At 49.9% G+C, this 57,671-nt stretch carries 45 protein-coding genes (1 of these 45 running past the window's edge); 12 read left to right on the top strand and 33 right to left on the bottom strand.

Annotated features, from left to right (window positions below; genetic code table 11):
* The 12 genes from L6H65_RS26700 to L6H65_RS12830 all read right to left on the bottom strand — a co-directional run.
* On the bottom strand, nucleotides 1–1,125 hold the 5' portion of the coding sequence (locus L6H65_RS26700) for a sugar transferase (RefSeq protein WP_307728340.1). It extends 831 nt beyond the left edge of the window; the window shows 1,125 of its 1,956 coding nt (coding positions 1–1,125); it begins with the start codon at nucleotides 1,123–1,125; its stop codon lies off the left edge, out of view.
* Between the two features lie 54 nt (nucleotides 1,126–1,179).
* Nucleotides 1,180–2,226 (bottom strand): NAD-dependent epimerase, encoded by a 1,047-nt coding sequence (locus L6H65_RS12880; protein WP_236342947.1) that lies wholly within the window; start codon nucleotides 2,224–2,226, stop codon nucleotides 1,180–1,182.
* Nucleotides 2,223–3,506: a glycosyltransferase family 4 protein gene (locus L6H65_RS12875; protein ID WP_236342946.1), complete on the bottom strand. Its 1,284-nt coding sequence runs from the start codon at nucleotides 3,504–3,506 to the stop codon at nucleotides 2,223–2,225. The genes L6H65_RS12880 and L6H65_RS12875 overlap by 4 nt, the downstream gene beginning before the upstream one ends.
* A gap of 15 nt (nucleotides 3,507–3,521) precedes the next feature.
* Complete coding sequence (locus L6H65_RS12870; protein ID WP_236342945.1) at nucleotides 3,522–4,133, bottom strand: acyltransferase; 612 nt, start codon at nucleotides 4,131–4,133, stop codon at nucleotides 3,522–3,524.
* On the bottom strand, nucleotides 4,120–5,367 hold the full coding sequence (locus L6H65_RS12865) for a hypothetical protein (protein WP_236342944.1): 1,248 nt from the start codon (nucleotides 5,365–5,367) through the stop codon (nucleotides 4,120–4,122). Before L6H65_RS12865 ends, L6H65_RS12870 begins: the two co-directional genes overlap by 14 nt.
* The gene (locus tag L6H65_RS12860) at nucleotides 5,357–6,484 is read right to left on the bottom strand and encodes a glycosyltransferase (RefSeq protein WP_236342943.1); all 1,128 of its coding nucleotides are present in this window, start codon (nucleotides 6,482–6,484) and stop codon (nucleotides 5,357–5,359) included. The genes L6H65_RS12865 and L6H65_RS12860 overlap by 11 nt, the downstream gene beginning before the upstream one ends.
* Nucleotides 6,481–7,956, bottom strand: coding sequence for a polysaccharide pyruvyl transferase family protein (locus L6H65_RS12855; RefSeq protein ID WP_236342942.1), 1,476 nt, complete (start codon nucleotides 7,954–7,956; stop codon nucleotides 6,481–6,483). Before L6H65_RS12855 ends, L6H65_RS12860 begins: the two co-directional genes overlap by 4 nt.
* 38 nt (nucleotides 7,957–7,994) lie before the next feature.
* Nucleotides 7,995–9,377 carry an oligosaccharide flippase family protein gene (locus L6H65_RS12850; RefSeq protein ID WP_236342941.1) on the bottom strand — a complete coding sequence of 461 codons (1,383 nt, stop codon included), beginning with the start codon at nucleotides 9,375–9,377 and terminating at the stop codon, nucleotides 7,995–7,997.
* A 199-nt stretch (nucleotides 9,378–9,576) separates the two neighbouring features.
* A complete protein-coding gene (locus L6H65_RS12845) occupies nucleotides 9,577–11,400 on the bottom strand; it encodes a polysaccharide biosynthesis protein (protein ID WP_236342940.1) in 1,824 nt (607 codons plus the stop codon).
* A 58-nt stretch (nucleotides 11,401–11,458) separates the two neighbouring features.
* Nucleotides 11,459–12,139, bottom strand: coding sequence for a CpsD/CapB family tyrosine-protein kinase (locus L6H65_RS12840; protein WP_236342939.1), 681 nt, complete (start codon nucleotides 12,137–12,139; stop codon nucleotides 11,459–11,461).
* On the bottom strand, nucleotides 12,126–12,884 hold the full coding sequence (locus tag L6H65_RS12835) for a YveK family protein (protein ID WP_236342938.1): 759 nt from the start codon (nucleotides 12,882–12,884) through the stop codon (nucleotides 12,126–12,128). Before L6H65_RS12835 ends, L6H65_RS12840 begins: the two co-directional genes overlap by 14 nt.
* Before the next feature lie 20 nt (nucleotides 12,885–12,904).
* Nucleotides 12,905–13,687 (bottom strand): tyrosine-protein phosphatase, encoded by a 783-nt coding sequence (locus tag L6H65_RS12830; protein WP_236342937.1) that lies wholly within the window; start codon nucleotides 13,685–13,687, stop codon nucleotides 12,905–12,907.
* A 638-nt stretch (nucleotides 13,688–14,325) separates the two neighbouring features.
* On the opposite strand from L6H65_RS12830, the gene L6H65_RS12825 reads away from it, so the two are divergent.
* Nucleotides 14,326–15,249, top strand: coding sequence for an AEC family transporter (locus L6H65_RS12825; protein WP_236342936.1), 924 nt, complete (start codon nucleotides 14,326–14,328; stop codon nucleotides 15,247–15,249).
* Nucleotides 15,250–15,253: 4 nt separating this feature from the next.
* On the opposite strand, the gene L6H65_RS12820 is transcribed toward L6H65_RS12825, so the two are convergent.
* The 3 genes from L6H65_RS12820 to lplT form a co-directional block, all read right to left on the bottom strand.
* The gene (locus L6H65_RS12820; RefSeq protein WP_236342935.1) at nucleotides 15,254–16,114 is read right to left on the bottom strand and encodes a metallophosphoesterase; all 861 of its coding nucleotides are present in this window, start codon (nucleotides 16,112–16,114) and stop codon (nucleotides 15,254–15,256) included.
* Between the two features lie 99 nt (nucleotides 16,115–16,213).
* Nucleotides 16,214–16,783 (bottom strand): DUF2569 family protein, encoded by a 570-nt coding sequence (locus tag L6H65_RS12815; protein WP_236342934.1) that lies wholly within the window; start codon nucleotides 16,781–16,783, stop codon nucleotides 16,214–16,216.
* Between the two features lie 37 nt (nucleotides 16,784–16,820).
* Nucleotides 16,821–18,032, bottom strand: coding sequence for a lysophospholipid transporter LplT (gene lplT, locus L6H65_RS12810; RefSeq protein WP_236342933.1), 1,212 nt, complete (start codon nucleotides 18,030–18,032; stop codon nucleotides 16,821–16,823).
* 357 nt (nucleotides 18,033–18,389) lie between these two features.
* Between lplT and brfA the strand changes: the two genes are divergently transcribed.
* Nucleotides 18,390–18,620 (top strand): ribosome rescue factor BrfA, encoded by a 231-nt coding sequence (gene brfA, locus L6H65_RS12805; RefSeq protein WP_236342932.1) that lies wholly within the window; start codon nucleotides 18,390–18,392, stop codon nucleotides 18,618–18,620.
* Here the strand turns inward: brfA and L6H65_RS12800 are convergent.
* Nucleotides 18,595–19,959: an outer membrane protein assembly factor BamB family protein gene (locus L6H65_RS12800; RefSeq protein WP_236342931.1), complete on the bottom strand. Its 1,365-nt coding sequence runs from the start codon at nucleotides 19,957–19,959 to the stop codon at nucleotides 18,595–18,597. The two genes, brfA and L6H65_RS12800, sit on opposite strands and share 26 nt — an antisense overlap.
* A 299-nt stretch (nucleotides 19,960–20,258) precedes the next feature.
* Between L6H65_RS12800 and L6H65_RS12795 the strand changes: the two genes are divergently transcribed.
* Genes L6H65_RS12795 through L6H65_RS12785 form a run of 3 tightly spaced genes read left to right on the top strand, consistent with a single transcriptional unit; the run spans nucleotide 20,259 to nucleotide 23,985 of the window.
* Nucleotides 20,259–21,764, top strand: coding sequence for a spore germination protein (locus L6H65_RS12795; protein ID WP_236342930.1), 1,506 nt, complete (start codon nucleotides 20,259–20,261; stop codon nucleotides 21,762–21,764).
* A complete protein-coding gene (locus L6H65_RS12790; RefSeq protein WP_236342929.1) occupies nucleotides 21,761–22,858 on the top strand; it encodes a GerAB/ArcD/ProY family transporter in 1,098 nt (365 codons plus the stop codon). Before L6H65_RS12795 ends, L6H65_RS12790 begins: the two co-directional genes overlap by 4 nt.
* Nucleotides 22,858–23,985: a Ger(x)C family spore germination protein gene (locus tag L6H65_RS12785; RefSeq protein WP_236342928.1), complete on the top strand. Its 1,128-nt coding sequence runs from the start codon at nucleotides 22,858–22,860 to the stop codon at nucleotides 23,983–23,985. The genes L6H65_RS12790 and L6H65_RS12785 overlap by 1 nt, the downstream gene beginning before the upstream one ends.
* Nucleotides 23,986–25,058: 1,073 nt before the next feature.
* Here L6H65_RS12785 and L6H65_RS12780 read toward each other — a convergent pair.
* The 8 genes from L6H65_RS12780 to L6H65_RS12745 all read right to left on the bottom strand — a co-directional run bounded on the left by L6H65_RS12780 (nucleotide 25,059) and on the right by L6H65_RS12745 (nucleotide 35,993).
* Complete coding sequence (locus L6H65_RS12780) at nucleotides 25,059–25,211, bottom strand: hypothetical protein (RefSeq protein WP_236342927.1); 153 nt, start codon at nucleotides 25,209–25,211, stop codon at nucleotides 25,059–25,061.
* 153 nt (nucleotides 25,212–25,364) lie between these two features.
* Entirely contained in the window at nucleotides 25,365–26,105 is a 741-nt protein-coding gene (locus L6H65_RS12775) for a Bax inhibitor-1/YccA family protein (protein WP_236342926.1), read from the bottom strand.
* A gap of 262 nt (nucleotides 26,106–26,367) precedes the next feature.
* A complete protein-coding gene (locus L6H65_RS12770; RefSeq protein WP_307728342.1) occupies nucleotides 26,368–27,441 on the bottom strand; it encodes a protein-glutamate methylesterase/protein-glutamine glutaminase in 1,074 nt (357 codons plus the stop codon).
* Nucleotides 27,442–27,457: 16 nt separating this feature from the next.
* Nucleotides 27,458–30,274, bottom strand: coding sequence for a CheR family methyltransferase (locus tag L6H65_RS12765; RefSeq protein ID WP_236342924.1), 2,817 nt, complete (start codon nucleotides 30,272–30,274; stop codon nucleotides 27,458–27,460).
* 8 nt (nucleotides 30,275–30,282) lie between these two features.
* Complete coding sequence (locus L6H65_RS12760) at nucleotides 30,283–30,717, bottom strand: chemotaxis protein CheW (RefSeq protein ID WP_236342923.1); 435 nt, start codon at nucleotides 30,715–30,717, stop codon at nucleotides 30,283–30,285.
* 92 nt (nucleotides 30,718–30,809) lie between these two features.
* A complete protein-coding gene (locus L6H65_RS12755) occupies nucleotides 30,810–32,408 on the bottom strand; it encodes a methyl-accepting chemotaxis protein (protein ID WP_236342922.1) in 1,599 nt (532 codons plus the stop codon).
* A gap of 295 nt (nucleotides 32,409–32,703) precedes the next feature.
* Complete coding sequence (locus L6H65_RS12750; RefSeq protein WP_236342921.1) at nucleotides 32,704–33,345, bottom strand: response regulator transcription factor; 642 nt, start codon at nucleotides 33,343–33,345, stop codon at nucleotides 32,704–32,706.
* 20 nt (nucleotides 33,346–33,365) lie between these two features.
* The gene (locus tag L6H65_RS12745) at nucleotides 33,366–35,993 is read right to left on the bottom strand and encodes a PAS domain-containing sensor histidine kinase (protein ID WP_236342920.1); all 2,628 of its coding nucleotides are present in this window, start codon (nucleotides 35,991–35,993) and stop codon (nucleotides 33,366–33,368) included.
* 269 nt (nucleotides 35,994–36,262) lie between these two features.
* Between L6H65_RS12745 and L6H65_RS12740 the strand changes: the two genes are divergently transcribed.
* A complete protein-coding gene (locus tag L6H65_RS12740; protein ID WP_236342919.1) occupies nucleotides 36,263–37,138 on the top strand; it encodes an SDR family oxidoreductase in 876 nt (291 codons plus the stop codon).
* Between the two features lie 232 nt (nucleotides 37,139–37,370).
* On the opposite strand, the gene L6H65_RS12735 is transcribed toward L6H65_RS12740, so the two are convergent.
* The gene (locus tag L6H65_RS12735; protein ID WP_236342918.1) at nucleotides 37,371–37,874 is read right to left on the bottom strand and encodes a DinB family protein; all 504 of its coding nucleotides are present in this window, start codon (nucleotides 37,872–37,874) and stop codon (nucleotides 37,371–37,373) included.
* A gap of 107 nt (nucleotides 37,875–37,981) precedes the next feature.
* Nucleotides 37,982–38,521: a DinB family protein gene (locus tag L6H65_RS12730; RefSeq protein WP_236342917.1), complete on the bottom strand. Its 540-nt coding sequence runs from the start codon at nucleotides 38,519–38,521 to the stop codon at nucleotides 37,982–37,984.
* A gap of 390 nt (nucleotides 38,522–38,911) precedes the next feature.
* Between L6H65_RS12730 and L6H65_RS12725 the strand changes: the two genes are divergently transcribed.
* Nucleotides 38,912–39,412, top strand: a complete 501-nt coding sequence (locus L6H65_RS12725) for a C40 family peptidase (protein ID WP_236342916.1) — start codon at nucleotides 38,912–38,914, stop codon at nucleotides 39,410–39,412.
* A 144-nt stretch (nucleotides 39,413–39,556) separates the two neighbouring features.
* Here the strand turns inward: L6H65_RS12725 and L6H65_RS12720 are convergent, their stop codons facing one another.
* The 3 genes from L6H65_RS12720 to L6H65_RS12710 form a co-directional block, all read right to left on the bottom strand.
* Nucleotides 39,557–40,249, bottom strand: coding sequence for a metal-dependent hydrolase (locus L6H65_RS12720; protein ID WP_236342915.1), 693 nt, complete (start codon nucleotides 40,247–40,249; stop codon nucleotides 39,557–39,559).
* A gap of 64 nt (nucleotides 40,250–40,313) precedes the next feature.
* Entirely contained in the window at nucleotides 40,314–41,162 is an 849-nt protein-coding gene (locus tag L6H65_RS12715; protein WP_236342914.1) for a DMT family transporter, read from the bottom strand.
* A gap of 220 nt (nucleotides 41,163–41,382) precedes the next feature.
* Entirely contained in the window at nucleotides 41,383–44,037 is a 2,655-nt protein-coding gene (locus L6H65_RS12710; protein ID WP_236342913.1) for an adenosylcobalamin-dependent ribonucleoside-diphosphate reductase, read from the bottom strand.
* Nucleotides 44,038–44,386: 349 nt separating this feature from the next.
* Here L6H65_RS12710 and L6H65_RS12705 point away from each other — a divergent pair, with 349 nt between their 5' ends.
* The 3 genes from L6H65_RS12705 to L6H65_RS12695 all read left to right on the top strand — a co-directional run bounded on the left by L6H65_RS12705 (nucleotide 44,387) and on the right by L6H65_RS12695 (nucleotide 48,179).
* Nucleotides 44,387–46,168, top strand: coding sequence for a DEAD/DEAH box helicase (locus L6H65_RS12705; RefSeq protein ID WP_236343046.1), 1,782 nt, complete (start codon nucleotides 44,387–44,389; stop codon nucleotides 46,166–46,168).
* Nucleotides 46,165–47,115 (top strand): YqhG family protein, encoded by a 951-nt coding sequence (locus L6H65_RS12700; protein ID WP_236342912.1) that lies wholly within the window; start codon nucleotides 46,165–46,167, stop codon nucleotides 47,113–47,115. Before L6H65_RS12705 ends, L6H65_RS12700 begins: the two co-directional genes overlap by 4 nt.
* A gap of 167 nt (nucleotides 47,116–47,282) precedes the next feature.
* Nucleotides 47,283–48,179, top strand: coding sequence for a hypothetical protein (locus L6H65_RS12695; RefSeq protein ID WP_236342911.1), 897 nt, complete (start codon nucleotides 47,283–47,285; stop codon nucleotides 48,177–48,179).
* On the opposite strand, the gene L6H65_RS12690 is transcribed toward L6H65_RS12695, so the two are convergent.
* Nucleotides 48,176–48,433, bottom strand: a complete 258-nt coding sequence (locus L6H65_RS12690) for a YqzE family protein (protein ID WP_236342910.1) — start codon at nucleotides 48,431–48,433, stop codon at nucleotides 48,176–48,178. The two genes, L6H65_RS12695 and L6H65_RS12690, sit on opposite strands and share 4 nt — an antisense overlap.
* Nucleotides 48,434–48,576: 143 nt before the next feature.
* Here L6H65_RS12690 and L6H65_RS12685 point away from each other — a divergent pair, with 143 nt between their 5' ends.
* A complete protein-coding gene (locus L6H65_RS12685; protein WP_236342909.1) occupies nucleotides 48,577–49,356 on the top strand; it encodes an N-acetylmuramoyl-L-alanine amidase family protein in 780 nt (259 codons plus the stop codon).
* On the opposite strand, the gene L6H65_RS12680 is transcribed toward L6H65_RS12685, so the two are convergent.
* Together L6H65_RS12680 and L6H65_RS12675 are read right to left on the bottom strand one after the other, a co-directional pair.
* Nucleotides 49,324–50,169 carry a divergent polysaccharide deacetylase family protein gene (locus L6H65_RS12680; RefSeq protein WP_236342908.1) on the bottom strand — a complete coding sequence of 282 codons (846 nt, stop codon included), beginning with the start codon at nucleotides 50,167–50,169 and terminating at the stop codon, nucleotides 49,324–49,326. The two genes, L6H65_RS12685 and L6H65_RS12680, sit on opposite strands and share 33 nt — an antisense overlap.
* Nucleotides 50,170–50,363: 194 nt before the next feature.
* Nucleotides 50,364–50,549, bottom strand: coding sequence for a hypothetical protein (locus tag L6H65_RS12675; protein WP_236342907.1), 186 nt, complete (start codon nucleotides 50,547–50,549; stop codon nucleotides 50,364–50,366).
* A gap of 152 nt (nucleotides 50,550–50,701) precedes the next feature.
* Here L6H65_RS12675 and L6H65_RS12670 point away from each other — a divergent pair, with 152 nt between their 5' ends.
* A complete protein-coding gene (locus L6H65_RS12670; protein ID WP_236342906.1) occupies nucleotides 50,702–53,785 on the top strand; it encodes an ATP-binding protein in 3,084 nt (1,027 codons plus the stop codon).
* A 191-nt stretch (nucleotides 53,786–53,976) separates the two neighbouring features.
* Here L6H65_RS12670 and L6H65_RS12665 read toward each other — a convergent pair.
* On the bottom strand, nucleotides 53,977–57,671 hold a 3,695-nt coding region (locus L6H65_RS12665; protein ID WP_236342905.1), incomplete at its 5' end, for an S-layer homology domain-containing protein.

The following is a 57,671-nucleotide window of genomic DNA, read 5'->3' as shown; positions in this document are numbered from 1 at the left end:
TGTAGCTTCCGCTTCCAGCTCTTGCTTGCTGCCTCCAGCAGCAGTATTTATAGCACTTGCTGCACTTGCTGCACTTGCTGCACTTGCTACACTTGCTGCTGTTGCTACACTTGCTGCACTTGCTGCTGTTGCTGCACTTGCTGCATTATCAGCCTTGCCAGCATCCTCTCTAACACTCACCACCAGCTCTCTTGTGCCGAGAACATCGGTTGCGACAACTGGCTTGCCGTAGGCCATCGCTTCCATGAGCGACCTTGGTATGCCTTCCTTCTCGCTGCTCAGCGTCACTGCGTCTGCAATAAGCAGCCATGGGACAAGCGGCGATTGCTGACCGATCAAAACAATATCGCCCTCCAGCCCCTCATCCGCGATCCGCTTACGCACCGCTTGCTCCAGCGGCCCTTGTCCCGCCAATGCGGTTACCCAGCAGAGCTTATCCGCCTTCTTGGCTTGAACAAGCGCATCGATCAGCAGGTCATGATCCTTGACCGGCTCGAACCGTGCAGCCATGAGCAGCAACGGCCTGTCCTCCCGGATGCCGTAGGCTTGCTTCAGGTCACTTTCGTTCAGCCGAGCCAGCGCTTGAGACGCCGCCTCATCCAGCTTGGCCACATCAACGCCATTGCCTTCAAAATAAACCTTGCGCCACGGCGCCAGCCGCTGCATCACAGCAATATCCTCTTTGTTCTGGGAAGCAAGCGCATCGCAGAACAACGCCGCCGTCCGCTCAAGCAGCCGGTAGATTGCATAGGATCCGCGTGCTTGCCCTTCATAGAACGGCAGCCCGTGGCTCGTATGAATAATCGTCGGAACACCGGCCAGCCTTGCCGCGACTCTTCCGATCAAGCCTGCCTTGGCTGTATGCGTGTGAACAACGTCATACTGCTCTCTCTTGAACAGCTTGCGCATTTGCCATATGGAACGTAAATCGCGAAGCGGTTGGATCGTCCGGCTCATTGGGACATCCTGCCAGCGGAACGGATAACTCTCGCGAATCGTCTCGTTCAGACCATCGCCAGCAGATATGAAGGTTACTTCATATCCGGCCTGATGCAGCAGCGTCAGCTTGTCGCCGAGAATTTTGTGGCTGATGCCCGACGTACATACATGCGCTACTTTTCTCATCGTTATTCTCCTTCCTATCTAATCGAAAGTAGATTCATATAGAAGGGCACTCAATCAAGAGCGGCCAACGCGCAGCAGCTCCTCGACAGCTTCCCTCGATGTATAATAGCTCCGATACCAATCTACGAATCGGCCAATGCCTTCCTCAATCGAGGTTGTCGGCGCGAACCCGACATCGCGGGTCAAATCCTCGATATCCGCATAGGTCGCTTCCACATCGCCCGGCTGCATCGGCATGAACTCAAGCTTCGCTTCCTTGCCGAGCTTTTGCTCAATCGTTCGGATAAAAGTCATGAGCGCCTCCGGTTTATTGTTCCCGATGTTGTATACCTTGTAAGGCGCATAGCTTGTCCCTGGATCTGGATGCTCTCGATCCCACTGCGGGTCCGCTGTCGGCGGACGGTCATGCAGCCGCACAATACCCTCCACTATATCGTCAATATAGGTGAAGTCCCGCTGCATCCGCCCTTCATTGAACACCTTGATTGGAATCCCGTTCGAAATATCGCGTGTAAAGCTGAAGTACGCCATGTCCGGCCTGCCCCAAGGGCCATAGACCGTGAAGAACCGCAGCCCAGTCGCCGGCAATCCGTAGAGATGACTGTAAGAATGCGCCATCAGCTCATTGGATTTCTTGGTCGCCGCATACAGGCTGACGGGATGGTCCACATTGTCGTGAACGCTGAACGGCATTTTCACATTCGCGCCATAGATGGAGCTGGAGGACGCATACAGCAGGTGGCTGACCCCATGACGGCGGCAGCTCTCCAGCACATTGCCGAAGCCAGTCAGATTCGATTCCAGATAAGCGAACGGATTCGTTAAGCTATAGCGCACGCCCGCTTGAGCAGCCAGGTGGATCACCGTCGAAATGTCGTGCCGCTCGAACAGGCTATTCAATTCCTCGAAACGCGCAATGTCGCCTTCAACGCCGATAAAGGATAATTGTTGCCGCAGCATTCCGAAACGGTCGCGCTTTAGCTGCACATCATAATAATCATTGAAATTATCCAGGCCAACTACTTGCTTGCCTTCCCGCAGCAGTCTGTCAATCAGATGGTATCCGATGAATCCCGCTGCCCCGGTAACTAGTATTGTCATAGCGCTTCCACTCCCTTCGATTCATTCTTGGTGTATGTGCCGGATTCTGCCCGTACTCTTGCGTCCGGATGAACATCATCGGAGGCAACAAAGTCGCGAAAGGATTGCCAGAATGTCATCCGCTTCTGATCGAGCTTCGATTTGGTATACTGCTTCGCCCTTGCAAAATTAAGCTCCGCTTGCTCCGCCAGCCACGCTCCATTGCCTATCGCTTGCTGCAGCAGGTCTGCGAGCCCCTTCACATGGCCTGGACGATGAAGCCATTCCCCTTCAATCAGCTCAGGAATGCCGCCCGCCGTTGAAGCGATGACCGGACATGCGCGGCTCATCGCTTCAATCGTCGCACGCGGCAAACCCTCCTGATAGCTCGGTTGAATGTAGAGATCCAACTCATCCAGCCACTGGAAAACCGCATCCCCGCTGGGCAGAACGCCCTGAAAGCTTACAAGCTCCCGCACACCAAGTCTGGCTGCATAAGCATGCCATTTCTCCGGCGAACCGTCTCCGAGTATGACGAGCTCGAAGGGCTGCGAAGTTTTGGCGATTCTCGCAATCGCCCGCAGAGCGGTATCAATCCCTTTCGTGCGGCCATTCAACGAGCCGATCAAGCCGATTCGGAAGGGCTTCATTCTGTTCGTCTCCAGCATGGTGGATGTGATTCGTTGAAGCCTTCGAGCCAGCACATCCTCCGCCGGCGCCGGAATTTCAACATTGGAGCAGGAGCCTTGAACCCCGGAAGCGCTCAGGGGATACCGCTGCTGCAGAAACTGCTCTGTTACATAGATGCCGAATGGCGCCTGCTTCACGAGCCGCCGCGTCTTCCACAGTGCAAACGGCGCGTACAGCTTGCCCTGCGCATTGCCGTAATTCCACAGTCCATCCCATGCACAGGCGACCATCTCAATCGAATATGGCTTGCCCAGCTGACGAGCGACGCGAATCGCTTCACTGCCAATCTCGCTGGGCATCCGAGCGATAACAGCATCAGCCGTTCGGATAACCTCGATCAAGCTCTGCTCCACATACCCTCTTTTTGTCAGCTTATTAACGGGATTGCTTAGTGATGGCAGCACGAGAAAGTCAACATTCGGTCCGCTCGACAGCGTCTTGCCCTGCATATCTGCGGACGGTCCAGTCTTTTGTCCCCGACAGGCCACGGTTACACGATCGAACACGGACAAATATCGTTCCCACACCGCATAGGGCAGTTTGCCGCCGGAATAAAACTTTCCTGATTCATTGAAGTAGAACGTATGGTCATGCGCCCAAACTACATGCATCCTTAATACCTCCTTCTATACTTGAGCCACGCTGCCAGATCCCCGCAGCCTCTTCTCTCCCATAATTGCCTTTACCGCTTTGGCGGGCACGCCCGCAGCGACGACACCTCCCGGAATGGAACGTGTGACAACCGCTCCTGCTGCAATAACTGTACGGCTGCCAATCTCCACACCCGCAAGGACACGGACGCCGCAGCCGATCCAGACATCGCGGCAAATCCGGATTTTTCCGCATACAACCGGATTGTCTCGTATTGGCGATGATTCATCGCTCCACGTATGCTGGAACGAAACGAGCGAGGATTGATGGGCAATCGATACATCATCCTCGATTACGAGCTCGCCGTAGGCATCCAGATAGCTTTGCTTATGAATGCTGACATTCGAGCCAATGGACAGCCGTTCCCAATACCGAATCTCCACACCGCGCCCCACCAGCACATTGTCGCCGCATCTGCGGGCCAGCCGCCGGAGCACGCAATAGCGACAAGCTACGCCGACAAGCTCTGGCAGCATATCGCTGAGCGTCCACATCCAGACGAGCAGCGGCTTAGGCACTATTCTCAGAACTAGAATGAACCCGTTCAGCAAAGGCTTGGCGGATCGGAACAGATCACGACCCCGCATAAGGCAATTCACCCTTTCGTTTCAAGTGATGGTCATCCGGCTGGAACCATTTGCGGCCCCATACGAGCGAATACGCAAAGACGACATAGAGCAGAGGCAGTACAGGCAGCTTTTTGCGCACCATGTTGTCTCCAACTGAGCCTAGTCCGTATTCCAGCTCGCGGCCGGAGATCGATACATAGCCGACAAGCACAAGCGTACAAGCATAGGTGTACAGTAAAATAAACGCAATAATATAGAATGGCCTCGTATCCTTGAACCGAATGAAATTCAGCACGGACAGGATCAAACCGCCCGTCATCCACAGCGCCTCCAGCGTCCGATAAACCAGCTCAGGGCTCCAGTTGCCCGCATTAATCGGGTTGGGGCTCAGGAAGAGGAACACCACGAGCAGGAAGGAATTCATCAGGCCGAGCGGTCCAATGAGCAGGACGAGCATTCCCATTGCCAGCACCATGACAACGAATGCGGTGCGAACCCGTTTTGCATACAGGAAGTAGAAGCCGAACGTATATACAATGGCATAATCTCGTAATCCTGTTGAATAGAGCAGGACGAGCAGGAACAGCAAATATTTGCGTCTGAGCAGCAGGCTGGCCCCGTATAATCCAAGCAGGGCGCAGGCGACATCCTTCGCAAACACGGATGACATCAGCATAAAGGCCGGACTGATCAGCAAGCCGAATATGACATAGGAATGGAAGCGCATCCGCTGTTCTTCAGCCATTTCATAGTGAAAATGCGACTCGTTCAGCCGGTACATGCTATTGACAACCAGAATGAGCAGCAGCGAATTGAGCATGACGATGGAGAATGTATCCTCAAGCTCCAGCCACTTGTAGAATGGCATATAGATGAGCCCGAACATCGGATAGGCCGACAAATCATTCCACTGGTTCGCAATATGATCCATCGCATAAGGGAAGAAATCGGTGAAGCCCTTGAATGCCCCGATTTGCTCGTAATACCTTGTCTCATCCAGTCCCGTTACCGGATTCTGAGTCATCGCATAGATCAGCTTGCCGCCCAGCATGACGAAAATTCCGACAAACAGAGCGACCGGCGTGTTCGGCCAACGCAGCAGCATGAAAAAGAACGGCAGCAGCAGCGCAAAATAGAGGACCGTTCCCAGCTGCTGATCCAGCGGCAGCAGCAGCTTGCCCAGCAGCAGCAGCATGACAATGTACAATGCGGCGGCAAGCGGATGCTGCAGCGCACTGCGTTTAGCCTCCATACAGCCGCTCCAATCTCCTTACGCTGCTTGACATATTAAAGCCCGAGCTCTCCAGCGCCACAAGCCGCTTCGGCCATTCGGGCTGAGGCGTCAAGGCCAGCTGCCGGAAGCCCTCCACCCACTTGCCCGCAGCATCATCCAGCCGAAGCCGACTGACTAGGCCGAGCTTCAAATCCGCTTCATCCGGCACGCCCTCCGAGATGAGGCAAGGCACGCCTGCCGCCTGCGCTTCAATGAGAACGATGCCTAGTCCTTCGTATTGCGAAGGGAGGATAAAGCCATCGGCCGCTCCTAGCAGCTCTGGAATATCCCTGCGAAGGCCAAGAAATTCGATATGCCCGCTTAATCCGAGCCTCTCCACCTTCTCCTGCATCGCCTGCTTCTCAGGACCATCTCCAACAAGCAGCAGCTTCGCATCGGGATTAGTCCTGAGATATTCAGCGAACCGATCGATAAGAAAGCTGTGGTTCTTCAAGGGCTGGAATCGGCCGATGTGCGCGAACACCTGCGTTCCATCGTTCGGGATGCCAAGCCGCTCTCTCAAGGAAGCGCGATTGGATGGCAGCGATTCGTACGGCAATAGCGCGATTGCGTTGGGAAATACCTGCACGCGCGAATCGCTCCAGCAATTCGTGCCGAACAACGATTCACATGCTGCACGCGAGCAGCCCAGCATATGGGTCGTATGCTTCAGAATCAGCCGCTGCATATGCTGGCGATAGAGCCTGCGAAGCAGCGACTCCCTCGTTTTGCGATGGACCGTATGGCTGTGGCTGATACGTACCGGAATGCCAAGCCCGCTGGCCAGCTTGAGCACATAGCCGCTAAAGCCGAAGATATGGCTGTGAACAGCTCCGTACGGGCCATGCTTGCGCACATTGGCCTCGAACGCCCGCCTGAACCGCTTCAATCCGCGCTGCGGATGCGGCTGGCGCAGAATCCTTCCCCCAAGCGCCTCAATCTCATCATCATAGAAAGCCCGTTCCTCGCTCTGTACAGCAAAATGAAATTCATATCTGTCGCGATCGAGATGCCGGAATACGTTCATCAGCAGTGTTTCGATTCCGCCGGGATGCATTTTGCCGACTACGTGAAGGACTTTGATTTTATGACTCATGGCAGCAGGCTCCCGATATGCTTGTACAGCTGCTCCTTTTTGTCCATCATCGTTTGAAGCGATCGTGCGGGCGGTTTCTCATCCAACCTCATGCCCGCTACCGATTCCACGGCCGGATGATTGAAATTGATCAGATGATGAGCCAGATTCAAATCGCGGAATATGCTGGACAGCTTCTTGTCCCAGATGATGCCATAGGTCGGCTTGCGCATCGAGATCGCAGGCAGACAGGCATGAAGCCGCTGCGCAATAACCGCATCACAATCGGCGATCTGGGTGATCAAGCCATTGACCGTTGTCGGATAAGAATAGAAGCTGACATTCGGTATATCCTTGCAGCGGGGCTTCACCATTTGCTCGACGAAAGCATTGTCCGTATCCGCGCCATTGGTGAACACGCGAACCTCATATCCCTTGTCAGCCAGAAGCTCGGCTGTCGTTCGCCACCATTCGGCGCATTGCTCGCGATCCCAGCGCAGCTCCGTGCTCCGCCTCATCTCATTGGGGTCCATTATGCCAAGCCCGATAATCCGTGCAAGGCTGGGTTGCTCAGGCGGATCAAGCAGGCCGACTGAGGAGGTATGCCCGGCCGCTGTGCGCGGTGGCTCGATCAAGCCCACCGATGCGGCTGATACTGCCGCCGTTCGCGGCGCGGCAATCACCCCGACCGACGAGACTACCTCGGCTGCTGTGCGCGACGGAGCATTCACACCGATCGACGCGACTGACTCGGCCGCCGCACGCGGTGCAGCAATCACACTTGTCGCCGCAATCTGTGGCGAGCCCGAGCCTGCCGCTGCGTATGCCGCTGCATTGTTTGAACCCATAAGCGGCTGCGACTGTACGATTGAGGCGAATGTCTCCTCTGTGAATAATGCCGGGTCGCTAAGCGCAATTATTTTCGCCGACAAGGAAGCGTCCACACTCAGCAAATAATCGCGGGATTCCTCGTCCCGTACAGCAATCGTAGCGGCATACCGGCAAACGCTGCGAAACCATGCTTTTGCCGGCGTGCTCCAAGGTCCGCGTGCGCCGACCAGCATAATATGAAGCGGCTTGCGCTGTCTTGCTGCTTCAGCAGCAACTCTGCGAACGGCAAGCGGGAAGGTAAGGTACGTATCAATAAACAAATGTCCGCCGCCTATCATCACAACATCGCATTGCGCAACCATTTTTCTCAGCTCGCCGTTGATTCGGGAATGATTGCGGCGGTGAATCCAATACGCTTTGGCCATTCGAAGACTGTCAGGCGTTGCCCGCTTCTTCAGCCCGTCACCGTTCAGACGATAGCTCGCTGGATCTCGCTCTCCCTCCTCATTGCTGCTGTCACCTGTAAACCGTCCCCGAGTGAGATCGAAATGAATCACTTCATGCGGACCATGCATCTGGATAAGATGAGTCAAAGTCCGAGCAATCAATCCATCCCCCAGGTTCGGGGACTTCGGCACTCCGGCAAGCAATACAGTCGTCATAGTCCGTTCCTCTCCTTCACTTCCATCCGATTCGTAATCTATTGCGGCGGCGAGTCCTGCTCCTGCTGTTTTCTCTGTGAGCCGCCTCCAAACGTCCATACTGGTGTAGTGATGCCGTATTTGCGCTTAATCGCAACGGCCATAATCGCATTCCATGTAACAGCGGCGCAGCAGGAAGCTGCCGCCGCGCCTGTCATGCCAAGCAGCGGAATGAGCAGCACGCTGAGCATGACATTCAGCGCAGTCGCTATGACGAGCACCCGCGTCAGAACACGATGATAGCCGGTCATCGTCGCCATCGTTCCCGTCTGCCCGCAATAAGCGCCGAACAGCTGACCAGCAGATAAGAGAAGCAGCGCCGGATAGGCAGCTGTGAACTCTGTGCCGAACAACCCGAGAAGCGGCCGTCCCGCAATGACAAAAGCGATAAACACCACCGCCGCGAACGAGAAGCCCGCTCTTCCCGATGTTGTGCATACCTGCTGGAGCTGTCCATGATTGCCTTTGGCATATGATTCCGAGAGCAGCGGAGCAGCGGTCATGTTAATTGCTGTGATTGCAAAAGACACAAGTGCAGCAAGCCTTACAGCTGCCGAGAACAAGCCGGATTCCGTCTCGCTGTGCATCACTCCCATAAGCAGGACGCTCAACTGGCCCAGTATCAGGTACATGCCCCCGTTAATCATGAGAGACAGGGACAGGCGTATCCAGTACCGGGTTGCATATTGGGTATCAACGGCTGCCGTTTGCTCCTTGATCCGCTTCTTCAGCACAACCGCGCCTATCAGATACGATACTGCAACCGCCGCAGCGAAGCAGAGCATGGCAAGTCCTGCATCCGCTTCCCAATTCAGCAGGAATACGGTCATTAGCAGAAGCCCCATTGTGAGCAGCGGCCGTACAATTTTCTCCGGCATTTGCGCGAACAGCACATCCTTCAGCGCTTGCAGGGCGCTCTGCCTGAGCGTTGCCAGTGTAAGCAGCGGTATCGTAGCGAAGCCGACCGCGTAAGTTGCCAGTTGTGTATCCGTCATCTCGCTATAGCGCAGTCCAAGAATGACGAAGCCGGTTGCGGTCACCGACAGGGATACCGCAAAGCCGAGCTGATTGGCCCGCTTCAGCAGTCCTTTGATCAGCGACCACTCATCCTTCGCTTTCATAGCTGCCACTAACCTCACAATAGAGGTATCAAAGCCGAGCTTAGCTGGAAAAACCAGAAACGTAACTACCGTCGTCACAAAAGCATACGTTCCGTAGCCCGCCGCCCCAAGAAGGCGCGCCAGCACAATTTGCATGATCAGCGCCAGCCCCATTCCGGTTGAATTGAGCAGGAAGCTGATGCTTCCGCCGCGGGCAAGCACTTTTGTTATTGCGGCAGGCTTGCCCGCAACCGGTTTTGCCAGCCTTTCTGCGTTGGCCATTCCTTTACTACCACCCCTTGCATAAATGTCAGTGCCCTTGCGCGGTATTCGGAGCTCTAATGCGGTTGTCGATCACGCATTACGCATTACGCATTACGCATCTCGCATTACGGATCTCGCATTACGGATAACGTATTGCGGATTGCGGATTGCGGATTGCGAGGCTCCTTTGCAACTTTCGGCAACCGCTTCGCAACTTTTAGGATACGTTGCTGTATGTCGGTACAAGATGTTTGAGCAGCGCTCGTATTTGCTCTGGCTGCTGCCCCAGCACCTGTTCCAGCTTGCGAATTTCAAATTCAAGCTCTGAGCGGTTGATCTGAGTCGGCTTGCCGATGAAGATGCGGTCATGCTTGGTCGATGAGAGTCCCTCTTCGTTTGTCAACAGCTCCTCGAACAGCTTCTCACCCTCGCGAATGCCGCTGAATTGAATGTCCATATCGACATTTGGCTCGTAGCCTGACAAGCGGATCAGGTCCGCTGCCAAATCATAGATTTTGACCGGCTTGCCCATATCCAGGATGAAGACCTCTCCTCCGCTGGCGAATGCCCCAGCCTGAATAACAAGCTGGACGGCCTCCGGAATCGTCATGAAATATCGAACCATCTCTGGATGCGTAACAGTGACAGGGCCGCCTTTTTCAATCTGATCCTTGAATCGCGGAATTACACTTCCCCGGCTTCCCAGCACATTGCCGAATCGGACCGCAACGAACTTGGTTCTGCTATGCTTGTCCAGACTTTGAATGAACATCTCGGCTATTCGCTTGGTTGTGCCCATAATGCTCGTTGGATTGACCGCCTTATCTGTTGAGATAAGCACGAATCGCTCAGCAGCAAACTGATCGGCACATTCGGCAACATTCCTTGTCCCGAATACATTGTTCTTGATCGCCTCAGATGGATTCCTCTCCATCAACGGTACATGCTTATGCGCAGCGGCATGGAAAACAACCTGCGGATGGAACTTCTTGAACACATCCTCCATACGTTTACGATCCTGTACATCTGCAATGACGGTCTCAATGACCAGCTCGGGAAAAGTAGCCCGAAGCTCCATCTCAATCGTGTAGATGCTGTTCTCGCCATGTCCGAGCAGCAGCAGCCTCTTCGGGTCGAATGGTGCGATCTGGCGGCATAGCTCAGAACCAATCGAGCCGCCCGCTCCGGTAATAAGAACCGTCTTGCCTTCCACATAATTGGCGATGTTGTCCAGATCCGTGCGGATCGGATCACGTCCTAGCAGATCCTCCACCGATACATCGCGAACCCGGTTCACTGTGCTGCGCCCTTGGATCAGCTCCTGAAGATCAGGGACGATTTTGAGCCGCGCTTTCGTCTGCTTGCAAATATTAATAATGGCGGAGATTTGCGATTTGGATACCGAAGGCATCGCAATGATAATTTCATCAATCCGCTCAGATTCCGCAATTCGCGTAATATCGTGGCGTCCGCCGTAGACGGGCAGCTCATAGATCGTCAGCTTCGTCTTGTAAGGATCATCGTCAATGAAGCCGACAGGGACGAATTGGGCGGCATCATTCTGCAGCAGCTCCTTGGCTATAAGCGTGCCGCAGCTCCCTGCTCCGATAATAAGCGCCCGATGCCGTCCAGTCCGCCTGCGCGTCCCGAATTTATCGCAGAAGGCTCTCCACAGCAGCCGAGGTCCGGCCATCATGAAGATCATGCCAGTCAGATGGTGCAGGAGCAGCAGCATCGGCACATCCCAGCCATAGATGGCATTGGTCAGCAAGAAGGGCACAATGCCCGTCCACAATGCGGCGGCGATAATCGACAGCATTTCACTAACGCCAGCATATTGCCATATTCGGCGATGGAGCTTCATTCTCAGCATGCAGATCAGACCGATTACACCAGCTGTCACAGTATATACCAGCCACAGGCCGGGATACGGCTCATTCCACGGATTGGCATATTGCATCCAGAATGAAACTGCCAGGCTCAGCACGACTGCCGACAAGTCAAGAACGATTAACAAATGCGTTCGATAAGCTGCAAACATCCTTTAACCTCCTCAAATTTTTAGCCATTCAACCAGCAAGCACGACCGCCGATTCAATCTAGTGATCCAACTGATACTCGTAATAGTTGCTCCGATCACGATTGGCGGTTTGATTCAGCGCGACGCCGACTATTCTGGCTTGTACAAATTGCAGCGCATCGCGCGCCTTCACAACCTGCTGGCGTTTCACACTTCGGGCATTGACGACAAGCAGCACGCCGTCGCAGCGTGACGCCATAATCTGCGCATCGCTCACCGCAAGCACTGGCGGTGTATCGATCAGGACATGATCATATTTGCTCCGCAGCTCCTCCAGCAGCTGGTCCATTTTACGGGAGCCCAGCAGCTCCGAGGGGTTCGGCGGTATTGAGCCTGACGGCATAATATGCAGATTCGGAATATGCGTCTTCTTCAACGCTTCGTTTGTTGTTGCTTTGCCGGTCAGCACATGCGTCAACCCGCAGCGGTTCGAAATCTGGAAAGTTCCGTGCGCGGTCGGCTTGCGAAGATCCGCATCGACAAGCAGCACCGATTTCTCCGTCTGCGCATAAGCCACCGCCAAGTTATTGATCGTCGTCGTCTTCCCCTCCTTCGGATTCGCCGAGGTTACCATCAGCAGCTGAAGGGAACGATCTACCTCGGCATACTGCAGATTCGTCCGCAAGGTGCGGTAGGCCTCCGATATGGAGGAAAGCGGATTGACATCCGTAATAATCGATCTCACGTTAGTTGGATGCATGAGAAGTTTCACCCGCCTTTCTCGGAATCGAACGCCGCTTCTGCTTGCCGCGCAAGTCGCTCTCGCGAATCGAAGGGATGAGAACGAGAGTCGGCAGTCCCAGATAACGCTCAACATCCGCTTCCGTCTTCACCGTGTCGTCAAAATAATCAAGCAACAGCACAAGCCCTACTCCCAGCAGCAGCGATAGTACGAAGCAAATCGCTATATTCAGCTTAGGATTCGGCTTGATCGGAGCAGGAAGCTTGTTTTCGTTCGCCATATGCAGCAGATAAACATTATCCACCTTCATGATGTTAGGGATTTGATTCTGGAATTCTTCCGAGATGGCATTGACGATACGCGCTGCTTCTTTGTAATCTGTATGCGGATAAGAAAGCGTCACTACCTGCGTGCCATTCACGGAGCTAAAGGTAATATTCCGCATCAGCTCGTCCGTCGTCACGTTGTACTCCGGATGTTTCTTGACCACCAGCTCCATAATGGCCGGCGTTCGGATGATTTCCTTGTATGTGTTGATGAGACTTATGTTCGTGTTGATCGCATTCAAATCAAGCTGGAGCATGCCTGGTTTGTCATTGGCGGAATTAACGATGAGCTTCGTGCTCGCTTGATAGACCGGCTTCATCAGCATGTAGCTTACGATGCCGGAGGCCGCTGTTCCTAGAATGACGACTGCGATTACAATCCAGAGCCTTTTGCGTATAAGCGACAAATAATGCTTCAAATCCAGTTCCTTGCTCAATTTGGGTCGTACCTCCATCCTTAGGATCTAAACAGGGACCATCCACGAAATAAAGACTTCGGCCTTCTCCGCTGAAGTGTAGGTTTGTGAATGACGGGGATGTTGTGAACAACAGCCCTTGCATTGCGCTTATAGTATTCGACGATGTCCGCCCCCAATTTCTCAGCAGCAGCACGATAAGCGCTGCTCAGCTCATAAGGACGTGTCGTCGCATTATGGGCGTCAGATGCAATAAAATGCACCAGATTGCGTCGGCACAAATCTAGCGCCACCGACTTCACGCTTCTTCCAAAGCGTCCCGTAAGCGAATGGGAAGTGATTTGGCACAATGCGCCGCACTCAACCAATGCAGCCAGCCTGCCCGGATCGGCTGCGATTTCCGCATTTCTCTCCGGATGGGCAATGATCGGCCTCAGCCCGGTAATCCGCAGCTCATGCACCATCTCTTCAAAGCGTTGCGGCACACGGGATGATGGAAATTCAAGCAGGACGTAAGAGGATTCTCCCAGCGGCAACAAATGGCCAGCTTCAAGGTCCTCCAGCAATTGAGAATGGACACGTATTTCTTGCCCTATCATCACACGAAGCGGAATCCCTAAATGTTCAAGCTCCGTGCTAAGCTCCTTTGCCCGCTCGCGAATAACAGAGGAATCGGTATCATATCGCCCTCTGTTATAGTGCGGTGTGGCCAATATAGTCGAGACACCGTCATGAACAGCGCTGCGCGCCATTGCGACAGCGTCTTCCAAATTCATCGACCCATCGTCAAGACCATGCAGCAAATGACAATGAATGTCGATCATGACATCTCCTCACTTTCCGCAGCATTATTATTTCATTCATGCTCATGCAAAAGAATTCGATGTGCGCTCGCTTGCTGCTGCACCGTATTGGAGCAACTGTTTTTCCTAGCATGAAGGATAAAGGGATTATTTTGAATAGGTGTTGGTGTTTATTTTAGTTTGTCGTTGTATATGCTATCGTCCCTATATTATCGCTACGATCTATACTCAAAATAGGGGCTAATCCATCCTTTTTTTGTTATTTTTATAGATTGTTGTTAATTAAATTACATATATACCCTTTCCGAGGTCAGGGGTGTTTTTACGTCAAAAGTATTACAATTTGCTTACACTACATAATTCGATACTTCTTAGAGCAACAACGGCTTAACACAATAATGACGAATGACCGAATCCCGTCCACCTCTGTTTCAAATCCATTAACTGGTAATTTCTTCAGGGTATATAGTCGGATATTTACTTTTCATGGGGCGTACGTCACACGTTACCATTTCAAAAATCGTCATCTTTATTGAAAATAAATATTCATTTTTACGGCTTTATAGACTAAAACTATTAAAAATATTGGTTATTTATCTTGGACCGTCATGAAAATGGGGATTATAGTAAGGATAAAATTGTGGAAAGGGGTTCTGACGATGCTGCAAACGGTTATTTCCACCTTATTTCAGGTCATAGTTCCACTTTCTATACCTGTCATTGCCGGGGCTTTGCTGGGGTATTATAGGAAGCTGGATACGGGGCCGCTATCTATTCTATATCTTTACTTTTTAACTCCGGCCATTATTTTGGAGACGCTGTATACCGCCCGAATATCGACAGAGGACGTTTATGCGACGATCTCTTTCTCTCTGCTTAATCTGGCGCTGCTATGGGCTGTCGCGACCGTTCTCGCCAAGCTCTTGAAGCTGCGTTCTCCTGAGGCTGCCGGCCTTACTCTAATATCGACCTTTACCAACAGTGTCAATTACGGTCTTCCGCTAGTCCTGCTTGCTTTCGGACGGGCAGGATTAGATACAGCCTCTGTATATGTCATTGGGCAAATGATTATTGTCAACACAGTCGGTGTCTATTTTGCCGCCAGATCCGAGTTCTCAGTGAAGAATGCTCTCCGGTCGGTTTTCAAGCTTCCTGCTATATACGCGGCGCTGGTCGCCATGCTGCTTCGTGTGTTTGATTTGGTTATACCGGAGGGTATACATACGGGGATCGCTATGGTTGCAGGCGCCTATCCGCCAGTGGTATTGGCGATATTAGGCGCCCAGATGGTCAAAGTGGGCCAAAGTGAATGGAATCGGGGCATGCAGTCTGCTTTCTGGGCAGGAATGTCCGTTCGAATGCTATTGTCGCCGATTATCGCGTGCCTCGTATTGTATGTCCTGCAAATTGACGGCACACTATTCACAGTCCTTCTCATTCTTGCGTCCATGCCAGTCGCTGTCAATGCAGTTGTGCTTGCGGAACGATTCAATGCTTCTCCCAAACTAGTATCGAAATGTATCCTTTGGACTACACTGGCATCATTTATTATACTTCCATTTCTGGTTGCTGGGACCCAATAGTGACTTATTGAAGCTCGATAACAGTAATTTCCGGGCGGCAAAACAAGCGAAAGGGCAAAATTGTCGTACCGATGCCTCGATTCGTATACACCTGAAGCTCAGAATCCGCTATCTGATACAAGCCGCTCACATATTTCCTTCCCTGCGGCGGAGCGATCAGATGCCCCACAATCGGCAGTCGAATCTGCCCGCCATGACTATGACCGGACAGCTGCAGCTTGATCTGCGGCAGGCTGGCAGCTGTATCGGCATAATCAGGCTCATGCGCCAGCAGAATAACAGCACTCTCTGTGGCGACCCCATTCAGCGCTTTCTTCAAATCGGGCTTTCCGTAGATCGTATCATCCACCCCTGCAATATAGAGACGTTGGCCTTTCCTTTCTACAAAAGCATGCCTGTTCTCCAGCAGCTCGAATTCGGCGGCTTCCCAGAATCGCTTTACAGTAGGCGCATCATGATAATAATCATGATTGCCCAGCACCGCGTACTTGCCAAGAGGAGCCTTCAAGCCTCTCATCATAGCGATGCAGGCCTCTATCCCATCTGGACGCTGATCTATGAAATCGCCTGTGAAGCAGATCATATCCGGCTTCAGTTGCTCGATATGCGAGACCGCTGCAGCCATATTATCCGCGTCGTAATGATAGCCGAAGTGCACATCACTGAAGTGTACGATTCGCGTTCCTTTATATGAAGAATGTGTCTGTACAGGCAGAACAGCGGCTTCGATCTCCCGTATTTCGATCCAGCTCCGTTCCAAATAATAGGCGTACATGGGCGTTCCGACCGCAGCGGCCATTCCGCCGCCAATCAATTTCTTCAGAAATGCTCGCCGGGTCATTCGATGTTTATGTTCCAATTGCAAATTGCGCACCTCCATCCGCTTGCTTCTATAACGAGCTGACGTCTCATTCGGCTTCTATAATGATAGCCAGCTCAAAAAAAAGAAGAGCTTCCGCTCTTCTTACCATCTAAAGGTTACCTTCACACGCTTCGAACGAAGCATGTACCCGATCCACAGCAAGCACAGCAAGCCTTGTCTCATCACAGCGCTGATGTAAATGAAAAGATTCTCATCATTCATTGGAAAGAACAGATTGATGGCAAAATCCAGAATGTAAAAAGCGGTAAGCCCGATATTGAAGCTAATGAACCATTTGGGGAAGGTGCTGCTTCTGCTTACGAATTTGAATAGCAGGATGAGAAGCGTCAGGACGATTAGCAAATTCCCGATAAACTGAAGTGGAATGAGAAAGCTCCACTTGACATCGTACATAGATGAAGCGGGATCTGTATATTTCGAAAACTGAAGAATTTTCGGAAGTGTCACGAATACAACATTCACACACGCATTTAGTAGAAACAGCCACATGCTGATATGTACAATGATCAGCCATCCGCCCAGACCCTTTAGATGAAGATGCTTATAGTAAAAATCCTTCTCTTCAGATTGAGAATCTGTTTGGGAATCGGATTGCTCCTCAAGCTGGGAGGCTGGCTCCTCCGTCTTGTCTGGTTGCTTGGTAATATCCATTTGGTGTCTATTATCCCCTCTCACATGTTCATTTCATTTATGATTTGGATTGCTCAGTCTGACGATTCTCTCTCACTTTGCCAAGCTGTGTCGCCAGATAAGCAATAAACAACAGTAGTATAAGCCCGATTCCAACAACAGAACCGTTGACAGAAACCTTCATCTCACTCAGCGTTAAGTAGATGAACAATCCGGTTACGGTCAATACATTCTCCGTAAAATTCTGAATCGCGATTGTTTTGCCGGAACCGATCAGATTCTTCCCTTCCTCCTGCAGCATCGTATTGAGCGGAATAACGAATACGCCGCCGAACAAGCCCGTGAAGAAGAGCAGCGTTACCGTGATCCACAGCTCGTAAGTAAACGCAGCAATCATAACAGTAGTCACCATGAGCAGACCATAGTAGAATCCACGGTGCAGCTTGCCAGCAGGAACCCAGCGAGAGGTGACGAAAGCGCTGGCCACTACTCCAAGAGCAGTAATGCCTATGATCATAGATTGCTCATCGGTATCTGTTATGCCCAAATTAAGCGGCAGCCATGCGATGAGGGCGATGCGCAGAACAGCAGCAGTCAGCCAGAATGCGCCCGTGCCAATAAGCGAGAATCGGCTTCGCGGATTGCGGTACAATATTGCGGTATCCCGCAAAAATTGAAGCGCCTCCTTGCCATAACGCAGCGAAGCATTGCCAGCTTGCGCAGGAATCATAAAAGTCATGAACAGCGACAACAGGTAGATGCCAAGACAAGCCAATATGGCCGGCATGTCAGAGTTTTGCGCCAGAAATCCGCCGCTCACTGTACCTAGCAGTATAGCTAGAATAGTTGAACCTTCTACTTTGGCGTTCGCACTGAGCAGTTCCTTCTCCGAGGAGGTAAGCTCGCTCAATATTCCGTACTTGCCAGGTGAATATACGACCGCGCCGATACCGACGAACAAATAGCAGAGCGCTGGCGGCAAGCCCAGCAGCAGCATCCCAATCCCCACAGCCTTCAGCAAATTGCCTAATAGCAAAATGTGGGATTTGGCTTTCTTATCGGCCAGAGCGCCTACAATCGGAGCCAGAACAACATATGCGCATAGAACCGCCATCTGGATATAGGCTACCATGCCATCTGGATTCTCTACTCCCTGCCGGTTCACGATTCCTACGATAAGAAAAAAATTCAGATTATCGGCAAATGCACTTAGAAATTGTGTAATCACCACCGTATTGAGCGGTGAAAACATTTTCTTCAAACCTGTCAAGGGACCCATCCTCTCTCTCTCTCTCTCTCTTGAACAAACATGCGGCTGCGCCAGGGGAATGTTCTTACGATCGCTGTTGTTCCCGGAATTCTTGAATTGAGATTGTTTATGGTGGAATTCCGGGAACAAAGGCGAGCGCTGACGCTTCTCCAGAATCATTCCCCCTGCTCCACTCTGTTGTTCCCTCTCTCGTTCAACTAAATAGCCATTCTCTTTATCATATACCGAACCTCGCAGAGACTGAAAGAACTTTTTCTACAGGAAGTGAATAATCTGTGTCGGTTGCGGGTGTCAACCGGCTTTGAAATCCGTTATAATGAAAGGGAAGCACAGATCGAATTTGAGGAGGCATGCCCCATGGCTGCAAGCAACGCGAAGAAGAAGCGGTTAAAGTCAATACGTAACGGGAAGCTCGACCCGTCAATCCACCGCAACGAATGGCAGGGTGTTCATCCCGTTACACGCAGAACACCAACGCTACAGGAGAAATTAAATAAGCACAAACATAAGAAAAAGTGGAGCCCTGTCAGATACAACGAGGACTCCACTTTTTTGTATGGTATTATTTCAATGCTGCCGGCAGCTTGATGCCGATCAGCTTGCCCTCTGCTTGAATGATAAGATTGCCGCCGGTTTTCAACGTTGGGCCATAGTTCCGCGTATCGGTCTTTACACTGAACAACGCTTTCGTACTCTGCACATCGAATGCATGGAACATGCCATCGGATTGCCCTGTATAGATCGTACTTCCGTAAATATCGATCTGATTCACAGGATTATCACCAGCCCAACCCACTGCCTGACCATTCTCCAGCTTCATGCCGATCAGATTGCCATTGTTGTAATTCTGGAACAGCATCCGTCCTTGATGAATGCGGCCCAGTGAAACAAGATCTCCGTAGGGTGCATTGTACTTCTTCACGGGAGCGGCTCCGAGCTTATAATTGGCAAAGTCATACTTGGCAATGACCATTCCTTGAAAAACATACAGATCGTCGCCGTCAAGAAATGCATTCCCGTTTATACCAGACGATTGGGTATATGGCGGCTCGCCCGGAAGTTTCCAGCTGTACACGCGTTCACCCTTCACAGCACCTGTCTTTACATTCATTATGCTAATCTTGACACTGCGATCTGCCGTATCATCTGCGAACGGATACGGGTCATTGACGGAATAGAGCAGTCCATCCTTAATTAATAACGGCATATTCTGACGGAAGTGCCCCCACAGCTTCTTGCCGGTTTTGTCATCAAAACCGTCGATTTGGACGGACGACAATGCCCCTTGCACGATAAACGAACGAATGACAACACCATCCGCCACCATAAGACTGTCGCTGCCCCCCGTGGAATTCGGCTCCTCCGCTGTCCAGAGATACTTTCCTGAGCCCAGCTCCAAGGCAGTCATTTTGCTGCTGCTCTGCATTAAATAAGCCTTATCCCCGATCGGCACAATAGAGTCAACTACGCCATAGGCAGTGGAAGATATCCATTGCTGCTTGCCGTTCTTGGCATTGAGCGAGTATGCTTTTCCCTCCTTGGTTAGCCCGATTATTGCGCCATTATAATACCTCATATTAGGCATAAGATTGTTCCCGTTTCCGTAGGACCAAAGCTTCTTCCCGCTTGCCGCATCGACTGCAACCAGCTTGCCGCCTGCAAATGCAAACACTTTGCCGTCCTCAGCCTTCGCTTGGCCGTGCAGGGACTTGTCCCATCCGTTGTCGCTGTCCACCTTCAGTGTCCAAGCAGGCTTCACAATCGGCGCCTTCAATTGCGGCTGGCTCCAATTGTGGACCGATACAATGGATTGCTCAGCTGATACTGCCGAAGGTATCGTGGACAAGCCGATCCCGGCAGCAAGGACGACAGCCATGCCGCTGCGGAGAATATATTTTTTCTTTTTCTTAGTTTCGTTATTTACCATTCCCATTCACTCTCCCGTTCGCCATTCTATTAGAGTTATAACTCCACTCACCTTACTACTGACGATGGAAGGAAGATTAATGTTGCTTAGCCAAATTAATCTGGTAGAATCACATGCAATCTGCTAGCGTATTTTCAATTGGAAGCATCTAACTGCAGGAGGATATGCAAGTGATACTTATGGAACGAGTGGCAATTTCGGGATTGCTGGCTAATGGAGTACAACAACAATATGTAATGAATAGACATCTATTCCATCGGAAACCATATGCACATCAATGGGAAGGATGGCAACGGATAATGAAACTGCCGCATAATCACCAATCGACCGAGCATGAGCCCGATTTGGAAGAGCATATTCCTGATATTATTCAGCATCTCCAGCAATTGTTCACAGATACCCCTGACCTGATCATTCGTAAGCTGTCGATTGTGCAGACAGGCGAGAAGGCTGTTCTAGCCTACCTTGACGGGTTAACAGATAAGAACTCCATCAATAATGATGTGTTATATCCGCTTCAATTCGAAAAGGGAGGCGGCGATCCCGGCAGCGAGCTGTTTATGACAGTCGGCCATATCGTGCCTTACACAACATGGGCCAAAGTAATAGAAGCGATCCTTAACGGGGACAGCGTTCTATTCGTCGACAGGAGAAAAGAAGCGTATGCGCTCGATACAAAGGGCTGGCCGCAGCGCGCTATTGAGGACCCCCAGCTTGAGCCGTCCTTGAAAGGCGCTCATCAAGGGTTTCTGGAGACAGGCTCACAGAACATCGCCTTAATCCGTCGTTATATCCCCAACCGCGAGCTCAAGATCAAGCAGCTTGCAGTGGGTAAACGCGGCCCTGCATCCGTGTCTATTCTATATTTGGAGGATGTCACGAATACGGAATTCATTCAGCTGCTTGAGGATAGAATCAAGGCGATCAACGTCGATGTCATTATTAATACAGGTGAGCTCGTGGAGTTCATCGAAGATAATCCTTACTCCCTCTTCCCGCAATTAATTTCTACCGAACGTCCCGACGCTGCTGCTTCGCAAATTTTGCAGGGCAGATGCGCTGTTGTCGTGGACCGCTCGCCAAGCGTGCTTATCGCTCCCGTCAATTTTATGGCCTTCTTCCAAAGTATCGACGATTATAGTACCCGCTGGTCCATCGCTACCTTTCTGCGCATGCTGCGTATTGCGGCGTTTTTCATCGCTGCCTTTCTTCCCGCTCTGTATATCGCCGTTGTCTCCTATCATTTCGAGATTATTCCAATGAAGCTGCTGATTACGCTCGGGGAGTCCAGAGGCAGAGTGCCGCTGCCGCCTTTTGTCGAGGCTGTTCTTATGGAGATTACACTGGAGATACTGCGTGAAGCCGGTGTTCGGCTCCCTGCTCCCGTCGGTCAAACGGTCGGTATTGTTGGAGGCATCGTTATCGGCCAAGCGGTCGTTCAAGCTGGTCTCATCAGCAACGTAATGGTGGTGGTGGTTGCTTTCACTGGCATCTCCTCGTTCATTCTGCCCAATTACGACATGGTCGCAGCTGTCCGTCTCCTTCGGTTTATTCTGATGATTCTCGCTTCCCTATTCGGGTTTGTCGGTATCATCATCGGATTCATGCTGATGATTGAGCAGATTATTGCGCTCCGATCATTAGGCATGCCGTATGGCATCCCCTTAGCGCCTATGCGGTTCGCAGATTTGAAGGATACACTGGTTCGAGTACCTCTGTGGCTCATGAACAAGCGGCCTATCAGCACTTCAGCGCTTCAGAGCAAGAGACAAGGGAATAGCCGCTTTAAGGGGGAGGAGGAATGAAGGTTCATCCCGGGCATGAAATTACTTCACTTCAATATATCTTTCTCCTAACTGGCGTTCAGGTCGGAGTCGCTGTTCTGTCGCTGCCCAGAAAGCTAGCCGAAACAGCTGGAACAGATGGTTGGATTTCCATCCTAGTCTGGTGGTTAGTCAGTATGTTAGCAAGTCTAATCATTGTTCAAATTATGAAGAATAGTCCCCGCGGCAGTTTACCTGATTGGGCAGCCGAGGTGCTGGGAGTATGGGCGGGCAAAACCATTGCTCTCCTGCTCACGCTCTACTTCTGCGTCCTTCTCTACGATGGACTTACCAAATCAGTGCTTATTACAAAGACATGGCTGCTGCCAAATACACCGGCTTATGTGATTACGGTTCTGCTCCTTCTGCCCACTTATATGATCGCCCGTCATGGCCCTCGCATCGTGGGCAGATACTGCGAGCTTATTGTCTACCTCTCGTTGTGGATTCCGCTTGTCTACCTGCTGCCGCTGAAGCAAGCACACTTCATTCATCTGCTTCCTGTTGTGAAGGATGGCTGGCAGCCGATATTGACAGGAGCCAAGGAGATGATCTATCCAACGCTAGGGATGGCGGCTACGTTCGTCCTTTATCCTTACTTAAAGCATAAGGAAAAGGCGACGGCGGCTGTTATAGCCTCCAGCTCACTGACAATGCTTACCTATTTGTTTATGACCCTCATCTGCCTTGTCTATTACAGCCCGGATGAGATCGCGGAGTATAACAATCCCGTCATCAGTGTATTGAAATCGATTGAATTCAGATTCATCGAACGGATTGAGGTCCCTTTCATCGCTTTCTACTTAACAATCTTCTCTCTGGTGTGGATACCAACCATGTATCTGGCCACCTTTTGCTCAAGCTGGTTGTTCGCAAGAAAAGATATTCGCGGCCAGCTGCAGATTCTTTGCATCCTCATTGCTCTAGCCACCTATTTCTATACACCGACCTTGTATCAGAACTTAATGATGGAGAAAATACTAATCGGCTTTGGCTTGAGTGTAGAATACATATTCCCGTTAATCCTGCTTTCCTTCATCGTGCTGTATAACCGATTGCGAAGGAGAAACTGCTGATGAAACAGAGACTGCTGTCAGCACTGACAATTGTTGTCCTTGTCTGTCTAACCACGACTACTAGCTGCCAGGATCAATTGAACCTTGAGGATGCCTCTACTCCTCTTGCTATTGGCTTGGATCTTAATGAGGATAATCAATTCGAGTTCTACACTTCAACCCCAATATTCAGTAAAAATATTAAAAAGAAGAGCCTAGAAATAAGCGGAACTGCACGAACACTCCGTCAGTCGAGAGCGCTGCAGAATGCTCAATCTCCCGGCTCCGCCCAGGGAAGAAATTATCAGGTGCTATTGGTCGGCAAGCGAATACTGCAGCATGAGGACTGGATTACGATGCTGGATATTATATTTCGTGATGCGAGGAATACAGTGACGGATCGTGTAATCGCCGTAGAGGGGTCTGTCTCGGAAATCATGCTGCTGAATCCTCCTGATCAGCCGATGCTGCCGATCCTGCTCCGTGGGATGATTAATACATCAAGCGGTTCCTCAGAAACTGTCAGCACAACCGCGCAAGAGCTTCGCAGGCAATATTATGAGAAAGGAATGACACCCAGCATCTCCCAAGTGAAAGTAAAGGATAACAGCGTTCTAGTAACAGGAACGACACTGCTTCATAAAGGCGGGAAATTCGCTGCTTCTCTCGGATATCAGGAATCCATACTGCTTAATATTCTTCAGAACAATGCCAGGTCAGGTGTCAGCCTGTCCTATGCTATACCGGGCAAGCCTCAGACTGGCCCATTCCATACCGATATGATCAGCTTCACAGCTCAAAAATTAGCAACGAAAATTAAAACTTCGTATAAGCGCTCCCGCTTCCAGTTCGATATTAAGCTCAAAATAGCGGCTGCCTTAACAGAAATCCTGTTTCCCCTTACAATACAGCAGGACTACAAAAAATTGGAGCCAATCATAGCCGAGCAAGTGAAATTGCAAACTGAAGCCATGCTCAAGAAATTCCAAAGCCACAAAATCGACCCTGTCGGATTTGGCCTGAATGCACGAGCTTACCAATATCAACAATATAAAAAAGTGCAGGACCATTGGACGGATGCAATAGCTGATGCTTCGTTTCACGTTACCGTCGAATTCACTATTAACTCCATTGGTCCGATAAAATAAGCTCTGCTACAGCTACAATCACAGGCATATCCGCACCCTGCGCCGCTCATTCGCGAGCGGTGTGGCGTTGCAACATCCAACTCACTCTATGATGCGCGTCATTCAGCGTTCATTCATACTCAACAATATCGGTACATTCAGTAGAAATTCCTCTTTTCTACCGAGAGTCGGCATCCCGAGCCGTCTTATTGATCTGTAAGCAGTCCATCGACTCAACATGTCGCTGTCGGCGGGAATTTCTCTGTTTCCCGCTTTATAGCCGCGCTGGATGCAACTGAAAAGGCGGATCAGGAGCAATAGCACGGTTTTATCGTCTTACAGCGAGCGTGGAATTAGTTTGTCGCTCTGTAAGCGTGTTTTTCCGCTTTACAGCCGCGCTAGGTGTGCCTGACAAGGCAAATCCGGAGCAATAGCGCGGTTTTATCGTCTTACAGCGAGCGTGGAATTAGTTTGTTGCTCTGTAAGCGTGTTTTTCCGCTTTACAGCCGCGCTAGGTGTGCCTGACAAGGCGAATCAGCAGCAATAGCGCGGTTTTACCGTCTTACAGCGAGCGTGGAATTAGTTTGTTGCGCTGTAAGCGTGTTTTTCCGCTTTACAGCCGTACTGGGTGCGTACTGGGTGCGTACTGGGTGCGTACTGGGTGCGTACTGGGTGCGCCTGACAAGGCAAATCAGGAGTAATAGCGCGGTTTTTGCCGTCTTACAGCAAGCAAGCGCGATTAGTTTGCTGAGGCGTAAGGGGGAATTAGGATCAATAAGAGAGCAACCATGAGAGCAGTCAACAGGTGGCGTAAGATAAAATCGTGTTTGAGTTACTCTTCATCCTATTTTCTAAAAGGTGAGGAGTGCTGTCACATAAATGGTTCATGAACGGTCCGATGGACTTCCTCACCACCTGTAATTACGCAGAGATGAATGCTGTTCGAAGGAGGAGTGAGTACATCAGCTGTAACTTTGAAGATGCTGTCCCTCATGATAAAATCTGCATGGGGACAGCCCCCCATTGCTCTTCTCGAACTTCTCGAACCCTCTTACTACACCTCTTACTACACCTCTTGTTCCACGATTAGCCGATTAACCCGTAGATGGACTATTGGGGACGTGGCCCTTCTGATTGCGGTTATCATCAGTGGAAGCCGCCACATTATTCTCCGCTTGTCTTGACCGTTCCTGCATCGCTACTGAATCTGCTTGAATGGATCGGTTTTTGTGTTTGTTGCGCGCCATTTGCTACCCTCCTTAGCATCCAATGTATCCTCTTCTTGTGAATTGAAGCAGATATAGGTTGCCCTTAAAGGATTGAAATTAACAAGCAGCAAGGCCATCCCCATAAGAGGATGGCCTTGTGCTTGCTTCCTATAATTCCAGCGCTGGCAGCGGCTAGTTTCGACTGCGAAGCTTGGATAGAAGCCGCAATATCTCGATATATAGCCATACCAGTGTGACCATAAGACCGAATGCGCCGTACCACTCCATATATTTCGGAGCACCCTGCTGCGCGCCTGTCTCAATGAAATCGAAATCCAGAACGAGATTCAACGCTGCGATTATTATGATGACGATTGAAATCCCGATGCCAATCAAGCTGTTGTCGTGGAGGAACGGAACCTGAACGCCAAACATTCTCAGTACAAAGCTCAGCAGATAAACAAGCGCGACCCCGCCCGTAGCTGCGAATACTCCTAGCTTGAAGTTTTCCGTCGCTCTTATGAGCCTTGTTTTGTAAGCCAATAGCAGCGCGATGAATACACCTATCGTAATTAGCGCAGCCTGCAATGTAATTCCTTCATAAAGCGATTCATAATTGGCAGACAGCGCACCAAGGAAAAGCCCCTCGCAAATGGCATACACCGGAACCAAGTATGGAGAAACCTTAGGCACGAAGCTGATAATCAATGCCAGAATGAATCCGAGGATCGCACCGCCAATGGCATAAGGAACCACATTCTGTCCATTATTGTACATCGACCAGGCGGAAAATGCGCCTCCCATCAGCAATGCCAGCATAATGAAGGTTTTGTTCACCGTTCCATTAATCGTCATTGCATCCTGGAAGGGATAATTCCCTGCATTTCTAAACGTATTTTCTCTTAACGTTGGATTGCCGCTGCGACCTATCAACGAATGATCACCCCAATAATATTTTGTCTCGATTGTAGCATATGCTAGAGATGACTACCATAAAACTCCACGCACAAAATTATCGAGCAGCCAGACAATATTATCGTGATGCACGCCAAATTGTCGATCAATAACGCCATACTATAAAGCACATATGCCATACTAGCGATCAGTCACACCATTCTGTCGAGCAGTCATGCCATACTGCCGAGCAGTCATGCCATACTGTCGAGCATTCATGCCTCACAACTGAGCATGCAGGTTAACGTTTTGCGAGCGCTGTAACCTCTAATATTTTGGACGCAATCAGGTGCAAGGGAACGATATAGTCCACACAATTCAGCTCAATCGCTGATCTTGGCATCCCGTAAACGACACAGGATTCCTTGGCTTCAGCGATCGTGGATCGCGCTCCTGCTTGTTTGGCTGCCAACATGCCCTGCGCTCCGTCGCTCCCCATCCCGGTCATGAGGATGTAGTGTTTTTTGAGGTGTTTCAATTGCGCTACAGATTCAAACAGCACATCAGCTGAAGGTCTATGGCTATTCCTTGGGGGTGATTGATGCAGCTGAATTCTGAATTCCCCGTTCCTCTGGACTGCCGCCATATGATAATTGCCGGGCGCAATATAGGCTGTTCCTCCGATTATGAGCTCGTTATCCGATGCTTCCACTACTCGAATACTGGAGATGCTGTTCAATCTTGCCGCTAATGATGCCGTAAACTTGGGCGGCATATGCTGGACCAGCAGCAAGGGATAGGGAAAGCTCTCCGGCAAGGCAGTAAGAACAGTCTCCAGAGCCTTCGGACCTCCCGTGGAAGTTCCTATGGCCACAATCTGCTCGAATTCCTTTCCCTGCAAAGATACTGCGATGTTTTTCTTCTGCACCAGCGATGCTTTGGGAGCGATTGTATTGCCTGATACAAGGGCTCTTGCCGGAACCTTCGCAGCCAGCTTGATCTTGGACAGAAGCTCCTCCTTTACCTTGAACAAATCGGTTGAAATCGAGCCCGACGGCTTAGAGATGAAATCAACGGCTCCGTGCTGCAGAGCTGTAATCGTGGCATGCGCCCCTTCCTGTGTCAGCGAGCTCAGCATAAGAACAGGAGTCGGACGCATTGCCATTATTTTCTCCAGAGCTGCCAGCCCGTCCATTTCCGGCATTTCAATGTCTAAGGTGACAACATCCGGCTTGAGCTCCTTGACCAAGCTCACAGCCTCCATGCCATTGCGCGCCGTTCCTATTACCTGCAATGCAGCGTCTTCTTCAATCAGACGTGTGATCAGCTTGCGCATAAACATCGAATCGTCCACGACGAGCACCTTTATTTTCATCACAGCATCACTTCCTCTACCTTTTTCTATAGAAAAAAGTGTCTATTGGCTCCAGATCGTATCTCTGCGGTTGGAAGATTTGCTCGCTGCCTCCAATGAACAAATAACCGCCCTTTTTCAGCGACTGGCTAAATTTCTCAAACAAGCCCTCCTTCGCTTCATCCGTAAAGTAGATCAGGACATTCCGGCAAATAATCAGATCGAGATTCTTCTCATAAGTGTCTGCCAGCAAATTATGCCGCTTGAATCGAACGCAGCTTCTAATCTCTCCGGCAATCGTATATCGACCGTTATGAGCCTTTTTGAAATATTTGTTGAGATACGGCGTGGGCACTTCCTTGACAGCATCTGCTGAATAGCAGCCTTCCTTCGCCTTCTCAATTACACTTTGATCGATATCGGTTGCAAGCACGCTAATTTCCTTCAGATCCAGATGCCCGGAGAGCAGCAGCACCAAGCTGTATGGCTCCTCGCCTGTCGAGCAGGCGGCGCTCCAGCATTTCAATCTCCTGTTTCTCAGCAGAATGTCGGGAAGAATTCGCTTCTCCAGCACTTCCCAACGCTGCGCATTCCGATAAAATTCCGACACATTAATCGTCATATGCTCCAGCAGCTCATCCAGCAGCCCCGCATTCTTATCCAGCGCATGATAGAAATCAATAAACGTGCTGAAGCCTCTTCTATCCTTCAAGCTGAATAATCTGCGTTTCATTTGGTTTTCTTTATATAAAGCGAGATCTATCCCTGTTTTCCGCTTGAACAGTAAGATGAACTGATTGAAATCCTGATCCATTGCCATGGGGCTGCTCATCATTACGACCTCCGGCCAACTTGATTGATAATTCCCGACACCTCCAGGATCAAAGCCACTTTCCCGTCGCCTAGAATAGTAACCCGCTATGCCATCTACTTTGCCTACATAGGAGCCCAATGTCTTAATGACAATCTCCTGATTGCCTATAAGCGCATCTACCGCCAGCGCCAATCTTTTCTCCGCAGAACCGACGATTACAAGCTGAATATGGCTCTTTGCCTGCTGGGATCTGGGAATGTTGAAATGGTCATGCAGCCAGATGATCGGGATCACCTGGCTCCGCAATAAAATGACGGATTGCCCCCGAACAGTCTGTATCTCTTGGTACGGGATTCGGACGATTTCGGCAATATTGCTCATAGGGATAATAAAGGTCTGTTCCTGCAGCTTCACCAGCAAGCCGATAATAATCGCAAGCGTCAACGGAAGCCTGATTCTGAAGCGGGTCCCTTGCCCTTGCACAGTGTCGATGTCTATCAGACCGTTCAGCTTCTCAATATGGCTTCTGACGATGTCCATTCCTACACCGCGCCCAGATACATCGCTTATGATGCTTGCGGTCGAGAAGCCAGGCCGGAAGATCAGCTCAATCGCTTCCCGATCGCTGATTAATTCTGCTTCTTCAGATGCAAGGATGCCTTTCTCCAATGCCGACCTTCTCATTCTTGCCGGATCGATGCCTGCTCCATCGTCTTCTACATAGATAACGACTTGATTATCCTCATGTGCTGCTCTTATTTGCAGCGTTCCTTTGCTGGCTTTGCCAGCCTTCAGCCGCTGCTCAGGCTTCTCGATGCCGTGATCGATCGCATTGCGAATCAAATGGATTAGCGGATCTGCGATCTCTTCAATTAATGTTCTGTCTAATTCCGTATCCTTGCCTTCAATGACAAGCTCAAGCTCCTTGCCCAGATCACGGGTCAGATCTCGAATCATGCGGGGAAACCGGTTGAAGAGCTGCTCGATCGGCAGCATCCTTGCTTTCATCACGCTTTCCTGCAAATCACCAATGATGCGTGAGAGATGATCGGAAATTTGACCGAGCTCGTTCACCGATTCATCGGTTAGACGGCTTCTCTGCGTCCGTTCCACTTGATGGATTCGGGTGTGGTCAATTACAAGCTCGCCAACCAGATTCATGAGATGATCCAGTCGTTCCACGCTCACGCGAATCGTCGGTGATTTGGAGCCCTTAACCGCAGGCTGATCCTCGCTCACCATTCTCTCTTCTACCCCGGCTCCCTGATTGACCATCATGGTATCTGTATCGACTCGAAGAGGCTCCACTGAGACTTCTGCTACATCCATTAATGAAGCAATCATCTCCTGCAGCTCCTGCAAGCCTTGACTTCCGGCATAGAGAAATTTGACAGCAAGCGGCACATCCTCCTGCTCTGCAAGGATCTCCATGTCCGGCTCGGAATACAGAACTTCTCCGTAGCTGCCCAGATGGGAGTGAATCACATAGAGCCGCGCCCCTCTTATTACACACTCGCTGGACAGTCTCAGGCTGATCCAATATACTCCAAGACCATTGTCACAGGCTTCTTGTGTTCTCATTGTTGTATCCACACTAAGCACAGGATAGTTAGCGCAATCGGGTGCTGGCGAGGCCGGCGGGACGTTCAATTGGACAGCATGAGATAAAGCGGCGAAGGTCTGAAGCTCCTGCACGCATGCCGAAATATCCGTGACGGTCTCGTCGCTCTGAACGATATCCTTCTTCAGCTCCTTGAGACAATCCAGCGATTTGAAGAGAAGATCGATTAGCGGAACCGTTACAACTAATGTATGGCATCTTACTTGATCAAGCAGATGCTCCATCTCATGCGTTAATTGCTTCATATCCTCATAACCCATTGCAGCGGAAGAGCCTTTCAAGGTGTGGGCGGCGCGAAACAAGCTTTGGACCACACGCTCTGTTTCTTCCTCCTGCTCCAGTTGCAGAATGACTTCGTCCATAAGCTGCAGCTGCTCATCGAGCTCCTCCAGGAAAATCTCTTTATACTCAGACAGCATCAGCCTGTTCACTCCTGTTCGCGAAGCAAGACTTCATCCAGCTTTAATATTCCGACCAGGCCGCCCACCGTGATGCCGATCCCGACAAAATAATTCCCGTCCACTCCCCCAACACGCTCTGGAGGCAATTGAATATCTGAGAATGTCGCGACCTTATTCACTCGATCTACAATGATGCCAACCGTATCCTCCCTATGATGAACGACGATGATACGGGTCGTTCGGGAATGATCTTTATCCGGCAGCTCAAACAATTTTCGCAGACTGATAACCGGCACAATCTTGCCTCTAAGGTTAATGACCCCTTTCACATAGGGTGTCACGTTAGGAATGGCTGTTATGTCCTGTATCTTAATAATTTCGTGAATATCTTGAATTCGGATGGCATATTGTTCCTTTTCAATTGCAAACTCGATATATTGCTCCTGCCCAGTTGCCTGCATGTTCCTGCTCCCGCCTCTCTTCATTGTGGCCTTGAATGAACAACCCGTTGCGTACTCAGCTCCGGCCCCTGCTTCAGCTAGAGCCTTTGCCGCTAGCGAATTTTGAAGATGGCAACGGAGTTGTTCAATTCCTCTGCAAGCTGAGCCAGCGATTGGGCGGTTGAGGCGGTTTCCTCACTGCTCGCCGCAGCTTCCTCGGTCGCTGCGGATATGCTTTCAATCGCGCTCATCACCTCAGAGGATTGGGCGGCCTGCTCCTCACTTGCTGCTGCTATTTCCGTTACCTTATAAGCCGATTCATTAACCATCGTAATAATATGCTCGAATGCTTCACCGGTTTTCTGTGAGGCGGACACCCCTTCTGCAACTGCCTTCACACTCTGTCCCGCATTATCCTGCATGCCTTTAATGATATTCGTAATTTGCTTCGTTGCTTCACTGCTTCGTTCAGCTAATTTCCTCACTTCATCAGCAACGACAGCGAACCCGCGACCCTGATCACCTGCACGCGCCGCCTCAATTGCCGCATTCAGCGCGAGAAGATTCGTCTGTTCGGCTATATCATCGATTACTTCAATGATCTCGCCGATCTTGTTGGAATCCTCTTCAAGACGCGCCATCTGTTCATTAACCCGAGTCATGCCATCAATGGAATAACGAACTACTTTGCCGCCATCCTGTGCAATGCTCATCGTCTTATTGGATAGCTCTGACGCTTGTTCCGCACTGCGGGCAACAGAGTTTATGGCAATTGACAGCTCCTTAAACAGCTCGTTCATCGTTTGAGCAGCATCTGCCTGGCTCATGCTGCCGCTTGCGATCTCCTCCGTGCTTGCCGAGATCTGCTCGGAGGCTGCCGATACACTTTCAGCGGAGGACAGAATTTCACCGACAGTATCTCTTAATTTGGTGACCATATTATTAACAGAAGCTGCCAATAGGCCAATCTCATCCTTCGTATGAATATCCGCCGCTTCGCTCAAATCTCCATCTGCGACTTGGCTTACTAGCCGCACAACACGATTTAATGGACGCGCTATCATTTGCGAGATGATGTAGCCAAATCCGAGACTGATAATAAGAGAAACGACGATTACGGAGAATGTAATTAAACGTGATGAGTTGAACAGCTCCTCAGATTCTCCGCGCGCATGCTCTGCCAGCTCAATATTAATCTCTATGATCTTCTCCAGAATAGCTTCCAGCTTATCGCCCCTCTCATCCAACCCGCCTGCGAGCAGAAATTCCGTAAATTGCTCAGAGCCGATGTTCGAGCTATTCTTGTCCAAGGCTTCATTCAAGATCGTTCGGTACTCTTCCCATAGAGGGGCAAATTGTGCCAGTTGCTCCTCCTCCTCCTTGGTCAAGACAGTCTGTCTGTATGTATCGATGCTGGCCTCTATTTCTTGAACAAAGCCTACGATCTTGTCCTTGTATTCCTTATTCTCCGCATTTGTCGTTGCCATCGTGTTCATATCACGGAGCTCTACGTTGATCCGCTGATATAGAGTTTCAATATCGCCAAGCTTGCTAATAGGAACGAGATTGACTTCGTACATATCAACAATCGATTTGTTCATGCTCCCCAAATTGTTCAAGCCTAAAAACCCGACAAACCCCATAATGATTGCCGTTATGACGAAGGCGAGCGTTAATTTCACAACCGTCTTCAAATTATAAAACCATTTCATTGTCCAGCACCTCGTTGTTGTTATGGTTTGATTATCCATTCGTACCGCCAAATACTTGCCTGCTCAGTCCCTAATAACCTCCTTGTCGTATTTAGAATATTACAAGTGATGTGATTCTTAAGAACTAGATTCATCATAAACCGGCTGCACATTCCGGTAACCGAAAATATTTTGCGTGGCCACGCAAAACTTCTTCGTGCTCCTGCGGGATGCCGCAAAAGAAAAAACCCGCATCACAGTAGACTGTGACCGGGACCCGGTTATAGAGCTATTCGGATGAAACGTTACTCTCCGCTTAATCTGTCAGAAAGCCCAACTGCTTCGCTTTTATCGCCGCTTCGATTCTTGATTTCACATTCAGCTTGTGGAACAGGGCTGTCAAACAATATTCCAATGACCGCTGGCTCATAAGAACCCGTTCCGCAATATCTTTATTGCTCCTGCCCTTGGCTATCTCTTGCAAAATCTCATACTCCTTATTGCTGATCGCAACAACGCCCTGCTGTCCTGTGGCAGCATCCGCCTGCAATGTCGTTCTTCTTAACTGCTTCACCAATGAGAGCGGTAGCAGTACTTCTCCTCGCAGGGCGCAGCGGATCGCATTCACAAGCTGCTCGCTCGTAGTTGTCTTGAGAATAAAGCCGCTAATGCCCGCTTCTATCATCAGATTGAAGTGGTTGCTGAATTCGAAGCCCGTGTAGATTAATATTGTTGAATGCGGCGTGATATCCAGAACTTGCTTGGCGAGATCAATCCCATTGATATCGCCAATATGAAGGTCGAACAGCATCACATCGAAGGACTGTGCTCGAACGTGCTCAAGCGCCTTGCTGGCGGAATTCGCCAGCGAAACCTTCATGTCCCCCTCTAGCTCAAGGATCATTCTCGTCCCTTCCATTACTAATGGATGGTCGTCTACCAGTAGAATATGAATCATGCTGTCTGCTCCTCGTCCTGCTATTCACCAATTGGAATACAAATAAAGATTGCCATTCCGCCATCCTCAGGCGATCGGAACGCAATGGTTCCGTTCAAGCTGCGTACCCGCTCCTTCATGCCATAGATGCCCATGCTGTTGAATGAGTCTTCTGTCGCCTCAAGCTTCATGCCCACCCCGTTATCTCTATATTGTAATTGCACAGCGCACGAACTGCTGGTCAATCCGATATGAACCTCCGTTGCGCTGGAATGCTTCGCAGCATTGGCGAGCATCTCCTGCACGATGCGGTACAGACCGATCAATTGGTCGTCATTCAATGCATGCTCGATATAAGCAGGATGGAAGCGAATGCTATAGTTGGTGCGCATCTGTGTGAACTCAAACAGGGCATGCAGAGAGGACGCAAGCCCTGCTTCCTTGAGCATCGGCGGCCTTAGCTCGTTGCAGGTGATCCGAATTTGATAGATGACATCCAGCAGTCCCTGTGCAATTTGCCCAAGCTGCTCCTGTGCCTCCTTCGGGAGAGCGCTGCTTAGCATCAGATGCTCAAGCTTGCGGTACCAAACAATCTGCTCTTGCAGTGCTGAGTCATGCAGATCCTGGGAAAGTGATTTTCTCTCGTTCTCAGACAGCGTAAACAGCAGCCTCAGGAGCCAAGTTGGCGTGACTTGCTGGCTGACAGTCCCCTCCAGCTCCTTGGTCAAATCTTCGATCAATAGAAAATTGTCCAGTAGCACGCTGACATAACGAGCGATCGTCTCCAGCCATACTCGCTTGGAGGCAATTCTTAATGCCGCAGGCTTCTCATCGATACAGAGCAGCTTGCTCCTCCCTCTCAGCTCCCCGATTTTCAGATAATAGCCATCCTCCGTCTCATGAAGCTCACATAGCTTAATCTGGCTTGAATCCAGCTCCATGATCGTGACATGATCCGTTCCGAGTACGTCCCGAACCTCCTTCACAAGCCGCCGCTCCAAGTGGCTCATCTTCATCACACCAAAGAGATCATGGGAGAAACGATCCAGGCTCGTCTGCAAGCGATAATGCCGGTCTTCGCTCTCTCTGATGCGCTGCTCCGCCCGCTGCCGAACCTCGTCTGCCCGCTTGCGCTCCCTAATATCGCGAAATAATGTAATGCCTGCATTGTCCCCTTTATAGGGAATGGTGCTGGCTATCACTTCCACATCGATAAGAGTGCCGTCCGCCTGAACAATCTGCTGCTCGACAAGTGAAGAGACGCAATGCTGGGCATAAATGTGCCCCAACCGTTTTCTCACATCCTCCGCAAAGTCAGGATGAATCCAGTCAAATATCGATTCTCCCATCAGTACGCTCAAATCGGACACTCCGAATAGTTCAAGACCGGCAAGATTGACATAGACAAATTTATAATCTTTGTGAAGAACAATGGCTTCGGGGGACAGCTCAATGAGACGCCTATTCAGCTCCTCGCCTTCCAGCAAAGCCCGCTCCGCCTGTTTGCGGACCGTAATATCTTCGAACATAAGCTGGATAGAGGCAGATTGGGAGTCATAGATGGAAATCATCGAAATATCGATTACACGGCTGTCTGCACGAATAATTCTATACTCGCCTGGAGGAGAATAACCGCTCAACAGCGTATTCTCCATCCGTTCCAGCGCATAATCGCAATCATGGGGATGTACCCAGTCCATGATGTTCGTCCTGTATGTATCTCCTTCGAATGTTACGCCCAGCATCTTTTCTCCGGCAGGATTGAGGAACGTAATTTCCCCATCCTTATAGATCGCGATTGCTACGGGCGACAGCTCCACCAATCGGCGGCACTGCGCTTCACGATCGGCAAAAGCTGCCTCGGCTTGCTTATGAGCCGTCACATCTCTGGCGATAACAAAAGTGCCTTCTATACGGTTGCTCACATAGATCGGGACATTCTCCATCGACCATTGAAACGATTTTCCATTCTGATGGCGTGAAGATACTTCATAATGCTGGGAATGCCCTTGTATCGCCAAATTGAAATAGTGCGCTAATTTATGCAGATTGTCCCCGCCGAACACCTCTTCAAACGGGAAATTGATGTCTGCCCCGTACAGTCGCTCGCCTGTAATCTTCTCGGCAGCCGGATTGATCGCGCGAATATCGCCATCCAGATCCAATTCGCAAATGATATCCGAATTATAATGAAACATTGATTTGTATCTCTGCTCGCTTCTGTGCAGCTGTGCTTCCATCTCTTTTTTCGTTGTCGTATCGACCATCATGCCGTCCAGTTGAATGACCTGCCCACACTCGTCCAGTACAGGCATCATTCTTGCTTGAATCCACCGTGCCTCACCATTCTTGTGATAGATTCGGTACTCGCTTGTGGCTGGAATTCCTTGTCCGATCTTCTTCGCCCATTCTTCATAAAGAGAGATGTCCTCCTCATGAACGAAATTGCTCCAACTTGAGGGGTCAACAAGCTGATCGGGCTGGCAGCCCGTAATACCCGTCACCGCCTCTGAAACATATAGAAATTGCCCTTTAAGGACATCAACTGACCAAATCGCTACCTCAATCATGTGCAGCATGTTTTCAAACAACTTAAGCTTCCGTTCTGCTTGCTCTATTGCCCGTGCGGTCTTGCTTTCGGCCGATTCTAAGCTGTCATGTGCATGCATGCTGCCTGTCTCCTTGCTAGTTAAGATTATTCATTAACCTGCCTTGCGAGGCTGTTATTATCGGATAACTGCAATCCTCGGGGCGTCTCACTAATTTCTTTATCGTTGCATATCAGGCCATTTTGTATAGTACATACCACTCTGATAGAAAAGAATAATTAACTGCTTCCTTAAAAGGGATATCTGTTCCATATTATCCAGAATCGATGATTATCCGCCGACCAGAACGGGTAACGTAATCTAGACTACTACTTCGAGGAGGGATTAAGATGGCAGGAAACAATGCTACGGAGCAAAGACCTAAAAAGCTGCCGCCGCAGGAGCAGGAAGGCACAGGGCTGGAGAGCAAGATGAACCCTATGCCTGAGATCGAATCGCCGACTTACCGCGCCGCAGGCAAGCTGACTGGCCGAACCGCCCTGATAACCGGAGGGGACAGCGGGATCGGACATGCTGCCGCCGTTGCCTTCGCCAAGGAGGGCGCTGACGTCGCGATTGTCTATCTTGAGCAGGATGAAGATGCGAACAAAGTGAAGAAGCGTGTAGAGGAGTTGGGGCGCAAGTGCCTGCTGATCAGAGGCGATATCGGCGATGAAGCCTTCAGCCAGTCCGCCATTGAGCAAACCGTCAAGGAGCTCGGCCAGCTCGACATTCTTGTAAACAATGCTGCCGAGCAGCATCCGCAGCAAAGCATCGAGGACATTACGGCTGAACAGCTGGAGAAGACGTTCCGCACGAATATCTTCGCCATGTTCTACCTGACCAAGGCTGCCATGAAGCATCTGAAGAAAGGCGCTTCGATCATTAACACCGCGTCCATTACCGCTTATGAAGGAAATCCGACGCTGATCGACTACTCCTCCACCAAAGGAGCAATCGTATCGTTCACCCGCGCGCTTGCGAACAGCTTGGCGAATCAGGGAATCCGCGTCAATGCTGTGGCACCCGGTCCGATCTGGACGCCGCTCATTCCTTCGACCTTCCCGGCAGAGAGAGTCGCCAAGTTCGGCACGGACACCCCGCTTGGCCGTCCCGGTCAGCCATCGGAGCTGGCTCCCGCCTATGTCTATCTGGCAAGCGACGATTCCTCCTACGTATCCGGTCAGACGATTCATATTAACGGCGGAACTGTAGTAAATGGCTAATCGCCAAAGCCCGCTGAGTGAGTATGAGCCGATAGAGAATGACAGCAATTATTAGCGGAAATGCCGTTACGCTCGATAAGTCTGTCGTGCAAGCAAACAACAGAGTAAGGATCACTGCGGCATGACCAGTGAAATAGTGAAGAGCCCCTACAGAATGGAATCTGTAGAGGCTCTTCACTATTATTCCCGCATTTTGTTCAGCCAAATGGCCAAAGCGGGATTTAGCCTTATTCTATATTGCCGGAGCCGGCGCACCATAATCGGCCCACTGCTCTTTCGTCGGACCGTAAAGATCCGGCACAAGAAGACCGGCCTGACGCATCAGAACTGTCATTTGACCGCGATGATGAATCTCATGTTTTACAAGGATATCCAGCGTCAAGCCATTCGGCCATTGATCGCCGTACATATCGCTCATGATGAGCAAATTCTCATCCTTCCAACTGGACTGTACAGCATCAAGCAACGCTTGCGAGGTGCGCTTATAGGCTGCCGCAATGTCCGCTGCCGAAGCTGGAACCGACAGATCTTCGCCCGGTCCTTCGAAAGACAATCCAGTCCGCGATGGCATTTCGTGCACCGTCTGTACAAGGTGCCATGCAAGTCGTCCAAGCGTTCGATGGTCGCTTGTTATCTGTTGGCCAAGAGACTCGTCTGTGAGCGCCTCCAGCGTGCGCAGCGTTGCTGCTGTTTCATGCTGCCAAGTTGCGGCAAAATCCTCGATGTGTTTAAACATATCTAACATCTCCCTTTTGTAATGGAATAGCACCATTATAACTTATTTGTTTTCAATATTTGTAAGTGTGTAAGTAACGCACCCTCTAACCCATTCTGCACGATGCCTTATTTGACAGAAACTGTTGGCCTGCTAATGGTTGGTTCATCCTGATACATAAAAAGTCCATATTCCGTCATAACAGAGGGGTGGCCCAATTGACGAAGCATAGCTGAGAGATTGCCTCGGTGGTACGTGCCATGATTCACAACTTGTATAATAAATTCCGAGTATCTGGTGTTCAAAATTCCAGCGTAGGGATTGTCCAGGACAACCTCTCTCTCAAGATCCACATGCTCGCTAATACATGCCTTGAATCTCACGGACAAATCGTCATACATAGCTTCCAGTTCCTCAAAGCTTCTAGCTGCTGCATCCGCCTCGATTTGAGAAGAAGCTTCCATCGCTTCATTCATACTTTTACCCTTCAGGATGTCGAACCAACCGCAATCAACCTTATATATATGTGCCATGACCTTCGACACCGAAGAAAACACGCTTTGAATTTCTTGTTTGTATAAGTGATGCGGAAGCTCCTTTAATCGGTTAAAAATTATTTTATTTGCCCATACATGATAGTCGTACAATCTCAAACTATGATTTGTCATTTCAATCACCTCCGGTTCGTGTAGTTTACTTATGTATTCATCATACAATGGCAACCCTGACAACAGTATGTCAGGGTTAAAATAATGATTTTCGGTAAGCGTCACCTTCTAATCGTAATTTCGAAGGCAAGCAAATGTTCCTTGATCCACATTTTCCAGCCATGCCTCATACTGGGGAATATCCTCTACATGCATGAAATTTCTCTAATATTGGATACTAAGAAAGTTCTCTGGCGAATAGCCAGTAATAGATAAACAAAAAATTAGAAAATTCTCATACTCACGCGAATTATGGTGAGAATACGCTCATTTTTCCAGGTTGAAGTTTCACTTATGGTATAGTGGGTACAGTTTTCGCTAAAACAAAAGTTGGAGGGATTCTAAATCGTAGTGCTACAGACCAAACAACTCGTTCGCAAAGTCATCCATGTCGGTCTATGTGCAGCCATCGGAATGACAGCTCTCGGATTCGGAGCTGCACCCAAAGCAGCCGCTGCAACGGCAACAAAAGCAGAGAAAGTGATCAAGACGGGCAAAAGCTACATAGGTGTCAAATATCGATATGGAGCACAAGCAGGCATAACGACCGCCTTCGATTGCTCATCCTATACACAATATATTTTCAAGAAGAACGGCATTGAGCTGCCTCGCACATCCAAGCAGCAAGCGACCAAGGGCGTTAAAGTCAGCAAGAGCAGTCTCAAGAAGGGCGATTTGGTGTTTTTCAAAGGCTCCAGCAGTTCCAGCAGTATCGGTCATGTAGGCGTATATGCAGGCAACAACAAGTTTCTGCATTCCTCCAGCTCGAACGGGGTCAAGCTGTCCAGCTTAAGCTCCAGCTACTGGAAGAAGAAATATGTGACCGCCCGCCGGGTAGCTGCAAGCAGCTAGAATGACGATCCTGGACGGGTTGAGCGGCCGATTCTACACTCGTTAATCAAGAAGCCTTCGACTCCACATTGATAGTGGTAGTGAAGGCTTCCTTTTGTTCCTTCCAAGGCGCAGGATCCGGACGAGAAGTACAATTAATCGTCATCAATGTTTTTTCCTTTCTAGTTCAATGTGGATTTCCATGCCAAGAATGGGTGAATAACCACTAATGATGGCATCCGCTGTTCTTATTTGAAAACCCCATTGCGAATCATTTCTCGGAAACGTTACTAACAAGTCAATCTTATCACTTTGATATTGTTCCTCTAAGGCTTGCTGGAGTTGAATTTTTGACAATGACAGTCCACCAAGATATAAACTCACAGCGAGCAAGCCCGCAAATACGACCACTTTTCCTTTTCTATAAAACATACTAATGATTAAAGCGATCAAAAGTGTATATAAAACAAAAGCATCATTGCTGCGCACTATACTAAATTCAAATTCCTTTTGCGTTAACGGAAAAAGAAGAGCAACGCCATTACCGATGTAATCAATAACAAGATGACTAAGAACACTAACGGAGAACATCAGCCACGCTTTCTTAAACGTCACTGCCTTCTTCTGAAGCGTACAGAAGCCCATAGCAAACAACAGACCAAACACAGGTGCAAGCCAAATAGAATGGCCTGCCAGGTCTCCAAAAAACTTTGTACCATCTGGTGAAACACCTGCTAGTCCCCCGAATATTATCCATACACTCCGTTGACGTATAGATTCAAAGTCCTTGTTGCAAATCAAATAGACGATACTTGCACCTACTGCAAAATGAAGAAGAGCATGTATGATAAATCCCACTTTACTGGCTCCTTTGTAAACAATTCTTTTACCGTTGCAATATGCGGGATACCCGCGTCAATCGCTACAGCTTAATCGTGATCAATCCTGCGAACAAGAAGATTAAAGCGATCATTTGCAATGGCTTCAGCCTTTCTTTAAAGATTAGAACCGATCCGACAGCGATAACGAGACTGTTTGTTGCAAAAATAGGTGCGGCTATGCTGGCTTTGCCCATTTCCAAAGCAATCGCATACAATTGAAGTCCGCCATATGAGAAAAAACCGCATAATAATCCCCAACGCAATCCAACCCGCGCTTCTTTGGACAATGACGCCGATGGCGCAAAGGAGCATCCGAGAAACCATATTGAGGATAACAAATAAGCAATAAACAATACGGCGGTATTATTGAGATTAGCTGCCTCCGTTACCTTCAGTCCCCCATTGCGAAAGGTGAAGAGAACGATAGCAAGAAAGATAAGAATAAACCATTTCTTTTCTTTAATAGTAAGCGGCTCTTTTCTAACTGAAATAAGCACGACGGCGATAAGGAGCAGAACAATTCCGACAATCTCCATGCTGCCAAGCGTTTCCCTATAAATGAACATGGAAAGCAGAACAACAAAAACAATATTCATATTCACCAAGGGCGAGGACAGGCTGGCAGGTCCATATTCCAGCACCTTCATAAATAGCAGATTTCCCCACGCCGCCCCAACACCGACCACAAGACCGCCAAGCCATAAGCGCCACTCCCACCAGTTCACAGCAGCGCCTTTTAATACTCCATGAATAAAAAACAAGACTGCACCTGATGCAAACAAGCCAAATAATAAATGATAAAGCGAGCCGCGCTGCATTTGACTAACTTTCATCAGAAATCCTGATACACCGAATAATACAGCGCTCAAAACTGCTGTCAGAAACCACATGTCTAGCTTCCCCCAGTCCTTACCTGGCTCAGAAATTGATGAGGACATCAGATCCGTTACTTGCTCATTATATCCGATTTTGAATAAATTACCAATTAATAAATGTACAGCACAAAAACGGCAAAGAGAGATCGCTGCGATCTCTCTTTGCCGATTAGGCCAGCATGAAGTGTGAATAATCTTCCATCTTTATGGATGCGGCGGCTGCAGCAGCTCTATATTACGAGCATCTGCTATATCCGCAATTGCTGCATGTGCGGCAGCCTTCCACATTGATAAGTGATGCTGAGCCGCAAGATGGACAGAGGTCTCTGGAGGTGATGTTGGCAGCACCTGCCAAGCTGCTGCTTGCATCCTCGTATGGAGCAGCCTCTGTTCCTCCGCCATTCTTCGCTGTCTCGCCATGAGCTAGCGCAGGATCATCAGGTTGGCTAGACGCAGAACCACTGACTTCCAACGGATCATCCAGCGACAAATGGTTCTCCAGCGCCTTCGCCACTGCATCCGCTATCGATTCAACGCGGTTCACACCGAATCCGATTGCGCCTGAACCGCCTATGCCCTTCAAATGCTTAATGAGCAGCTTCACTTTGTTGCCATGATCGCCATAGCGCAGGAAGAGCGAGCATACGCGGCCAAGCGCCTCCGCCATTGCGAATACGTCCGAGCCGGCCTTGCCGACGTTCAGGAAGATTTCTCCAGGCGAGCCGTTCAAATCATTGATCGTAATATAAGCCATGCCGAACGGCGTGTTAATCTTGTAGGTTGCTCCTCTTAACACTTGCGGCCTGTTCTTGTAGGCTTTGTCCACGACCTGCTCCGCTGCCTTAACTGCAGAAGCCTGCAATACCGGGGCTATTTCCGTCTCCGCAGATTCGCCTGTTGCATCCGTCTTGCCCGCTTCCACCGTTTTATCATCCGTAGTCTCAGCAGTCGTATCCTCCGCCTTGTCCGTGCTTAACACCTGCACATCACGGCTGCCGTCACGATAGATGGTCACGCCTTTGCAGCCAAGCTCGAACGCCAGCTCATACAGTCGCTTCGTCTCTTCGACAGTGAAGTCGTTCGGGCAATTCGCCGTCTTGGAGATGGAGCTGTCCACCCAGCGCTGGATAACAGCCTGCACCCGAATATGATCCTCTGCCGATAGACTCATCGCCGTCACATAATAATCTGGCAGCTCCTGACCCGGATTGGCATCCTTCCAGCTCTGTGCGATTGGCACCAGCTGCTTGTCATAGCCCAATCGGCTCTGCCGGTAATATTCGAAGGCGAAATACGGCTCAATGCCTGTTGAGGTTCCCACCATCGTACCTGTACTGCCCGTTGGCGCCTGCGTAATGACGGTTACGTTGCGAATGCCGCGTTTCCTGACCGCTTCTCCCACCTCAGGGAACGCATCGATCATATTGCGCATGAAGCCGCTTTGCTCATACTTGTCCGCCTCGAAGGCAGGGAATGATCCTTTCTCAGCGGCAATTTCCGTTGAAGCCAGATAGGATTCCCGTGCAATGAAGCCATACAGCTTATCGAGAAACTCCAGCGACTCTGCGCTTCCATAACGGACGCCCAGCTTGATCATCAGCTCCGCTAGCCCCATCGTACCAAGCCCGACACGCCGCTCCCGCTTCTGATTCCGTTCATTCTCTTCAAAATGATACGGCGTTGCATCAATGACATTATCGAGGAAACGAACCGACCACTTCGTAACCTTGGACAACTCATCCCAATCGACATCGTGATTGGCCTCATCATAGAACTTCGACAGATTGATCGCCGACAGATTGCATACGCCCCAGGCAGGAAGCCCCTGCTCACCGCAAGGATTCGTGCATATGATGGGGTTGAAGTACCAGCTGTTGGACATCTGATTATAGTACTCCATGAACACGACACCCGGCTCAGCCGACTTCCATGCACACTCGATGATCGTATGCCATACTTCACGAGCGCTGACGCTCTTGTACGGAATGACTTTGCCGCCGCGCTGACGCCATTTCTCCAGATCGCCATCCCATAGCTCGTCATACTCAGGGTCCTTCGTATCAGGGAACACCAGCTCCCAGTCCAGATCCTCCTTCACTGCCCGCATGAAGTCATTGCTCACGCAAACAGACAGGTTTGCATTCGTAACTTGACCCATTGTTTGCTTGACTGTGATGAAATCCAGAAGATCAGGATGCCAATCGTTGATCATCAGCATAAGTGCGCCTCTGCGGCTCCCGCCCTGCTCAATGAGTCCAGTCGTATAGCTGAACAATCCCCCCCAAGATACAGAACCGCTGGAGGAGCCATTCACACCCGCAACGATTGCCCGTCGTGGGCGAAGAGAGGACAAATTAATACCGACACCGCCGCCGCGAGCCATAATTTCCGTCATCTCTGACAGGGTCTTCATAATGCCGCCTCTGCTGTCATGAGGGGACGGGATGACATAGCAGTTGAACAGCGTCAGCTCCTCGCTCGCTCCTGCCCCGGCAGCAATGCGCCCGCCTGGAACGAGCTTCCAGTCATCCAGCGCATAGCGAAACCGCTCCTGCCACAGCTTCTGGCTCTCTGCTGTCTCTTCGACAGAAGAGATCGCTTGCGCGAGCCGGTCCCACATCTCGCCTGGCGTCTTCTCCACCGTTAGCGTCAGCTTCTCGACCGAAGACTGAACGATATCTCCGGAGCGAAGGCGGACGGACACCTCTCCCCCGCTGCGCGCAATAACCTCTCCGACTTCCTTGGCCGGAAACTTAGGATCATCCTTCGTTAGGACGAGGACAACATCGCCAACCTTTGTATCATTCGAATTCGCATTTTTCCATGCGTATCGATCCAGAAATATTTTCTCGCTAAGCCCTTCCAGCACGCCAACCTGCTTCGTCACCATTCCGCGTACGCCTCCCACAATCAGCTCAAGGTAATAGAAAATTGATAAAAATTACTATATATAGTGTCCTGAGTTGATTATATCATACAATATATTGATTCAAAGCTTCATTTTCGCCCAAATTCCGTTCATCTTATCCTCTGAATCACGGCTGTTCTTCTATTATCTTCACCGAGCATACGATTTACTTCCTTTTCGATTGCTTGACGAATTTCAACTTTTTTGTACGCGCTAATCTTATGAAATTGTTCCTGCAAGGCCATACTAAGAGCAATCAATCCAATCCCTTCCTTGGAAAGGAGATCCTTCTCACGTGCACTCGACGACGAACAACACTTTCAAAGGAGAAATGCCGCCGGCTGCTGTCAGTCGCAAGCTGCACGCCAATGCGGACATACAGTTCGACCGCAGCTGGCTTCATAACCTTCAGGAACGTGCAGACCGCAATGGTCCTTGGGATGACTGGACGATGTACCAGCTCGCCATTGAGGCCGAGCAATCCAAGCTGATCAGCAGCTTCGACGATCTTCAATGCATGCGCAGCCTGCCCGCATTCGAGCCCATGCAGCATCAGATCAGCACAGCGCGCAGAGTGCTTCATGAAATGAGCGGTCGCGCCATTCTTGCCGACGAGGTAGGATTGGGCAAGACGATTGAAGCCGGGCTAGTCCTCAAGGAATATATGGTGCGCGGTCTCGTTCGCCGTGCGCTTATTCTCGTCCCTGCTTCTCTTGTGCTGCAATGGGTGCGTGAGCTGAACCAGAAATTCGGCATATCCGCGATTGCTCAGAAGAAGGAGCATACATGGCAATACGATGTCGTCGTTGCTTCCATAGATACAGCCAAACGAGATCCGCATCGCGATATATTGCTGGGACAGGATTATGACATCCTGATTATCGATGAAGCGCATAAGCTTAAGAATAAGAAGACGACCAATTACCAATTCGTCAATCAGCTGCGCAAGAAATACTGTCTGTTGCTTACAGCAACGCCCGTACAGAACAATATGGACGAGCTCTACAATCTGATCACCCTGCTCAAACCGGGGCAGCTTGGAGGCCAGAGCGATTTTGCCGCTAACTTCGTTGTTGATAAGCGTATTCCCAAGAATGAAGACCAGTTGCAGCAAGCGCTGTCCACCGTAATGATCCGCAATCGGCGAGGCGATGGCGGCATTCAATTCACCAAACGCATCGTCAGGAATATCGAGCTGTCCCTCTCTCCTGAAGAGCAAGCACTATACGATGCCGTAACCTCCTTCGTACGGGAACGATACGACGAAAGCGGCGGCGATCTATCCAGCATGCTGTCGCTCGTAACGCTCCAACGGGAGGTGTGCAGCAGCCGGGATGCGGTGTTTCTAACGCTTGTCAACATGTTTAAGAAGACATCCGAGGACTCGCCCGTCCGCGCGAAAATATGGCAGCTTGTAGAGGTCATTAAAGGCATTCAAGCCAACACCAAAGCTGAGAAAACGATGTCGCTCATCAACGAAATGAACGATAAGGTGATTATATTCACCGAATATCGGGCGACCCAGGAATATCTGCTGCAATATTTGAGATCACAGCAAATTGTCGCTGTTCCGTATCGCGGAGGCATGAATCGGGGTAAGAAAGATTGGATGATGGATTTGTTTCGCGGACGCGCTCAAGTACTGATAGCGACCGAAGCCGGAGGCGAAGGCATCAATCTGCAGTTCTGCCACAACATTATCAACTTCGATCTGCCCTGGAATCCAATGCGGGTTGAGCAGCGGATCGGACGCGTACATCGCCTTGGCCAGACAAATGATGTTCATATTTACAACTTGTGCACACTTGGAACAATAGAGGAGCATATCGTCGGATTGCTGCACGAGAAAATTAATTTGTTCGAGCTCGTTATCGGTGAGCTGGATCATATCCTTGAACGCTTCGAAAAGAAGGACGGCTCGATTGAGCAAAAGCTTGCAAAGGCAATGCTGGAGGCCGGGAACACATCTGATCTGCGCAAGCGAATTGATGATCTCGGCAATTCAATCAGCCGCGTCAAAGAAGAAGTAGAAGCCGAGGAGCCGCTTGATGCTTCCGCTATTCATGCCGTAATGAATTCGATTGCTGGACAGTCCGTGGAGGTGAGGCCTTGAACGAGAAACAAGTTCATAAGTTCGTTCAGCGATATTTGGAGACGACAGACTGCCGCATTATCGAGAAATCGCCGGCACACTTCCATGTCAAGCTGTCCCCGCGTGCTGACCGCGACTTGACGAATCGCCCGTTCTATTGGAGCTTTGTCGATCGTACCGGCGCTGATCCGGAGACGATGTCCATGCTGCTTGTGACCGACAAACAGAAATACGAAACCTCTATAAATAACGGCGGTTCGGGCAACGGCGCAGCAGCAGCGCCCAGTTCGCAGGATGAGGCAGCCAATGCTGCGCTTGGTCGATCATTGGGTTATGTGCATGGCACGCTCCATACATCCATGCGTGTGCCGCGCGAGGAATTGCATTACGGCTCGCGCAAGCTGGAACAGCTTTTCGAATCGGCCAAGGGCGGCGGAAGCTATGTATGTCTGTTTCAAGAACCCGATAAGCGCGGTATCCATCCGCATCAATCGACTGCATACACAGCATGGCTGGGTGTTAACTTGAAGATTGAATTCGCTTGTGATCAAAAGCGAGAGGAAATATATTCCATAGGTGTGTCGCTAGCAACCGGACAACATATAGAACAATTTCATGATCGGCTGCTGGAGCTGCGGCTAACCCCCCGTCTTCCGCCCAATGTGCATATTGCGAAGAACGCCGTATCTCTTCATAAAGCGGCCGCAATGATAGAGCAGACGATGGAGCGCAGACTCAAGAGCTATGATTTCAACTGGGCTGTTTCTGCGGCTGTACGGCTTCAGGATGAGCTTAATACGATAGAGCATTATTACGACCCTCTTATTCAATCGGCGGAGGAGGAGCATCGCGCTGCTATACAGGAGCAATATGAACGGCGAAGGAATGAGATTCGGTGGCAGTATGAGCCACGCGTTGCCGTATCCGCCATAAACTGCGGAATATTTCATCTTCAAGGGATCAGATAACGAGGATGTGACAAGAAGAAGAAGCTGGAAGTGCTCGTTCGTTTAGAAGCGGCAAAAATAGAACAGAGCCTGTCCCATTCCGCCCGACAGGTTCCTACAGCCTTCTCGGCACGCCTTCGTTACAATGACGTTAGGCGAATCCAAAAGGAAGAAGCAGGTGAGTTACCATGCGCAAATGGGTTGTATTATATACGGCTGTTGTCATGCTTATTACAAGCTCCCAAACGACAGCGGCCGCGCAAGGAGGCACAGGCGGCCCCACCCTGAAGACAGAGGCTCGCACAGCCTTGCAGCAGCAGGTGCAGATTTGGCAGCAGTCGTTGTCCAAACAGCCGCTATTCGAATCGTGGCAGGATGCGAATCCCAATATCGTTCCAATTGGACCTGGCCTTCACGGGTGGCTCGTTACCCTTCGGCTGGACAATAAGCCTGTTGGATATATGATTATCCATGCAACCCAGGATGGCGGGTTTGCCCTTGGAGAATATGGGGTCGGCGATCGGCCTGCCTTTGATCCCAATACGTTGTACGAGTCGCTTGTACGGCAGGGCTTCTATGAAACCTATGCCGATGCTGCCAGCCGAAAGCTGAAGCTGGAGCGCAATTATATTCATCCGCTGCAGGCGGTTTGGAAATGGACGGCTCCCGAAGGAGATATCTACTATTTGGATGCATGGACAGCAGAAATGCTTCCCATTGATGAACAACAGTGGCAGCAGCAGACGAGCAAGCTTAATAAGCCACTCATTCAGGACAATGCGTCACTGATTAAGCAGCTGTCTGCGGCACGCACCAATCGTGCTTTCGATCCGTATGAAAGAATGCCCTGGCTTACCAAATCCCCGCTCACAGCTGATCAAATGAAGCAGCTGCCCCTCCTGCTTGACCGCAAGACAGAGATTCGCTTTACCGCTGAGCTGTACGATGAATCGGTGCTGTTCGTATGGCCTGCTGTTGGTTATCATCAGTGGGATCATAACAACCTGTTTGTCGCTTTCGATCAGCTCGGGACAAGGTATGTGCCACTGGATACCCTCTCTTCCGATGGTCGCTTTTACCGTTAAAGCACTTCCTTGACTGCTTGGCTGCTAATGGAGGAGGATGGTGGGGATTCCGCTTCCTCCTGCTGCTCTGAGCCCTTGCTGCGCCACCAGAGCGCGAGGCCAAGCGGTGCGATTCCGAACCATCTTGTCAGCCAAGGCTCCCTTGCAGCTTTGGCTTTCTCACGGTTCAGCTTGCGATCCTCCTGCGATGTCTCCATATATTGCACGACCTGAACTGTCATATATTTAATCAGCTCTTCACTTTTGTCCGCCATTGCCAAGACCCCCTCGCATAAGCTTATCCTTTACTTCATTAGTGTCTCCCCTAACGAAACTGTTCAAACATGAATGAATTGGCATCCGATGTGCCACGCTAACGATAGCACCTGCGAACTGAACATGGGAGGAATACACAATAATGACATTCACGAAAAGAATGAAAACAAACGGCCTGAAGCGTCCCTTCTTGCTTGGGTTCCTCTGCTGGCTCCTGCTGCATGGCAGCTGTTTCCCCAATGGAGTAGCCGCTTATACCACCGGCATACCCGATATGATGTCGAACGAGACCGTCCAGCCTCCTCCGATAATTGGAGGACCGCATTATCAGCGCGCACTGCCAACCGCAGACATCATTATCGACGCCGGTCATGGCGGTATTGATGGAGGCGCCCATTACAAGGAAGTGCTGGAGAAGGATATCAACTTAGCTGTCGCAAGGAGAGTCTATCTGCTGCTGCGAAGCAGCGGTGTTCGCGCCATCCTTAATCGCAACGGGGATTATGCGCTCAGCGATGACAATCGCTGGCATCCAAGCCGCTCCAGACATAAACGCGATCTATCCCAGCGCGGTCAATTATCCGGCGAAATTCAGACAAACATCGTGATCAGCATTCATGTTAATTGGGCCAAAAATCCGGACGTGCGCGGTCCTCTCGTCCTCCATCAGGAGGAAGGACAAAGCGCGCTGCTTGCTTATTGCATTCAGGATACGTTGAACAGGCAGCAGCAGACGCGCTTTATCCCAAGGCTTGGCAAGCCGTTCTACTTGCTCAATGTCATCAAGCAGCCGGCAGTCATTGTTGAAATGGGCTTCATCAGCAATGAGGGGGATCGGCATATGCTCACTGATCCTCGCAAGCAGCATCAGGTTGCTTCAGCTATCGCCTCAGGGGTGCGGAATTATATCCTTCTCCGGTAGAATCAGCATTTCGGACAATCGAACAAAGCTTGCCTGGCGCTTCAGCTGCGGTATTGCATCCCTGATAACCGCAGCTGTTTTCTTGCCCGGCGGTCCGACATGTCCAATGACAACACATGAAGAATTGGACTCCAGATGCTTGCTCGTGATGCCGATCTGCTTGGCGATATGCTGGATTGTATAAACATCGTCCAGGAACACCTGATTCGAGAGCAGCTCAACACCCAGCTCTGCGGCCAGCTTGGGAACAACTGTCTTATAGGTCGTCCGGCTATCAAGAAAAAACATCCCATGCTCCTTCACAACGGACAGCACAATGCGCATAACTCGCTCATCCGCTGTTGCTTTGGAGCCCATATGATTGTTCATTCCGCGTGCATAAGGAACATCCTGGATAGCAGCTTCCACCCGTGCGCGAATTTCTTCATCGCTGAGATTCGTCATTATAGCGCCCGGGCCGAGCCATTCCGGCTTGCCACGCATCGGCTCCATCGGTAGGTGGACGATGACCTCGTGTCCGCGCTTATGCAGCAGCTCAGCCTCCTGCTTCGTTGTCGGCATAAATGGCATTATCGCTGCGGTAAAATGTATCGGCAGCTCCATCATTTCCGTTGTACCATCCATACCATTGCCGAAGTCATCAATGACGATGGCCAGCTTGCGCTCAGACTGGTGACTTAACTCCAATGACGGGCCATCAATTGCTAATTTCTCGGCATACCCTACCCCTACATCTGACATTAACAGCATGGACAGCAATGCGAGCATGGAACATATTGCAATCCGTTTAGCATATTTACTCCTGTATCTCAATCTCTTCACATCCTCTCGTCGATTACTCACATTGTTTGTGAAGAGACGATAAAATATGTGCGGCAGATTGTTGCATGACAGCAGCAAGAGAGAGACCGCCGCGATCGTCATTACAATAATGACATCGCAATGGTCCCTCTCTCCTTACCTCTAGACACTCCTGCCTAACGGACAGGGATCATGAGACATTTCCATTAGTATCCGCTTGATTTGTGTCCGTCAGAGCCACCTGTTTTATCTCCGCCTGTGCCGCCTGTACGATCGCCGCCTGTACCTCCAGTACGATCTCCACCTGTGCCGCCTGTACGGTCGCCGCCTGTGCCACCCGTTTTATCGCCATGTGTGTTTTGGCCGCCTGTGCCGCCAGTGTTATTTGACATCTTATCTCCTCCTTATTTTTGAAGATAATATATCATATGAGCAGAATCTATTAATTGTGATAGACGATGGCTTGATTTTCATATAATGATATCCCTTTTTCATAGAATGTCAGTCAAAGGAAATTAACAGCATATGTCGAAATCTATACGCTATGATGACTAAAACAAAAGTAAGCCTTATACTGCTCCTATTCTTAATACTTATTACCGCTCTTCGACTTGTCTGGATAGAATGGCAGAAGACCCCGCCTCAACCGCATGCTGTTCAGGGTCAGCTGGATGTGCGAGACTGGAATTTCGACTCGAACCGCTCCGTTTCGTTGAAGGGACAGTGGGAATTTTATCCCCATGAGCTGATTATGAAGGAAGATGCTGGATCGTCGCCTGCTGCCAGCAGAGCAGCAGCAGGCTTTATTGATGTTCCGCAAAGTTGGGGCAAGGCTCTATCTCCATCTGACGGCTCCCCGATTGGATACGGGTCCTATCGGCTGTTTATCAAAGTGAACCCTGATGAGCGTCGTCACTACAGTATTCGAGTTGCTAATATTCCATCAGCCTCCGCCCTTTTTGTAGACGGCAAGCTCCTTGGCAGGTCTGGAGAGCCCGCAGCAGCTATAGACCAGCATACTGCTAGCAATATGCCCTATACGGTGACCTTTACAACGAATAAGAATGAGATTGACGTTGTCATCCAAGTGGCGAATTTCTACAATCATGAAAAGGGCGGGATCTTTCAAGAAATCAGATTCGGAAGCGATACGACCGTTGCCAAAGAAGTCCAATTCTCTCGAACGCTTCAATTGCTCGTATCCATCGTCCTGCTCATGCATGTTATATATGCGATCATTCTTTATTTGATCGGAATTCGGCAACGTGTATTGCTTTTCCTGTCGCTGCTCGTTAGCTTCGCCATCATTACGATTCTGACTTCTGATGATCTGCTGCTGTTTGATTGGCTTCAGGTCAACTACGAATGGTTCATCAAAATCAGGATGCTTGCCTATCTGGGTTCAGCTTTGCTACTGCTTGAATTTGTCAAACGACTGCTGCCGGAATATTATTCGATCCGATTGTTTCGCTGGCTCACATGGACAAGCATTGTCTACTGCTGCTTCCTTATTGTTCTGCCGTTTGAACAAGTGATAAATATTAAGCAGATCCATTCATTCCTGGTCTGGATTCCGTTCCTGATTGTTCCCGTCCTGATGCTTCTGACAACCTTGAGAAGAGATAAGGATGCTATCTATTTATTGCTGGGAGCGACAAGCATCTCTGTCAATATGGTATGGGGATTTCTTAAAAGCTCCATATGGGTAGAATTAACCTATTATCCGATTGATATGATCATTACGTTTATCGCATTTGCAACCTTCTGCTTCAAGCGTTACTTCCGAACAGCTGTACAAACAACGAAGCTGGCTGAACAGTTGAAAGCCTCAGACCAGCTGAAGGATGATTTTCTGGCGAATACTTCCCATGAATTGCGCAATCCTCTTCACGGAATTATTAATATAGCTCAGACCGTGCTGGATAGTGAACGCCAGAATATCGACAATGCCAATGTCAAAAGCATGGAGCTGCTTGTTACGATCGGGCGGCGCATGTCCTTCGTACTGAATGATCTGCTTGATTTGACGCTTCTCAAGGAAAGCGGAATCCGCTTGCAACCCGCAAGTATTCAAATACAGCCTGTCGCAGCAGGAGTGCTTGATATGCTGCGATTCATGACAGAGGGCAAGCCCGTTCGTTTCATCAACAGCATCAAGGCTTCGTTTCCCAATGTACATGCCGATGAGAACCGGCTGATCCAAATTCTGTTCAATCTGCTGCATAACGCCTTGAAATATACGAATGAAGGGCACATAACAATCGATGCCCGCATTGTAGATGGAAAGGCCTGCATTCTCATCCGCGATACGGGAATAGGGATGGATGAGGAGACACAACAATCGATATTCAAGCCTTATCATCAGGGAGCTTACACTATAGGGGAGCTCGGGGGCGGAATCGGACTCGGATTAAGTATATGCAAGCAATTGGTGGAGCTGCATGGCGGCAAATTGGAGGTTCAATCCATTCCGGGTCAAGGCTCTGAATTCTCCTTCACACTGCCTCTATCCGTTTCGAATGAAGGATCGCAGCTGTCTGCGGCTCCCTCATCACTGATTAACAAGCAAACCGCTGCTGCGCTTGCTTCCGACGAAATTGCTCCTGTGGTTATTCAGGAGCAGCAGCCTGCCGCAGATCGACCCAAAATTCTGGTTGTTGACGATGATCCGTTGAATCTAACGATACTTGTCCAAATTCTGTCCCTGGAGCAATACGAAATCGTTACAACGACAACCAGCGCGGACGCCTTGTCAATGCTGGATAATAGTGAATGGGACCTGCTCATTTCCGATGTTATGATGCCCCGGATGTCAGGCTACGAACTAACAAGTGCTGTTCGCAAGCGTTTCTCCAGCTCAGAGCTTCCAGTTCTGCTCTTAACTGCTCGCAGCCGAGCTGAAGATGTAGAAGCAGGGTTCTTGTCGGGAGCCAATGACTATGTTTCCAAACCTGTGGATGCAATCGAATTAAGATCTCGGGTACGCGCCTTGACCGCGCTTAAGCGGTCTGTGCGCGAACGGTTCCGCATGGAGGCAGCTTGGCTGCAGGCTCAGATACAGCCCCACTTCTTGTTCAATACATTAAATTCGATTGCTGCGCTAAGTGAGATCGATTCCGCTAGAATGGTTGCCTTAATTGAGAGATTCGGCCATTATTTGCAGGCGAGCTTTGATTTCCGAAATACAGAACGCTTTGTGCAAATCCAACATGAGCTGGAGCTGGTTCGAGCCTATCTGTTTATTGAGAAGGAACGATTCGAAGAAAGACTGCAAGTAAACTGGGAAGTACCCGAGCATATGAAGTTCCTAATCCCGCCTCTTTCGATTCAGCCTCTCGTTGAGAACGCTGTCAGACATGGCATCATGAAGCGAATACGAGGCGGAACATTGCACATCAAGATCACGGATCATGACAGCTATGCTGAGATAATCATTGCAGATGACGGTGTCGGCATGGATGATGTGAATGTACTACAGTACCCTTCTGCTGGCAGCAGTTATGAGCGAATATCGGGTGTCGGCTTGCACAATACGGATCGACGGCTGAAGCAAATCTACGGCAAAGGGCTTCAAATCGAGAGTGAACCGAATAAAGGAACAACCATCACCTTCATCGTTTACAAATAGAGGTAAGTCCAGTCCATGAAGCATATCGGACTGGACTTACCTCTATTCCATTTCCCGCGTTGCCGGGAATCATCTAACAAAAGGAACCGGCTAAGGGGTTGTCCCTTAACCGGTCCTTTTATTTAGTAAAGCATTCTCATGTTGTCTGATGCCAATAGCAGGCTGCTATCGATACAGCATCATTCATTTCTCTAGGATGAAGAATCAGTCGTAAAGAAACGAATCAATTCTTCTCCACCCTCGGCACGAGGGCTGTACTCATGATTATTGGACGCTTCTTCTATTTCCTTGAATGCCCAGTGTGTCAGTGCAACATCCGGCCAGCTCGATTTCTCTACTCCGAATAGTGGCCCTCGTTCGAACAATCGGTTAATTGTAGTGACCGCTTCTGCGCGCGTTAACATTTTTTGCGGCAAGAAGGTGCCATCCGGGTAACCTTTCATAATACCTGTCTGGTTCAAAGAATCAATCGCGCCTGCTGCCCAGTGCTTCTTAATATCCGGGTAGTAGGTCGATGCTTTGAAAGTAATATCCGTAGTCAATTCTTTGTACGTTGCGCTGATCAACGCCAGCTCAGCACGCGTTATGAGCGCATCTGGCTTGAAGCTGCCATCCGGGTAACCTTTCATTAATCCTGCTTCAGTTGCAACCTTGATGTAATTAGCAGCCCAATGCTTGCTTGCAACATCGGTGTAATTGATATTAGCTAGACCGCCCAGGAGTTCCGCAGGCAGATTGCGCGCCAGAATAGCCGCTATTTCTGCTCTAGTGATGGAACGTTCTGGTTTGAAGGTTTTGTCCGGATATCCATTTACATATTTATAGTGAGCTTTATGAGCTGGCCATTCCACAATGGCAAATGTACCATTCTTGGATGCACCGATCTCTACACCATAGCTGCCATTGCCTAACTCGACTACTTTTCCAGCCTTCAGCCAGCTGTCGCCTTGTCCAAATTCACCGTATACAAGCAGGGAAGCGAAGAATGCCTCGCGCTCTTTCGTATCCGTTGGAATTAGCGCCGCTGGGATCGGAAGCGTAAGCGTTGATGTTTTATCCGTTAGATTCGTCTCAACCGTAAGCGGACGGCCAACGAGCTTCGGCTTGACATCCTTCTCTAGCTCTTTACTTTGAATCGCATTGTTCAGAAGCTCCTGCTGCTTCTGAGCGTCTTTAACTGGGGTCAGCTTGATTGTCGTATTGCCGCTTGGTGTACCGAATGAGGATACTGGAATACCGAGTAATCCATTTATCGTTTTCAGCTCCAATGCAACTTTTGCATCTGCCAGCTTCTCAATCGCACTCTTCTCCACATTCAGAAGAACTTCAGATACTTCGTCCTTCACATCTGGAACTACAATTCGTGCATTGCTTTGTCCAGCTGCGGCAACTTTTTGCACAGTATCTGCCGCTTTTTGTGAAGTCAGGGTCAACTCATCCTTCTTCGTTCCATCACCTGCAGGCTGACGTTTGACATCCGTTTTCTCGATGACAGTGCCTTTGCCGTTAGCTCCCGTTTCGATATCAACCGGAAGTGTCTCGCCTGTAATAATAATCGGACCGCCTGGTGTAACGACATCCTTCAGCTCAATAATTGTAAATGTACTGAATTTATTGATGTTCAGTGATAATCCGATTGGCGTTCCACTAGCGTCACGCACAACCGTTCCCTTCTCGATTGCAATTTCTCCATCGCTATGCTCGATATAAACACGCAGACGGTCGAGTGCAACATTGTTCAGATCAATACCGTTTTTGGCAAACGGAATAAATAAGGCCGTGCTATAACCTCTGTAGTTTGTTTCGATTTCCAGAGGTGTACCCACTACAGAAACCGTCTTATTCTCAAGCGTCTTAGGAAGACGATCCTTCACCTGCTGCTGCTTAGCTGGCTGTTTGATCGGAACGATCCGAATGAACAGATCCATTTTGTTCGAGCCAAGCTGCTGGATGACTGCAGGTGTAAATGCTAGAGTTGCATAATCTGTTTGCACATCCAGGTCAAAGCCGTTGTTAGCCAACTGGGAAACGGAGCCGGTCGTGACTTCAACCGCGAATTCATCCGGTGCATCGCCGGCAGCTTCATCCATATCAATAACGAGATGCTTGTCGCCTGGTGCACTATTATCGATCAGTGATTGTGTCGTGGTCTGCGTCATAATCACTTTATCAATAATGCTAGTCGAGCCGTTCGGATTCACAACGTCAATCCGAATAATCGGCAAGCTCTCTGTTACCCCTGTTTGTCCTTCAACAGCAATATTTCTGACATACTGCTCATTTACTGTTTTCGTTACTCCATTAGCTTTGACAATCAACAGGAATGTTCTAGTTTTCTCATAACCGTTTTTGAATATTTTAGCGGTTATAATAACACTTTGCTCTTGAGCCTGCCGATTAACATCCGCTGTAATCTTATTGTTAACCGGGTCTGTTATTGTAATAACAGACGGTTTGCTTGAGGTCCAATGAACATTCGTTTCATGCGGTCCAACTGTCAGCATGAAGATCGATGAGGTTACACTTTCCCAAGTATCGCCCTCAGAATAAATGATTTGAACCTCTTGTGCCGCCTTCTCCACTGCCTGCTCATCCGATAGACCAGCTGTCGCGGACGTCTTCGTGCTTTCTTGCTTGGCCACCTCTGTAATCGTCACTTGAACAACTTGGTTGCTCTCTAAACCATCATTGATCGGAACAGTTACAACAGCAGTGCTGCCGCCATTATTGGTTGCTGTACCGATGACGTCACCTTTATCATCATAGACCGTAACAGTAGCGCCTGGCGGTACATCCTTGACAATTACTTCGTCAGTGTTTGGATCAGCTACAACATCCTCTGGAGCCGCGCTCTGATCGGTTGTTGCCGTAGCATCTTTAGCAGGGCTCTCCAGTTTGCCTTGTTCAGTGATCTTAGCATCAACCACTTGGCCGTCTGTCAAGCCGCCTGGGATCGTTACTGTCACATCGCCAGTACTGCCGCCATTATTGGTTGCTGTACCGATTTCGGTGCCGTTATCGTCATAAATCGTAACGGTGGCTCCTGCTGGCACATCACCGACTACTACGGTGTCTGTCGTTGCATTCGCTGTTACATCCGTTGGTGCTGTGCTCACATCGGATGTTGCTGTTGCAGCTTTCGTTGGGCTTTCCAGTTTGTCTACTTCTGTGATCGTAGCATCAACCACTTGGCCGTCTGTCAAGCCGCCTGGGATTGTTACTGTTACATCGCCAGTACTGCCACCATTATTGTTTGCTGTACCGATTTCGGTGCCGTTATCGTCATAAATCGTAACGGTGGCTCCTGCTGGTACATCACCGACTACTACGGTGTCTGTCGTAGCATTCGCTGTTACATCCGTTGGTGCTGTGCTCACATCGGATGTTGCTGTTGCATCCTTCGTCGGGCTTTCCAGCTTGTCTACTTCTGTGATCGTAGCATCAACCACTTGGCCATCGGTCAAGCCGCCTGGGATCGTTACTGTCACATCGCCAGTACTGCCACCATTATTGGTTGCTGTACCGATTTCGGTGCCGTTATCGTCATAAATCGTAACCGTTGCTCCTGCTGGTACATCACCGACTACTACGGTGTCTGTCGTTGCATTCGCTGTTACATCCGTTGGTGCTGTGCTCACATCGGATGTTGCTGTTGCAGCTTTCGTTGGGCTTTCCAGTTTGTCTACTTCTGTGATTGTAGCATCAACCACTTGACCATCGGTCAAGCCGCCTGGGATCGTTACTGTTACATCGCCAGTACTGCCGCCATTATTGGTTGCTGTACCGATTTCGGTGCCGTTATCGTCATAAATCGTAACCGTTGCTCCTGCTGGTACATCACCGACTACTACGGTGTCTGTCGTTGCATTCGCTGTTACATCCGTTG

Source organism: Paenibacillus plantiphilus (genome assembly GCF_927798095.1).
GTDB classification, from domain to species: domain Bacteria; phylum Bacillota; class Bacilli; order Paenibacillales; family Paenibacillaceae; genus Paenibacillus_Z; species Paenibacillus_Z plantiphilus.
Note: the sequence above shows the minus strand (reverse complement) of the source record. Positions and strands in the feature narration are given on the sequence as shown.

Excerpts from the sequence above, each read along its gene's own strand:
- L6H65_RS12730 (WP_236342917.1), bottom strand. The coding sequence starts at position 38,521 with ATGACAAATCATAGTTTGAGATTGTACGACTATCATGTATGGGCAAAT.
- L6H65_RS12770 (WP_307728342.1), bottom strand. The coding sequence starts at position 27,441 with ATGAAAATAAAGGTGCTCGTCGTGGACGATTCGATGTTTATGCGCAAG.
- L6H65_RS12880 (WP_236342947.1), bottom strand. The coding sequence starts at position 2,226 with ATGACAATACTAGTTACCGGGGCAGCGGGATTCATCGGATACCATCTG.
- L6H65_RS12795 (WP_236342930.1), top strand. The coding sequence starts at position 20,259 with ATGAAACTGCCGCATAATCACCAATCGACCGAGCATGAGCCCGATTTG.
- L6H65_RS12790 (WP_236342929.1), top strand. The coding sequence starts at position 21,761 with ATGAAGGTTCATCCCGGGCATGAAATTACTTCACTTCAATATATCTTT.
- L6H65_RS12715 (WP_236342914.1), bottom strand. The coding sequence starts at position 41,162 with ATGTGGTTTCTGACAGCAGTTTTGAGCGCTGTATTATTCGGTGTATCA.
- L6H65_RS12755 (WP_236342922.1), bottom strand. The coding sequence starts at position 32,408 with ATGAAATGGTTTTATAATTTGAAGACGGTTGTGAAATTAACGCTCGCC.
- L6H65_RS12830 (WP_236342937.1), bottom strand. The coding sequence starts at position 13,687 with ATGATCGACATTCATTGTCATTTGCTGCATGGTCTTGACGATGGGTCG.
- L6H65_RS12865 (WP_236342944.1), bottom strand. The coding sequence starts at position 5,367 with ATGGAGGCTAAACGCAGTGCGCTGCAGCATCCGCTTGCCGCCGCATTG.
- L6H65_RS12825 (WP_236342936.1), top strand. The coding sequence starts at position 14,326 with ATGCTGCAAACGGTTATTTCCACCTTATTTCAGGTCATAGTTCCACTT.
- L6H65_RS12870 (WP_236342945.1), bottom strand. The coding sequence starts at position 4,133 with ATGCGGGGTCGTGATCTGTTCCGATCCGCCAAGCCTTTGCTGAACGGG.
- L6H65_RS12875 (WP_236342946.1), bottom strand. The coding sequence starts at position 3,506 with ATGCATGTAGTTTGGGCGCATGACCATACGTTCTACTTCAATGAATCA.
- L6H65_RS12845 (WP_236342940.1), bottom strand. The coding sequence starts at position 11,400 with ATGTTTGCAGCTTATCGAACGCATTTGTTAATCGTTCTTGACTTGTCG.
- L6H65_RS12785 (WP_236342928.1), top strand. The coding sequence starts at position 22,858 with ATGAAACAGAGACTGCTGTCAGCACTGACAATTGTTGTCCTTGTCTGT.
- L6H65_RS12815 (WP_236342934.1), bottom strand. The coding sequence starts at position 16,783 with ATGGATATTACCAAGCAACCAGACAAGACGGAGGAGCCAGCCTCCCAG.
- L6H65_RS12780 (WP_236342927.1), bottom strand. The coding sequence starts at position 25,211 with ATGGCGCGCAACAAACACAAAAACCGATCCATTCAAGCAGATTCAGTA.
- L6H65_RS12710 (WP_236342913.1), bottom strand. The coding sequence starts at position 44,037 with ATGGTGACGAAGCAGGTTGGCGTGCTGGAAGGGCTTAGCGAGAAAATA.
- L6H65_RS12800 (WP_236342931.1), bottom strand. The coding sequence starts at position 19,959 with ATGGTAAATAACGAAACTAAGAAAAAGAAAAAATATATTCTCCGCAGC.
- L6H65_RS12855 (WP_236342942.1), bottom strand. The coding sequence starts at position 7,956 with ATGACGACTGTATTGCTTGCCGGAGTGCCGAAGTCCCCGAACCTGGGG.
- L6H65_RS12840 (WP_236342939.1), bottom strand. The coding sequence starts at position 12,139 with ATGCATCCAACTAACGTGAGATCGATTATTACGGATGTCAATCCGCTT.
- L6H65_RS12675 (WP_236342907.1), bottom strand. The coding sequence starts at position 50,549 with ATGTCAAATAACACTGGCGGCACAGGCGGCCAAAACACACATGGCGAT.
- L6H65_RS12670 (WP_236342906.1), top strand. The coding sequence starts at position 50,702 with ATGATGACTAAAACAAAAGTAAGCCTTATACTGCTCCTATTCTTAATA.
- L6H65_RS12765 (WP_236342924.1), bottom strand. The coding sequence starts at position 30,274 with ATGCTGTCTGAGTATAAAGAGATTTTCCTGGAGGAGCTCGATGAGCAG.
- brfA (WP_236342932.1), top strand. The coding sequence starts at position 18,390 with ATGGCTGCAAGCAACGCGAAGAAGAAGCGGTTAAAGTCAATACGTAAC.
- L6H65_RS12750 (WP_236342921.1), bottom strand. The coding sequence starts at position 33,345 with ATGATTCATATTCTACTGGTAGACGACCATCCATTAGTAATGGAAGGG.
- L6H65_RS12685 (WP_236342909.1), top strand. The coding sequence starts at position 48,577 with ATGACATTCACGAAAAGAATGAAAACAAACGGCCTGAAGCGTCCCTTC.
- L6H65_RS12745 (WP_236342920.1), bottom strand. The coding sequence starts at position 35,993 with ATGCATGCACATGACAGCTTAGAATCGGCCGAAAGCAAGACCGCACGG.
- L6H65_RS12850 (WP_236342941.1), bottom strand. The coding sequence starts at position 9,377 with ATGGCCAACGCAGAAAGGCTGGCAAAACCGGTTGCGGGCAAGCCTGCC.
- L6H65_RS12690 (WP_236342910.1), bottom strand. The coding sequence starts at position 48,433 with ATGGCGGACAAAAGTGAAGAGCTGATTAAATATATGACAGTTCAGGTC.
- L6H65_RS12860 (WP_236342943.1), bottom strand. The coding sequence starts at position 6,484 with ATGAGTCATAAAATCAAAGTCCTTCACGTAGTCGGCAAAATGCATCCC.
- L6H65_RS12705 (WP_236343046.1), top strand. The coding sequence starts at position 44,387 with ATGCCGCCGGCTGCTGTCAGTCGCAAGCTGCACGCCAATGCGGACATA.
- L6H65_RS12760 (WP_236342923.1), bottom strand. The coding sequence starts at position 30,717 with ATGCAGGCAACTGGGCAGGAGCAATATATCGAGTTTGCAATTGAAAAG.
- L6H65_RS12735 (WP_236342918.1), bottom strand. The coding sequence starts at position 37,874 with ATGTTTAAACACATCGAGGATTTTGCCGCAACTTGGCAGCATGAAACA.
- L6H65_RS12695 (WP_236342911.1), top strand. The coding sequence starts at position 47,283 with ATGCGCAAATGGGTTGTATTATATACGGCTGTTGTCATGCTTATTACA.
- L6H65_RS12740 (WP_236342919.1), top strand. The coding sequence starts at position 36,263 with ATGGCAGGAAACAATGCTACGGAGCAAAGACCTAAAAAGCTGCCGCCG.